Consider the following 56973-nt stretch of genomic DNA (forward strand, 5'->3'; position numbering starts at 1 on the left):
CCCCGCCCGCTATTCGGCTCTTCAACACGATGACCATGCAGAAGGAGCTGCTGCAGCCCGCCATTCCTGGCGAGGTGGGGGTCTACGTCTGTGGTCCTACCGTCTACAGCTACATCCATATCGGGAATGCCCGCACCTTCACCTCCTTCGACGTGGTGGTCCGCTACCTCCGTCACCGGGGCCTGAAGGTCCGGTACGTCCGCAACTTCACGGACGTGGACGATAAAATCATCAAGGCGGCCGCGGAGACGGGGGAGCCCCCGGTGGCGTTGGCGGCGCGCTACGTGGAGATCTTCCGGGAGGACACCCGGGCGCTCCACCTGCTGGAGCCGGACTTCTCGCCGCGGGTGAGCGACCACCTCCCCGAAATCATCGCCATCATCCAGAAGCTCGTGGACAAGGGCCACGCGTACGCCTCCCAGGGCGACGTGTACTTCTCCGTGAGCAGCGACGCGGACTACGCGAAGCTGTCCAAGCGCAACCTGGACGAGCTGTGCGTGGGCGACCGCGTGCAGCCGGGTGAGCAGAAGCGCGAGCCGCTCGACTTCGCCCTGTGGAAGGCGGCCAAGCCGGGCGAGCCCGCGTGGGAGAGCCCCTGGGGCCCCGGCCGTCCGGGCTGGCACATCGAGTGCTCCGCCATGAGCGCGAAGTACCTGGGGGAGACGTTCGACATCCACGGCGGCGCGCTGGACCTCATCTTCCCCCACCACGAGAACGAAATCGCCCAGAGCGAGTCCGCCAACGGCGTGACGTTCGCCCGGTATTGGATGCACTGCGGCTTCCTGGACCTGGAAGGCGCGAAGATGTCCAAGTCGCTGGGCAATGTGGTGCGCCTGCGCGACGCGCTGACCAAGGTGGACCCGGAGGCGCTGCGCTTCTTCTTCCTCGCCACGCACTACCGCCACCCGCTGTCGTTCTCCGACAAGGCGCTGGCGGATGCGGAGACGCGCATGGAGTACTTCTACGAGACGCTCCGCAAGGTGGACGAGCGCATCTCAGGGAAGGACTTCGGCAAGGGGCCCCTGCACGGCGACCCGCGGCGCTTCTTCGCCGAGTTCGAGGCCGCCATGGACGACGACTTCAACACCGCGGGCGGCCTGGGCGCGCTGTCGGGCCTCTTCGGGATGATGAACGAGCTGACCGACAAGCCGCCCGTGAAGGACAAGGCCCTGGTGGGCCGCACCCTGCAGGCGCTGCGTGAGGACGTTCGCGGAGTGTCCGGCGTCCTGGGCCTCTTCGAGGACGCGCCCGAGGCGTGGCTGCTGCGCCGCCGGGCGCGCGCCGTGCGCGAGCGCGACATCGACGTGGCGGAGGTGGAGCGCCTGCTGGGCGAGCGCACCGCTGCCCGCGCGGCGAAGGACTTCGCCGCCGCGGACCGGGTGCGTGGCGAGCTGAAGCAGAAGGGCGTGGAAATCATGGACACGCCTGCTGGCACGACGTGGAAGGTGGCGCCGCTCCAGGGCTGAGGCGGTGCTTCGGGTGTCCCGGGCTTCGTGTTAGGGCTCGGGGCACCATGATGCGCTCGCTGCCCCTGCTCTTCGCCCTCTGCTCCGCTCCCGCGCTCGCGCAGCGCGTGCAGCTGACGACGCCCGCGGAGAAGTCCGCGTCCGGTGTCATCGCTCCGGAGGTGCTGCGCGCGCACGTGCGCTTCCTCGCCAATGACCTGCTGGAGGGGCGTGGTCCCGGCACACGGGGCGACGCGCTCGCGCAGGCGTACATCGCCGCGCAGTTCGAGGCGCTGGGGCTCAAGCCGCTGGGCACGGACGGCTCGTACCTGCAGCCCTTCGACCTGATGGGCGTCACCAGCAGCCCCAAGGCGTTGTCGTTCCAGGCGCCCGAGGGCGCGGTGCACCTGAAGTTCCACCAGGACTTCATCGCCGTGTCCGGCGTGCAGGCCCCCGAGTCGAAGCTGGAGGCGTCCGAGCTCGTCTTCGTGGGCTACGGCATCCAGGCGTCCGAGTACCAATGGGACGACTTCAAGGGGATGGACCTGCGCGGCAAGACGCTGCTCATCCTCAACAGCGACCCGGAGGATGACCCGCGGCTCTTCGCCGGGAAGACGCGGCTCTGGTACGGCCGCTGGGATTACAAGTACGAGCAGGCCGCGAAGCTGGGCGCGGCGGGCGCCATCATCATCCACACCACGCCGAGCGCGGGCTACCCGTGGCAGGTGGTGCAGACGTCGTGGACGGGAGAGCAATTCGAGCTGCCCGCCGCGGAGGGGCCGCGCCTCCAGGTGAAGGCCTGGACGACCGAGCAGGCCACGCGCCGGGTGTTGCAACTGGCGGGCAAGGACCTGGGCGCGTTGTACGCCGCCGCGCAGCAACGCGACTTCCAGCCCGTGCCGCTCGGGGTGACGGTGTCGTCGCGCCTCACCAACACGGTGCGCCGCAGCCCCACCGCCAACGTGCTGGCGCTGCTGCCCGGGAGCGACCCCAAGCTGTCCCAGGAGGTGGTGCTCTACACCGCGCACCATGACCACCTCGGCAAGAAGGAAGGCGGCAAGCCGGGCGAGGACACCACCTACAACGGCGCGCTCGACAACGCGTCTGGTGTGTCGGCGATGCTCAACATCGCCAAGGCCTTCAAGGCCCTGCCCAAGGCGCCGCGCCGCTCCGTCCTCTTCGCCGCCGTGGCCGCCGAGGAGCAGGGGCTGCTGGGCTCGCAGTACCTGGCCGAGCACCCGCCCGTGCCCCACGGCCGGGTCGCCGCCAACATCAACATCGACGGCGCCAATGTCCATGGCCGCACCCGCGACCTCACCGTCATCGGCCTGGGCAAGTCGAGCCTGGACGCCACGCTGGTCGCCCTGGCGAAGACGCAGGGCCGGGTGGTGAAGGCGGACCAGCTGTCGGACCGGGGCTTCTTCTACCGGTCGGACCAGTTCAACTTCGCCAAGCGCGGCATTCCCGCCGCGTACTTCGGCAGTGGGATGGACTTCATCGGCAAGCCGGAGGGCTGGGGCAAGCAGCAGCGGGAGGTCTGGGAGTCGAAGCACTACCACCAGCCGTCGGACGAGCTGCGCCCGGACTGGGACTTTTCCGGCGCGGTGGAAGACGTCCGCCTGTTCTTCCTGCTGGGGGCCCATGTCGCCCGGCAACCGAGGCTGCCGCGCTGGAACAAGGGGGATGAGTTCGAGGCTGCCCGGCTGCAATCCCTGGAAGCGCTGCAGCGGCAGGACACTTCGAAGTAGCGCGGTCACGAACATCCGGCCTTCCCACCCGCGCGGTGTTAAGTCTCGCGGTTATGTCGGACTTCCAGCTCGTCAGCGACCACAAGCCCGAAGGCGACCAGCCGAGGGCCATTGGCGAACTCACGCAGGGCCTCCTGCGGGGCGACCGCTATCAGACTCTCCTGGGCGTCACCGGGTCGGGCAAGACGTTCACGATGGCGAACATCATCGCCAACGTGCAGCGGCCCACGCTGGTGATGGCCCACAACAAGACGCTGGCCGCGCAGCTCTACGGCGAGTTCAAGTCGCTCTTCCCGAACAACGCCGTCGAGTACTTCGTCTCGTACTACGACTACTACCAGCCCGAGGCCTACGTCCCGTCGACGGACACCTTCATCGAGAAGGACTCGTCCATCAACGACAACATCGAACGGATGCGCCACTCGGCCACCCATTCGCTGCGCACGCGGGACGACGTCATCATCGTCGCCAGCGTGTCCTGCATCTACGGCCTGGGCGCGGCCCGCAGCTACGTGGACCTGGCGGTGCGCGCGGCGGTGGGTGAGGAGATGGGCCGCGACACCTTCATGCGCAAGCTGGTGGAGGCCCAGTACAAGCGCAACGACCTGGACTTCCACCGCGGCACCTTCCGCGCGCGCGGCGACACCGTCGAGGTGTTCCCCGCCTACGAGGAGGAGCGGGCCGTGCGCGTCAGCTTCTTCGGCGACGAGGTGGAGCGCGTCACCGAGTTCGACCCGCTGCGCGGCGTGACGCTGGGCGCGCTGGAGAAAATCGTCATCTTCCCCGCCAGCCACTACGTGGCCGAGGAGGACGTGCGCCGGCGCGCGATTCAAACCATCCGCGACGAGCTGACCGAGCAACTGCAGACCTTCAAGCGCGAGGGCAAGCTGCTGGAGGCGCAGCGGCTGGAGCAGCGCGCCATGTTCGACCTGGAGATGATTGAGCAGGTCGGCTACTGCAGCGGCATCGAGAACTACTCCCGGCACTTCTCCGGCCGCGCGGCGGGAGAGCCGCCGCCGTGCCTCATCGACTACTTCCCTCGCAACTTGCTGGTGATGCTCGACGAGAGCCACCAGACGGTGCCGCAGATTGGCGCCATGTACCGTGGCGACCGGGCGCGGAAGGAGACGCTGGTGGGCTTCGGCTTCCGCCTGCCCAGCGCGCTGGACAACCGCCCGCTCAAGTTCGGTGAGTTCGAGGAGCTGGTGCCCCAGGCCATCTTCGTCTCCGCGACGCCCGCCGAGTACGAGCTGCAGAAGTCGCAGGGCGTGGTGGTGGAGCAGATCATCCGCCCCACCGGCCTGACGGACCCGGAGGTGGAGATTCGCCCCGTGGGCAACCAGGTGGACGACCTGCTGGAGGAGGTGCGTCTGCGCGTATCCCGCGGCGAGCGCGTCCTGGTGACGACGCTCACCAAGCGCATGGCGGAAGACCTCACGGAGTACTTCGCCGACGTGGGCGTGCGCGTGCGCTACCTGCACTCGGACATCGACGCGATTGAGCGCATGGCCATCATCCGTGACTTGCGCAAGGGCGAGTTCGACGTCCTGGTGGGCATCAACCTGCTGCGCGAGGGCCTGGACATCCCAGAGGTGTCCCTGGTGGCCATCCTGGACGCGGACAAGGAAGGCTTCCTGCGCAGCCACGTCTCCCTCATCCAGACGATTGGCCGCGCGGCCCGCAACGTGAATGGCCGCGTCATCATGTACGCGGACAACGTCACCGACTCCATGAAGAAGGCCCTGGAGGAGACGACGCGCCGACGCGACATCCAGCGCGCGCACAACCAGGCGCACGGCATCACCCCGCGTTCGGTGAAGAGCAACATCACCGACCTGTCCGAGCACGCGGCCTACGAGGCGGGGGATGCGGGCGCCCTGCCGATGGCGGCCGAAGGCGAGGACGACGTCCTCCAGCCGAAGGAGCTCAAGCGGCTCATCGAGGAGTTCACCAAGGAGATGCTCGCCGCCGCGGATGAGATGCAGTTCGAGAAGGCGGCCGAGTACCGCGACCGCGTGCAGCTCTTGAAGGACATGGACCTGGGGCTCAAGCCGGCGTCGCGCTCGCTGCTGCGGGCCCCGGCGAAGGGCGCGGAAGCGGAAGCCCCGAAGAAGGGCCGGGGGCGCGGGGGCGGAGGACGCTCCTCGCGGGCCAGGAGCCGCAAGTAGGCGGGGGCCGTCATGGACGCGAAGCTCCTGGAGAAGCTGGACGCGCTGCCCACCGGGCCCGGCGTGTACCTGATGAAGGACCGCCGCGGCCAGGTCATCTACGTCGGCAAGGCCATCAACCTGCGCAGCCGGGTGCGCTCGTACTTCAACCGCACCGGCGACACGCGCGTCTTCGTGTCCTTGTTGGACCAGCTGCTGGGTGACCTGGAGACGGTGCTCGTCAGCAACGAGAAGGAGGCGCTGCTCCTCGAAAACGAGCTCATCAAGAAGCACCGGCCGCGCTTCAACGTCCTGCTCAAGGACGACAAGCAGTTCATCTCGCTTCGCCTGGATCGCACCCAGGCCTATCCGCGCCTGGAGGTGGTGCGCAAGTATGAGCGCGACGGCGCGCGCTACTTCGGGCCGTACTCCAGCGCGGGCGCCATTCGCGAGACGCTGCGGGTGGTCAACCGCTTCTTCCGCCTGCGCACGTGCACCGACCACGTGCTGGCCAACCGAAAGCGGCCCTGCCTGTTGCACCAGATTGGCCGTTGCCCCGCCCCCTGCGTGTACCCGGTGCCCCAGGAGGACTACCACCGCAGCGTGGACGAGGTGGTGATGTTCCTGGAGGGCAAGGCGGGGGAGCTGGTGGAGGGCCTGCGCCTGCGCATGAAGCGCGCCGCGCAGGAGCTGAAGTTCGAGGAGGCCGCGCGGATTCGCGACCAGCTCAGCGCCATCGAGCGGAGCCTGGAGCGCCAGAAGGTCGCCACCACCGACTTCAAGGACCAGGACGTCTTCGCCTTCCACCGGGAGGGGGACCGCATCTTGTTCTACGTCCTGTGGGTGCGGCAGGGCCGGCTCAACGGCGGGCAGGCCTTCCCCTTCGGCAGCCAGGAGTTCCCCGATGAGGAGCTGATCGCCTCGTTCGTCAACCTCTACTACGACCAGGGCAGCTTCGTGCCGGAGGAGGTGCTGCTGCCGCTGGAGCTGGAGGACGGCACCGGGGGCCTGGAGGCGCTCCTCACGGAGCGCAAGGGCGAGCGCGTGCGGGTCCTGGTGCCCAAGCGAGGGGAGAAGCTGGACCTGGTGAAGATGGCGGCGAAGAACGCCGAGCAGGCCTTCGTGGAGCGCCGCCGCACGAAGGACGAGACGGACACCGTGCTGTCCCGGCTCCAGCAGCGGCTGGGCCTGCGCAACTTCCCGCGCCGCATGGAGTGCTTCGACATCTCGCACTTCCAGGGTTCGGCCATCGTCGCGTCGCAGGTGGCGGTGACGGACGGGGACGCGGACAAGTCGCGCTACCGGAAGTACAAAATCAAGACGCTGGAGAAGCAGGACGACTTCGCCAGCATGTACGAGGTCATCTCCCGCCGGCTGAAGCGGGGCCTGGAGGAGCAGGACTTGCCGGACCTGCTCGTCATCGACGGTGGCAAGGGGCAGCTGGCCAGCGCGCACGCGGCGATGAAGGACGTGGGCGTGGAGTCGGTGGACGTGGTGGGTCTGGCCAAGAGCCGCGACCTGGAGGTGTTCGACCGCGACGCGGAGAGCGCCCGGAGCCCCGAGCGCGTCTTCGTGGTGGGGCGCAAGGACCCCATCGTCCTGTCCCAGAACTCGGCGGAGCTGTTCATGCTCACGCGGATGCGGGACGAGGCCCACCGCTTCGCCATCACCTACCAGAAGCAGGTGCTGCGCAAGAGCCGGGTTCGTTCGGCGCTGGAGGACATCCCTGGCGTGGGGGAGACGCGGCGCAAGCAGCTGCTGCGGCACTTCGGCTCGCTCAAGCGGGTGGGGGACGCCTCCATCGAGGCGCTCGCGGAGGTCGTCGGGCCGGCCATGGCCGAACGCGTCCATGCGGGCCTCCACGGGCATCCAGAAGAGGATGCGGAAGATCCCGTACGGGAGGCTTCCCTTGACGACGCGCACGAACCCGTCGACGAAAAAACGCAGGGAGGGTCGCCACCCGGGGCGGCGTGATTAATTTCCGCTGCAGACCTGATGGGAAGTGCGCTGGAAGCGCGACGTTCCTGGGGTTTTTCATTGCGACTGGGCTCGGCGCTGAACTATAGCGGTTGACGATTCCGAGCACGTTTCACAGAGGGCGAGGGACCGACATGAGGCTGTATCCGAAGGTGATCCCGATCATCTCGCGCGAGGCCATTCAGCAGCTCATGCAGGACGGGGACATCGAGGTGGAGCCGATGCGCGTGGCCGACGCCGAGATGGACCTGTCAGCCATCATGCGTGAGTACCTTGCGAACGAGGAGCGTGTGAACCAGGCGACGCGTGAAGCGCTGGAGCGTCGCGGCTACGACTATTCCAAGTTCAACCAGGTGAAGCGCGAGATGGCGGACGTCCGCGGCTTCAAGATGGGCGACGAGGGCATCGAGTACGTCATCAACCAGATGATTGAGTTCCTGCTCATCAGCCGGAACGTCGAAGAGGTGTACTCGGCGGATAACGGGCTGCGTCAGAAGATCTTCGCCGTCATGAAGCGTCACCTCGACGTGGACGACGAAATCGACAAGGAAGCCCGCTCCCGCCTGAAGCACCTGCAGGAGGGCACCAGCGCCTTCGACATCGAGTACAACAAGACGGTCGAGCAGATCCGCAGGGCGCGCGGCCTCATCTAGTTCGCAGGGGTGGGGCATGCCGTTCCCCGCTCCGCTGCCTACCTTGTAAACCAAGGAGGCAGCGTCGATGGCGGGACCCTTCACCACGTTCGTTCTGTCCGGTTTACTGGCGGCGGCGCCAGGCGGGTTCACGTTCGAGGGCCGCGAGGCCAGCGCGAGGACCGAGCAGCCAGACGGCTTCTTCATCCAAGGCTCACTTCCCTTCACGGACCTCGCCGAGCGCGGCACGGGGAGCGCGTCGCTGACGGTCGAGGACCGCGTGTCCCCTCCGGGCGCCACCTATGGCGACAAGGGGACGCTGGAGGCGTCCTTCCGGCTGGGGGCCACGGAGTTCCGGGTGGAGCTGACGCGGCCTGGTTTCCCTCCGGAGCAGGGGCAGGGGGGCTCGGGCCCGCTTCCTCGCCCGCCTCAACATGCCATTGGCGGCGGCGTGCTGCTGGACGTCCCCCTCTATGGCGACAGTGGCCTGGGCTGGACGGCGATGACGCGCACCCACGCCGCGGTGGCGGTGTGGGGCGTGGGCAGTGTCTGGCGCAACGGGCAGCTGCTGACGGACACGGCCTTCGTGCACGCGGCGGCGCTGGCCGCTGGCGCGTACGCGGATGACGACACCCACCGGCTCCTGCGGCAGGCGCGCTACGACGACACGGAGCTCGTGGTGCTGGTGTGGAACCTCCCGCCGCGGGTCGAGCCGCGTGGCTTCATCCAGTTCGTGTTCGAGGACGTGGCCATTGACGTGGGCGGCGCCGCGGTGAGCTCGCGGCCCTTCGTGGAGAACACGGGCAATCCGCCGCTGAGCTGGCGCTCGCTGACGCCGGTACCGCCCTCCGCCACGGTGGGGGCGCCCGTCACCGCTTCGCCTCCACCCGCGCCGTCGGCCAGCGGAGGCAGCGGGACGGCGGGGTTGGACGGAGCGGCGAGGACAGGGGCCGTCACGCGGGTGCCGGTGCCGGCGACGGCTCCAGGAGGCCTGGCGACCACGCCCGTGCCGACCCCGGCGGTGCCAGGAGCGCCGGTGACGCCCGAGGTCATCAGTGGGGAGCTGCCGGTGCCGGCGGTGACGAACACGCCCGCGACATACTCGGGACAGCTCCCGGTGGCGCCGTTGGATGGGACCACCGTGGTGGTGGGGGCGCCCGGGAGTGGCACGGCGACGGGGGCGTTTGCGACGCCGCCCACGTCCACCTTCGGTTCATTCACCGTGCAGCCGCTGGCGCCGGGCTCGTTCGATGCGTTCGTCGGCACGGGGCAGTCCAGCGCGGGAATCATCGCCACCGAGCCGCCACTCAACTCGAATCCGGCCGTGCCGCTGCCGGGGCTGCTGACCACGCCCGCGCCGCTGAATGCCGGACCTCCGGCGCCGTTGCTGGGGACGCCCGCGCCGCTCAACGCCGCGCCTGCGCTCCCGCTGCCGGCGACGCCTTCTCCCGTGTCGGGGCCCGCGACGGCCGGGGCTCCAGCCGCTCCCGCGACGACTGGTGCTCCCGCCGCGCCCGCGCCCGCCGCGCCTGGGCCTTGAGCGCGGGTGGGCGGAGCGACAAGGCTTCGCCCTTCAGGTTGGCGCGGCCACGCGCTGGCGGGGGGGCACCATGAGGCAGTGGACAGGCGTTCGCGGCGGGGAGGGGCCGCCGAACCGACGCGGCTGTCAGCGGCCGTGGACCACCGGCGCCTGTGCGAGCCGGCTCATGCCCGCGGCCTGGGACAGGCGCTTGCGCAGCCGCACGACGGCGTCATGGAGTGAATCCAGCTGCTGAAGGACGCGCAGGTCATCACCCGAGTCCACCAGCGCGGCCGGTGTCAGCGCTTCCGTGCGAAGCGTGTCGAGCAGGTCCGTGAAGTGGGCTTCCACCTCGCCGAGCGCGTCCAGACCCTCGCGGAGGTCATCCTCCAGCAGGTCCACGAGCACCGCCGCGTCAGTGCGCGCGGGCAGTGAGCGGGCGAGCTGCTCCACCGCCACCCGGACCGGGTCTGCACGGCGCGACGGCGTAGGGGCGACGAGGGTCAGGGCCGGAGGGGGCATGGCCTCGACGCTACAGGCAGGTAGCACTCCGTCAATTTTCCAGTCAGGCCCGAAGCCCGGCGCACCGGCACCTGCGCAGGCCCGCGGCACCTGGCCACGGGCCTTGGGTGTTGCGACGGGGTGAGGCGTCCGCCGCGCTCACCACTTCATCGTTTCCTGACCTTCACTCTTCTGGGGTTTCTCACCCGGGCGCGATACGGAGGTGAGGGTGGCGCGCACGGCGCCCAGGTCGATGGTGCCCACGGCGGCCAGCGGCAGGCGGCGCGCGTCGTCTGAAATCCAGACGTGGACTTCACGCTTCTGCTTGGGTCGGTCCAGGCGCACGGCGGTGCCCGTCATGTGCCAGGCCTTGAACTGGCCCAGCGGCGTCGTCACCTGTTCTCGCTTCACCACCGTGCCCTGCATGCGCCACATGCGACGCACGCCGTAGACATCGAAGCAGACCTGGAGGTTGTCCTTGAGCGGCAGTTGGCGCAGCAGGTAGATGGCCCCGGCCACGTCCAGGCCGTCCTTGTCGAAGGTGTAGTTGAACTGCCCCTTGGGGCGCTGGCCGTACTGGTAGTCCACCTTGACGGTGCGCTCCTTCTGGCCGAACGCGACGTCCACCTTGCGGCGCTGTTCGTTCTCCAGGGTGTCTTCCACGTAGCGCTTGGGGCGCAGCGTGCGAGGGTGGAGGTACGCGGTGGCGCTGCCGCGCACGCGCCGCACCTTGGAGAAGAAGGTGTTGGTCTGCGCCTCCACCTGGATGGGCAGGTGCCCGTCCTTCTGCTTGTGGACGCGCATCGTCATGGTGCCCGCCTGCGCGCCCATGGCGTCGAGGTCGAACTCGAGCACCTCACCCGGCATGAACGCCATGGGCGTGCGCAGCGCCGGCAGCGCGGCGTTGCACGGCGCGACGGTGAGGGGCGCCGTGGGTTCCTCGGCCTTGGCGCTTTCGGCCTCCGGCGCGTCCGTCTCCGCGTCTGGCAGCTGGGCCCAGGCGCTTGCGCTGGACAGTGACAACAGGGCCGCGAAGAGGGTGCGCAGGGGGCTCATCCTTTTCCTTCCAGGGACTACGGGGTGCTCTGCGGCGTCTGACGGTCCGGGCGCTTCGCATATTCCGATTCCGCCCACCGCTTCCGGAGCCTGGCGGTGACGTCCTCGCGGACCGCCTCCCATTCTCCCGCATCCGCGTTGATGTCCCAACCGGTGCGCGCCAGCTTGCGCGCGGCCGTCCGGGCGAAGGCGGCGTCACCCAGCTCGGCGAGCAGCCGGAGGTACTCGTAGTCCTCCAACCCGTCCCGGATGTGCTTCAGCCGCAGCGTGAGGATGGGCTGGTGGCCAGAAGGACCCACCCTGGCGGGTGTCCCCGGATAGAAGAGGGTGCCGTCGCCGTTGCCGCCGAACTCGAAGACGTCCTTCCAGGGGTCCTTCTTCGTGTTGTAGGCGAAGACGGTGTCGAAATAGAGCTCGCCGTCCACGCCAGAGGAGAAGGCGAGCGCGCCCATGGCCCGGTTGAGCGGGGCGGGGTGGTCCACCATGTACGAGGCCCAGCCGCTGTAGGCCCTGTCCACCGCCTTGTCCGCCGGGGGGCCGCCGTTGCAGCCGTGCGAATTGCAGCTCTGGTACCACCACACCCGGGTGTCACCTGCCAGCCGTTTGCGCAGCGCGCTCGCCTCCACCACGCTGCGGCACGTCTGCGGCCCGGGCCGTGGATAGAAGCAGTTGAGCGTGGGCGTGAGGATGTCCGCCGAGCCGTTCAGCGCGTCATCCAGCGGGCTGGTGACGAGCACGGGAATCGCGCCCGCCGCGCGCACCCGCGTGGACTGGGCCTTCACCAGCGGCACGTCCTCGGGCTTGGGTTCGTCCTTGGCGTAGAAGAAGAGCTGCGCGGGCCAGCCCTTCTCGCGGAAGTGTTCGGCGAAGGCGCGGTAGTACGCCGTCTTCTCCGCGTCCGTCTTCGCGTGCTTGCTGTCGCGCACGTCGGTGCTGGTGAAGCGCGCGCCGGAGGGCAGCAGGCTGCCGTCCAGGAAGGGCGCCAGCTCCGCGTCGTACTCGCGCCAGTCCAGCACCGCGCGGCCCTTCTCGAAGCGCACCGGGGGCGGCGTCATGCTCATGCCGTGGGCGCTCACCCGGTGCTCCAGGAGCGCGCGTCCATAGTCCCGCAGCAGCTTGCGCGCCTCCGCCGACTCCGGCTTCACGCCGTGGCCCCGGGCGATGCTGTACAGCGACACCCCAAAGCTGTTGGGCAGCGAGGACGTGGCGGGCAGGGCGAAGGGCTGCACCTCGGCGGTGAACGGCACCGGCCGGACCTTCGCGCCACCCACCTTCACGAGCAGCTGTCCCCGGTACGTCCCCGGCTCCTGCTTCTCCGGGGCGCACACCTCCACGTAGAAGACGGTGGGCAGCTTCGGGTCATGTCCCGGCGCGTCCACCGGAACCAGCGCGTCCGGCCACGGGCCCGTGCGGCCCTGGCCGTTGGACGGCGTCTTCACGTCGATGAAGGCCTCGCGCCAGACGCTGGTTTTCAGCGCCGCGCCCGGCCCCTTCAGCGTCAGCTTCTCCACGGCGGGGCGCTCCACCCGGCCGGGAAGCGCCACCTGCACGGCCTCGCACTCACCGCGCGCGAGGCTGAGGCGCGCCTCCTTGCGTCCCTTCACTGCTTCGCCCGGCCGGACCTTGACCAGGGGCGACACCACCTGAGGCTCCTGCGTGGCGGACATCGCCGCCGCCACCACCGCCCACGCCCATCCCGCTCCCATCCGCCCCCCTTCACTCTCCGGCGGGTGCTACCCGCCATTCTCGGCGCGGGCCACCGCCATGCTCCGGCCCGGCTTGTAGTCGGTTATCTCCGCGACGATGGTGCCCAGCGCGAACTCCGCCTCCACCCGCACCGGCACGTGGCTGGGGTCCGTGGTGAAGTAGACGAACATGTCCCGCTTCGAGGCGAGGTTGCCGCCGAACTCCGTCTTCACGCTGAGCTTGAAGACCTCTTTGTCGCCCAGCGCCGTGTCCAGGATTTCACGCCCCTCCACCTTCGCGCGGAGGGTGAACTGCTTGCTTCCGGTGAAGACGGGATAGGCATACTCCTGCCCCACGGCCAGCTCCCGGTTGCGCAACGCGAACGTCGCGCCCGTCACATCCAGCGTGCCCTCCGTCACCTCGCGGGTGGACTCGTACGGGGACTCGCCTTCCTTCTGCTTCACCACGAAGGCCGTCTTGCCATCCGGCTCCATCTTGATGCGCTGCCGGCGGCGTGAGCCGTTCTCATCCGCGTGCAAGTCACTGCCCACCACGTGCTGGCGCTCCGGCTGCCAGTAGGACACGAACTTGTCCTTGATGGGCCACACGCCCAGCATGTCGTTGGAGCGTGCCACCGCGACGATGGGCCACACGTCCTGGCCCCATTGCTTCATGTGGGCGCCCACCGTCACCTGCGCGGTGCCCGCGGTGATGCCCAGGTACCTGACGCGGTAAGAGCTCTGCTCCCCGGGGCCGAACGCCGGGTTCACGGATTCCTGGGCCATGGCCGTCGCCGACCAGACCAGACCCGCGAACGCCGCCGCGAACCCCCACTTGGACTGCGTTTGCATCGGGTGAGCTCCCTCGCTTGGAAGTTAGGTAGCCTGGCCGCACCGCGCCAGACCCGGCTTGGAACCATTCCCGCCACCGCCCATTTCCACGGACGCGGTGGTGGGCCCGCCATTCAAATGAGGGCCGCTCACTGGACGGGGAGGGACACCTTCCCACGTCACACTCCCACGCGCCTCTTCCCGGCCAGGGCCTGTTCGCCCGGCGGGCGGGAGTGCCGCGCAGCGGCGTGTCCACTCGACGACACCGCTGGTAGCCTTCGCGCGGGGCAGCCCGCGGTGTCGGGCGCCATCCCGCAGGAGGGGCACATGTCTGGTGGTGGCGGTTCTTTCGACTTCGACGATGACGAGAAGGAGTCCGCGAGCGGAGGTGGCAGGGCGCACAAGGACTTCGACTGTCCTTCGTGCAACGCCAACAACCCCGTGGATGAACCGCTCGCCCATGGGGACGAGGTGCGCTGCCACTACTGCGGCTCCGAGTTCAAGGTCAGCGTGAACTCGGAGGGGCGGGTGAAGCTCAAGGAGATTTGAGCGCGCGCTCGCCGAAGATGGCGGTGCCCACGCGGACGACGGTGGCCCCTTCTTCAATGGCCCACTCGAAGTCATGCGTGGTGCCCATGGACAGGCCCGGCAGCCCGTGGCCACGGGCCAGCTCGCGCAGGGACTGGAAGTCCGCGCGGGCCCGGGCCTCGTCCTCCGTGGGGGGCGGCAGCGCCATCAGCCCCACCGCCTGGAGGCCGGGCAGGGCGCGGACTCCGTCCAGGAAGGCGCCGAGCGCGCCGGGTGCCAGGCCGCTCTTGGTGGCCTCGCCGCCCACGTTGACCTCGACGTAGACGGGCAGGGGCGGGGCGTCTTCGCGGCGCTTCGACAGCTCGCGGGCGACCTCCAGCCGGTCCAGGGCGTGGAAGGCTCCGGCCGCCCGCGCCACGTACTTCACCTTGTTCGTCTGGAGCGCGCCAATGGCATGCCAGCGCAGGCCGTCCAGGTCCGCCAGCTCAGCGGCCTTGTCCCGCAGCTCCTGGGCGTAGTTCTCCCCGAAGTCGCGCTGGCCGGCGGCGTAGGCCTCGCGGATGAGGTCCGCGGGCTTCAGCTTGGACACCGCCACCAATGTCACCGACTCCACGGGCCGCCCCGCGCGGGCACAGGCCGCCGCCACTCGCTCCCGCACCGACGCCAGCCGCTCCGCCACGCTCCCGTTCATGAGGCCCTCCAGGGCAGGGGCACGCCGGCCCGCTCCAGCAGGGCCACCGTCTCGCCCAGCGGCAGGCCCACGACGTTGGAGGTGCTGCCCTCCACGCTGGCCACCAGGAAGCCGCCCCGGCCCTGGATGGCGTAGGCGCCCGCCTTGTCCAGGGGCTCGCCGCTGTGCGCGTACCAGGACAGCTCCCCGGCGCTGAGTGCGCGGAAGGTGACGCGGGTGCGGACCACCAGCGTCTCCTCATGCCGGCCGGCCAGGGCCACGCCCGTGTAGACGTCATGCGTCCGCCCGGACAGGCGCGTGAGCATCGCCTGGGCTTCCTCGGCGTCCCGGGGCTTGCCCAGCAGCTCGGCGCCCAGGGCGACGGTGGTGTCGGCGGCCAGCACCCAGGCGCCCGGGTGGCGGGAAGCCACCACGCGGGCCTTCTCCCGGGCGAGCCGCCCGACGTAGGCCTCCGCCGCCTCGCCGGCACGGGGCGTTTCGTCGATGTCCGCCGCCAAGACGGTGAAACGGAGGTCCAGCTGTGACAGAAGTTCCCTGCGTCGCGGCGACGCCGAGGCCAGGACGAGCAACGTTTGATCTGCGTTCATGTGCATGTTACGGCTCGGCCCGGCCTTACCAGACTTGTGCCCCGGAGTGGACTCTACGGATGAATCCCGCGGACCTCCTGTCGGCCATGAAGCGGACAGTGGAGCAGTTGGCCGCCTTCAACGAGATGGCCAAGGCCCTGACGTCCACGCTCGAGCTCCGCGAGGTGCTGGCGCTGGTGATGCAGAAGGTCAGCAGCCTGCTGCTGCCTCGCAACTGGTCGCTCATCCTCCAGGACGAGCGCACCGGAAAGCTCTACTTCGAAATCGCGGTGGGTGACGGCGCGGACGTGCTCAAGGGCCTCCAGCTCAACCCGGGCGAGGGCATCGCCGGCGCCGTCTTCACGTCCGGCGCGGCGCGGCTCGTCCATGACGTGGGCGGGGACCCCAGCTTCTCGCCCCGCTTCGATGAAGCCTCCGCCTTCCACACCCGCTCCATCCTCGCGGTGCCGCTGCTGGCCCGGGGCCGGGTGCTGGGCATCATCGAACTGGTGAACGGGCCCATGGACCCGCCCTTCACCAACGAGGACCTCACCATCCTCACCGCCATCGCGGACTACGCGGCCATCGCCATTGAGAACGCGCGCAACTTCCGGCGGGTGCAGGAGCTGACGATTACGGACGAGCACACCGGCTGCTACAACGCCCGGCACCTGCGCGCCCTGCTGGACCAGGAGGTGAAGCGCTCGGAGCGCTTCAGCCACTCGCTGTCGCTCGTCTTCCTGGACCTGGACCACTTCAAGAGCGTCAACGACACCCACGGGCACCTGGTGGGCAGCGCCACCTTGAAGGAGGTGGGGGACCTGTTGATGACGTTGGGCCGGCAGAACCTGGACGCCGTCTTCCGCTATGGCGGCGACGAGTTCGCCATGCTGCTGGTGGAGACGGACCCGGAGGGCGCGGCCATCATCGGCCAGCGCGTCTGCGAGGCCTTCCGGGGGCAGGGCTTCCTCCACGAGCAGGGCCTGGACGTGCGCCTCACCGCCAGCGTGGGCGTGGCCACCTACCCGGACCATGCCTCGTCCGCGTTGGACCTCATCCGCGCGGCGGACTTCGCCATGTACGCGGCCAAGGGCCGCGGCCGGGACGCGCTCTGCGTCGCCGAGCCCATGGCGCCCAGCGGCGGCACGGGCTCCCACGAGTTCCCGGAGCGGTAGCCGGTGCCCCGGCCCGTGTGGCCGCCGAGCCCGCAATGAGCGAGGGCCGGGGAGGGGAGTACCCTCGGCCCGGCCCTCGGGGGGCGTCACGGTTGGACGCCGGGGCTCACCCGGTGCCCACCACGGAGTCGATGGCGGCGGTGTTCGTGTTCACCGTGCCCTGCTCACGCAGCGCCTTGAGGAACGACTCCGTCAGCTCAATCTGCTTGGCCTGACGGGCCTGGGTGCGCAACTCCTCCTTGCGCTTCTCGAAGCCCTCGGTGTCCGGCTTCTGGCGCTCCACCACCTGCGCCACCACGAAGCCCTCGCCCATGGGGAACACGCTGTCGAGCGCCTGCGGGGCGCCGACGGCGAAGGCCGCCTTCACCAGCTCCGGCGCGGGGCCCAGGTGCGGCACCGCCTCACCCTCGGCGGTGAAGCTGTCCGTCTCCACGGCCTCCGGGCGCGTCTCCGTCTCGAAGCGCAGCAGCGCGGGCTGCTCCTTCTCCGGCGGGAAGAGCGTCTTCAGGGCCTGCCCCGACTTGACGGAGGCCAGCGCCTTCTCCGCCTCGGCGCGGGCCTGCTGCTTGGCGCGGTCCTGCTTGTAGAGCGTGGTGGCAATCTCGTCCTGGACGTCCTCGAGCTTCTTGTCCTGGGCGGCCTGCTTCTCATCCACCTTCACCAGGTGCACGCCGAACTTCGTCTCCACCGGCTGCGTCACCTCGCCCTGCTTCAGCGCGAAGGCGGCGTCCGCCAGCGCCGGCTCCCAGCTGCCGCGCTCCACCCAGCCCAGGTCGCCACCGCGCGCCTTGCTGCCCGGGTCCTCGCTGCTGTCACGCGCCACCTGGGCGAAGTCCTTGCCGCCCTCGATCTCCTTGCGCAGCGCCTGCGCCTTCTCCAGGGCCGCCTTCTTCTGGTCGGCGGTGGCCTCCGGGGACAGCTTCACCAGGACCTGCCGCGCACGGATGCGCTCCGGCTGCTGGTACACGAAGCGGTTGGCCTCGAAGTACTCCTTGATCTCCTTCTCGTGCGCCTTCTTCCACTCCGTCAGCTGCGCCGCGGTGGGGGCGGGGACGGTGTCGGCGTACATGGCCGGCAGGAAGCGCGCGAAGACGACCTTCGCCTGGTTGCCTTCCTTCTCGAAGCGGGCGCGGACCTCGTCGTCCGAGACCACCGCGTTGGCGCGCACCACGCCCATCATCTTCTGGGCCGCCAGCTGGCGGCGCAGCTCCACCTCGAAGTCCTGCGGCGTCTTCCGGTAGAAGTCGCGCAGCACCTGCTGGTAGCGCTCGAAGTCGAACTGGCCCTCCTTCTGGAAGTCCGCGTTCTGGTGGATGAGCTTGCGCAGCTCTTCGTCGGACGGGGTGATGCCGTGGCGCTCGGCCGCCTGGGCCAGCAGCTCCGTGTTCACCAGGCGGTCGAGCACCTGGTTGTGCATGCCGAACTGGCGGGCGAGCGACTCGGGGACCGGGCTGCCCTGCGAGCGCAGGAAGCTCATCTGCTGGGCCCAGGCCGCCGCGAAGTCACGCAGCGGGATTTCCTTGCCGTTCACCGAGGCCACCGAACCAGGCGCCGTCGTCCCACCCGTGGCGCTGAAGCCGGTACTGCCCGGGCCGAAACTGAGCGTGAACACCACCGCGATGCCGATGATGAACAGGAGCGAGGCAACCTTCCGGGGATTCAGACCGTCCATTGTCGTCACTTCTGGGGCAAACGCGCCGAGAAAAGCCGTGCGGAAGGACTCGCGACGCGGTGTTGTTGGTAGCCCGGCCGGTGGGTGGTGGACCAGGAACCGCCCCCCATGCAGGCCTTGACTGCCTAGGATAACGCACCGGAAAATGCAAGCGATTTAGAGCCCTTAGCCAGCCCCTGCTCCCCCGTCACACCCCCGGAAACTCCTGCCTGTGTGGTCGCTCCTGAAGCGGTACTACCGCCCCCTCATCGTGGGCTTCCTGCTCCTTTCGCCGCTGGTGGCCTTCCTGCTCGGTGGCCGCAAGGCCAGGGAACCCAACTTCGTCGACCGGGCGGTCATCGCCGTGGCGTCCCCCGTGCAACAGGGGCTGACGGCCCTCATCGAAGGCGGAGGCGCCGGGGTCCAGAACTACCTGGACCTCCGGGGCGTGCGGCAGGAGAATGACGCGTTGCGACTGGAGAACCTCCAGCTGCGCGCGGCGGTGCAGGCCCTGGGGGAGTCGCGGATGGAGAACGAGCGGCTGCGCAAGCTGCTCAACTACGCGGAGGCGGAGGCCGGGCCGGAGATCCCCGCGCGGGTGGTGGGCGTCAATCCGGTGGCGAAGCTGCTGTCGGTCCGCATCAGCAGCGGGGAGCAGCAGGGTGTCTTCCGCGGCATGTCCGTGGTGACGCCGGACGGAATCGTGGGACAGGTCATCCGGGCGACGGGCGGGTATGCGGATGTGGCGCTGGTGACGGACCCTCAGAGCCGGGTGGCGGTGCGGGTGCAGCGCTCGCGGGCCCGGGGCACGGCGGCGGGAACCGGAGGCGGGCCCCTGAAGTTGGAGAACATGCTGCGCACCGAGGATGTGGAGGACGGTGACCTCATCATCACCGCGGGCACGGACGGCATCTACCCGCCCGGCGTGGTGGTGGGACGCGTGACGAACCTGGAGAAGAAGGAGCACGGCATGTTCCAGGGCGCAGACATCGTTCCGGCGGTGGATACGAGCAAGCTGGAAGAGGTGTTGGTGGTGGGCAGCCCCTACAGCGCCATGGCGCCAGGCAGCACCGCGGAGGGCGCGTCGAAATGAAGTTCCTGGTGTCTGTCGCACTGGCGCTGGCGTTGCTCACGCTGGAATCGGTCCTGGTGAAGCAGGCCGGCCTGGAGCTCGGCCGGATTGACGTCACCGTGGTGCTGGTGGCGTTCCTGGCCCTGCGGGCCTCGCTGTTGGAAGGGGCCTTCTCCGCCTTCTCGGTGGGGTACCTGCTGGACCTGATGAGCGGGCAGCCCACCTGGCTCTACACCTTCCTGGCCGTGTTCATCTTCCTGGTGGGCCGGCTGGTGCCGACCTTCGTGGAGGTCCGGGGCCCGCTGGCCTTCGCCTTGTTCGCCATGGGCGCGGACGTGGGCCATTCGCTGCTGGCCACCTTCTTCACCTGGCTGACGGTGAAGGAGGACGGTCCGGGCGCGCTGCTGGCGGAGCTGCCGCTGCAGGTGGCGCTCACGGGCATCGCGGCGCTGGCGCTCTATCCGTTGCTGCGGCGCTTCGAGGCGTCTCAGGAGCGGCCCGCGGGGTTGCTGCGGTGACGCCGCCCACCTTGGGCAACACGACGCCGGGGCGCGAGCTCAAGCGGCGCTTCCTGTGGCTGGGCCTGGCCATGGTGCTGGGCCTGGGGCTGCTTTCCATCCAGCTCTACCGGCTGCAAATCACCCGGGGCGAGGAGTACGCCGCCAAGAGCGTGGCCAACTTCGTCAAGGAGGTGCGGCTGCGCGCCGACCGCGGCGTCATCAAGGACGCGCGTGGCACCATCCTGGTGGACAGCCGTCCGTCCTTCGACGCCTTCATCACCCCGGCCTTCTGCACCGACTGCTACGAGCAGGTCATCCCTCGCCTGGCGGAGCTGCTCCAGTGGGACCCGGACCAGCGCAAGAAGGTGGAGGACCTGGTGCGCATGGGGCGGCGCAATGCCCCCTTCCAGCCGGTGCCGGTGCGCGTGGACCTGTCGCGCGACGAGTACGACAGGCTGGCCGCGCGCCGGGACATCCTGGACGGCGTGGAGGTGGCGCCCGTGCCGCACCGGCACTACCGCACCAACTCCGTGCTGTCGCACGTGCTGGGCTACATGAATGAAATCACCCAGGAGGAGCTGGAGCGCCTCAACGGCGACGGCGCCCGCTACGCCCTGGGGGACTACATTGGCCGGCGCGGGCTGGAGCGCTACTTCGAGCAGCGGCTGCGCGGCACCGACGGCGTGCGCAAGGAAGTGGTGAACGCGCGCGGACAGACCATTGAGGAGCTGAACGACAAGCTGGGGGACAACGCCGTGGTGGCGCCGCGTCCGGGCAACAACCTGGTGCTGTCCATCGACATGCGGCTGCAGGAGGAGGCGGAGCGGGCCTTCCCCGGTGTGACGGGCGCGGTGGTCGCCATCGACGTCAACACGGGCTTCATCCGCGCGCTGGTGTCGCGCCCGGGCTTCGACCCCAACCTGCTCACCGGTCGCGTGACGCCCGCGCAGATGGCGCTGCTGTCGCGAGATCCGCTGGACCCGATGATCAACCGCGTGGCCGCCGAACACTACAGCCCGGGCTCCACCTTCAAGGTCATCACCGCCCTGGCCGCGTTCAAGTCGGGCGCCTTCCGTCCGGAGACGGTGGTGAACTGCCCGGGGGGCTACCGCCTGGGCGCGCGCACCTGGCGTTGCCACAAGGACGCCGGGCACGGGCACATGGATGGGCTCGCCGCCATGAAGACGTCGTGCGACACCTGGTTCTACAAGGTGGCGGACACCATTGGCCTGGACCCCATTGGAGAGATGGGCAAGGCCCTGGGCTTGGGCAGCCCCACGGGCGTCAACGTGGTGGCCGAGGTCCCCGGCATCATGCCGACCAGCGCCTACCACGACAAGGCGTCGCCCGGCGGCTACACCAAGGGCATGGCGCTCAACAGCTCCATTGGCCAGGGCGACAACAACGTCACCCCGCTCCAGTTGGCGCTGGTGTACGCGGCCATCGCGAACGGCGGCACGCTCTACAAGCCGCAGATGGTGAACCGCCTGGAGAACCTGGACGGGCAGACCATTGAATCGTTCCAGCGGGAGGTGGTGCGCAAGGTGGACCTTTCGCCCGCGCACCTCAAGGCGGTGGTGGAGGGACTGGTGAAGGTGGCGCACGAGCCGGGCGGCACCGCCTACCGCGCGCGGATGAATCACATGCGGGACAAGGACATCCTGGTGGCGTCCAAGACGGGCACCGCGCAGGTGGCCCGCCTGGGCGCGATTCGCCTGAAGACGCACCAGATGAGCTTCTTCGAGCGCGACCACGCCTGGTTCGCGGGCTTCGCGCCAGCGGACAAGCCGGAGATTGCCATCGTCGTGCTCAACGAGCACGGCGGCCACGGCGGTTCGGACGCGGCGCCCACCGCGATGGCGGTGTTCCAGAAGTACTTCGACTTGAAGAAGCTGGACGCCACGGCGCCGCCGCCGCGTCCCAACCAGCCCTACACGCCGTCCTCCGTGACGCGCGCGCCCGGTCCTGACGAGGCGGCGCTGACGCGGGGGGTACGGCCACCGGCCCGGCTGCCGGGCGACGACGAGGAACGCACGCGTGCAACTGCGGATTGAGCGGCGGATGGTGCCCCACATCCCCTGGGGCCTCATCTTCTCCGTGCTGGCGGTGTGCGCGCTGGGCATCTGGAATCTGGCCTCGGCGTCGCGGCCCCCGCATTCGCCCGTGTGGGGTTCGCAGATGCTGTACCTGGGGGTGAGCATCACCGCCGTGCTGGTGGTGTGCCTGGTGGACTACCGGTGGATAGAGCGCATGGCGGCGCCCATCTACGTCACCAACATCCTCCTGCTCATCGCGTTGCGGTTCTTCGGGCACACGGCCAAGGGGGCAGAGAGCTGGTTCGCCATTGGCCCGTTCCGCATGCAGCCCGCGGAGTTCATGAAGATTGGCGTCGTGCTGATGCTGGCCAAGGTCTACCACGACGACTTCCAGCCCAATGAGCCCTCCTATGGCCTGACGCGGCTGTGGAAGCCGCTGCTCGTCGTCTTCGTCCCCTTCGCGCTGGTGCTGGTGCAGCCGGACCTGGGCACCGCGCTGATGATTGGCCTGTCGTCGCTCACCATCATCCTCTTCGGCAAGGTGCGCTGGTACCTGGTGGCCACGCTGGTGACGGCCGTGCTGGCCGCGGGCATCGTCATCTGGAACGACTACATCCGCGACGTGCCGGAGCCTCGGCCCACCATCGTCCGGCACCACCTGAAGAAGCACCAGAGCCAGCGCATCTCCGGCTGGCTGGACCCCGAGGCGGACCTGCGCGGCAGCGGCTATCACGCGGCGCAGTCGAAAATCGCGGTGGGCAGCGGCGGCGTGTCCGGCAAGGGCTGGCGCGAGGGCACCCAGACGGGCCTGCGCTTCCTGCCCGAGCAGCACACCGACTTCATCTTCTCCGTGTGGGCGGAGGAGCATGGCTTCGTCATGTGCCTCGTCCTGCTGGTGCTCTACGGCGCCATCTTCATCTTCGGCCTGGGCGTGGGTTTCAACGCGCGTGACAGGTTCGGCGCCTTCGTCGCCGTGGGCGTCGTGGCGATGCTCTTCTGGCAGGTGTTCGAGAACATCGGCATGGTGATTGGCCTGCTGCCGGTGACGGGAATCACCCTGCCGTTGATGAGTTATGGCGGCTCATCCCTGCTTTCCGTGATGCTCAGCATCGGCTTGTTGGTGAACATCAGCATGCGCCGTCACATGTTCTGAGAATTTCCGGATTTATCCTCGCGGGCCGGGCGCAAGCGTTTCTCGGCGCGCGGCATGGGGTGGTGTATGAATCACCCCACCAACACACGTGGAGGGCGAGTCCTCCCGGGCAGATGAGGACGCGTCATGCAGAGGAAGGGTGGCCAGAAGGCAGTCGGGAGCACGCGGGTGGAGGCGCCGGTGCGCGCGCCCGCGCGAGCGTCAGCGCCGGCCGCGGCGCCGGCGAAGGAGGTCCGCCCCGCGGTGGTTCCGGCGCGTCCTGGTGGCAACGTGGCGGCGGTGAGCCCCGAGCCGAGGCCGGCCTTCGCGCCGTTGATTGAGATGAATCAGGGCGAGGCCGAGCACCGCCACTTTCCCCGCGCCCAGCTCGCCACGCGCTTCGAGGTCTGGGTGGATGACGAGGCGGGCGAGCGCCGCTTCGAGGCGAGCCTCGTGTCCGTCAACGTCAGTGTCAGCGGCGCGTTCCTGGAGAGCACCTTCTACCTGCCGCTGGGCACCGTGCTCGGCGTGCGCTTCGCGCTGGAGCCGGGCGCCGCGCCCGTGCAGGCGCGCGCGGAAATCGTGCGGGAGGAGCGGGAGAACGGGCCGGAGGGCCGCAGCGGCTTTGGCGTGCGCTTCCTCGATTTCAGCGGTCAGACGGAGGTGGCGCTGGCGCGGCTCTTCGTGGGGATGCGGCTGAGGGCCTTCGCGGAGGACTATCTCAAGTCCCAGCGGGCTCGCTCCCTGCCCAATGAAGTGGAACGCGTGGTGGACGTGCTGGCGGCCTGGGAGCTGCTCAAGGCGACGTCGTCCGTTTCGGACCCCTGGCAGGGCTGAGGCATTGGACCGGTCATCGCCCAGGGCCGTGGGCGGGTGTCCGGTGGGCAGGCACTCAGGCCGACTTGCCGCCCGAAATCTGGCGGCGGCGTTCGGCCTGATAATGCGCGGAGCACAGCCCCTTCGAGCGCTGCTCGCGAGTACAGCCCTCCATCGTGCAACGGCGATCCATTGAAACCAGGCTGGCGCCCGCCATCACCTTCGGCGGCCGGCCGCGGCGCCGGCCCGCGGTGAGCGCGGTGGAGCTGGGCGAGGCGCTGCCCAGCCTGGGCATCCCGTCGTTGAGCGCGCGCAGCATGCCGCGTCCAATGGCGTCTCCCAAGGCTTCGGCCCAGTTCACCATGGCCGGCGTCAGCGGGACGGTGGACAATTCTTTTCGTGGTCGTGCCATGAATACTCCAAGTGAAAACAGTCAGCCAACACAGACACTGCTATGTGCCTATTTGGCGGTTGAAGTCATCGCTGTCAATACAACCTTGGAGGGTCTGTCTTGACTCGTAAACGATCTCAGAAAATTGATGACAAGACTGCAAATGGATACGTATTTCCCGTATGTCCTCACGGCACTGTGACACTCGCAGCGGTCGACCCGTCTGTCTCGGTGGGTGAATCCGCGAAGTATGAGAAGACGCTCAAGACGCTCCAGGAGCGCGTCTTCGCGCTGCAGATCCAGAACTACCTGGCGGGGCGGAAGGCCGTCGTCGTCTTCGAGGGCTGGGATGCCTCTGGCAAGGGCGGCGCCATTCGCAGGCTCACCACGCTGATGGACCCGCGTGGTTACAAGGTCTGGCCCATCTCCGCGCCGTCAGAGGAAGAGCGCAGACACCATTACCTGTGGCGCTTCTGGCGCAAGACGCCGGGCGCGGGCGAGGTCTGCATGTTCGACCGGAGCTGGTACGGCCGGGTGCTGGTGGAGCGGGTGGAGGGCTTCGCGAAGCCGACGGAGTGGCGGCGCGCCTACGATGAAATCAACGCTTTTGAACACATGCTCACCGCGGACGGTGTGCGGATGGTGAAGTTCTTCATCCACATCGACAAAAAGACGCAGCTGCAGCGGTTTCGCGAGCGCGAGGCGGACCCGGCCAAGCGCTACAAGCTGGGGGAGGAGGACTGGCGGAACCGGGCGAAGTGGAAGAAGTACGAAGCGGCCATCCAGGAGATGCTGGACCGCACGCACCGCCCCGACGCGCCGTGGCACGTGGTGCCGGGAAACGACAAGCGCTACGCGCGGCTGGAGGTGCTCCGCCGCTGCGTGGCGTTGCTGGGCTGAGACAGGCTGCCGCGGAGGGGGCGCGAAGAGCGCAGCAGGCGCGCGCTCTCTCGCCCGGCCCCGCGGCGGCGAGGCTACGTCAGGGCCTTCTTCACGGCGTCTTCGATGCGGGCCTTGGGCACCGCGCCGACAATCTGCTCCACCACGCGGCCGCCCTTGAACAAGAGCAGGGTGGGGATGGAGCGGATGCCGTACTCCTGCGGCGTGTCCTGGTTCTCATCGATGTTGAGCTTGGCGAACTTCACCTGCCCCTTGTACTGCGAGGCCAGCGCTTCGATGGAGGGCGCGATGGCGCGGCACGGCGCGCACCACGTCGCCCAGAAATCCACCAGCACGGGCTCCTGGGAGTCCAGGACCTGCTGCTTGAAGTCGCCATCCCCGATGTTCGTCACGTCCGCGCCTGACATGGTGTCTCCTCGTGCCCTGTCCGGGCACCGCCGCCGCGTCCTCTAGTACGCGTCCGGTGGGCCTGCAAGGATCGGCCGACCATCAGCCAATCTGGCGGCTCAGATGCGGCTGGATGGCGCCTGTTTCAACCATTTCCCCCAAGCGTCCCCCCGGGGGCGGGGTGGCTGGTGTAAGCTGGCGGGCGTGACGAAGCTCTTCCTGCCCCAGGCCCAGCTCGAGGAGTGGGCGCTGGCGGACAAAGCAGACCTGCGCGAAGGCCGGCTGGTGGTGATGGCGGAGGGCGGCGTGACCTTTCCCGTCACGCCCGCGGTCCACTTCGTCCAGCTCGTGTCGGGCGAAGACACCCAGGGGTTGGTGGCCCGGGTGAAGACCGAGGAGCAACTTGCCCGACTGGGTGCCGAGCAGATGGCCGACTCGGTGCTGGTGGGGGACAACGCCTATGAGGTCGTTCCAGGGTATGTAGCGGAGGTCGCCGCCGGCGCGCCCAGGCCAGAGGGCGCGGACACGAAGCCGGACTCTGAAGCAGACCTTCTGGCTGCCTTCATCCTCAACAAGATGGGCTGATTCGTCCGTCTTCCGTGGTTATGAGCCTGCCCCTATGAGCCACACGCTCGTCTCGCTCGCCTGCCACGCCTATGGCATCGCCGCCGTCGTCTACCTGGCCTACCTGGTCCGCCAGTCGGACGCCCTGGCCACGGCCGGGCGCGTGCTGGTGGGCGGCGGCCTGGCGCTGCATGGCGTGGCGCTCTTCGAACTGCTCGGGGTGCAGAGCGGGCGGCCGGTGGGCCTGGCGCAGGGCTTCTCCGCGCTGGCCTTCCTGCTGCTGGTCATCTTCCTGTTCCTGGACGTGCGCTACCGCCGGCCCGTCATCGGCGCCTTCCTCACGCCGCTGGCGCTGGCCGCGCTGCTGCCCGGGCTGCTGATGCAGGGCGGGCAGGCGCCGCTGCCTCCCGGGGTGCGTCAGCCGTTGTTGCCGCTGCACATCACCCTGGCGCTGCTGGGGCTGGCCGCGTTCGCGGTCGCCGCGGGCGTGGGCGTCATGTACGTGCTCATGGAGCGGCAGGTGAGGGCGAAGCGCTTCGGGCTCTTGTTCTCCCGCCTGCCCTCCCTGGAGTTCCTGGACACGCTGAACCGACGCCTGGTGCTGTGGGGCTTCCTGGCGCTGTCCATTACCCTCGCCACGGGGGCCTTCTTCGTGGGCACCGCGCCGGGCCCCTGGACCGTGGATGGGAAGACGCTGGCCACCCTGGTCGCGTGGGCCGTCTTCGCCGCGCTGCTGGTGGCGCGCTCCGTCGCGGGCTGGCAGGGGCGGCGGGTGGCTTTCCTCACCATGGCGGGGTTCTGCCTGGTCATGGTGTCCTTCCTGTCTTCGTATGACGTGTCAGCGCCCTCGGCGGCCATGAGGATGCCCTGAGTATGGAGCTCATCTGCATTGGCCTGTCCCACCGGACGGCGCCCCTCACCGTCCGCGAGCGGCTGGCCTTGCCGGAGTCGCGTCAGGTGGACGTGCTCCAGCGGCTGGCCCAGGCGCCCGTGGAGGCCCTCTGGGTGTCCACCTGCAACCGCGTGGAGGTGTACCTGTTCGCGCCGAACGCGGCGCTGGCGCGGCAGCGCGCGTTGACGGAGCTGCAGGCGCTGGGCGGCGTGGAGGCCCTGGAGCACCTCTACGAGCACCAGGGCGAGGCGGCGCTGGTGCACCTGTTCCGCGTGGCGTGCAGCCTGGACTCCATGGTGCTGGGCGAGGCCCAGATCCTGGGCCAGGTGAAGGACGCCTTCGAGCGGGGCCAGGGCGCGGGCGCGGTGCGCGGTGAGTTGATGCGCGCGTGCGCGGCCGCCTTCAGCTGCGCCAAGCGCGTGCGCACGGAGACGGCCATTGGCCGCGCGGCCACGTCCATGGCGGCGGCGGCGGTGCAGCTGGCCAGCAAGGTGTTCGACGGGCTCGCGGGAAAGACGGTGCTGGTGGTGGGCGCGGGAGAGATGGGCGAGCTGGCGGCGCGCCACCTGAAGCAGGCCGGTGCGTTGAAGCTCTACGTCACCAACCGCACCCTGTCGCGCGCGGAGGCGCTGGCGGCGGAGGTGGGCGGACAGGCGCGGCCCTTCGAGGAGCTGCTCAGCCTGGTGGCCGCGGCGGACATCGTGGTGTGCAGCACGGCGTCGCCGGTGCCGCTCTTCACGCGGGACAACGTGGGCGCGCTGGGGCGTGGGCGCCGGGGCCGGCCGCTGTTCATGGTGGACCTGGCGGTGCCGCGCGACATCGACCCGGCCGTGGGCACGCTGGACTGGGTGCACGCCTACGACGTGGATGACATCCAGAAGTTCGTCGCGGACAACGCCGCGGCGCGCGCGGAAGAGGCGCAGAAGGCGGGCGTGCTCGTCGCGCAGGAAGTAGCGCGGTTCGTCAAGGAGCGCGCGCTGCGTGAGGGCACGCCGGTGCTGGCCCGGCTGCGTCAGCGCGCGGAGGCCATCGCCCGCTCCGAGGTGGAGCGCACGCTGGGCGCCCTGGGCGACGGACTCAACGACAAGCAACGAAAGAGCATCGAGGCCATGGGCCGAGCCATCGTCAACAAATTGCTGCATGAGCCCACCGCGCGGCTGCGCGCCGTGGGGCCGGAGGGGGAGGGCAACCGGTTGGCCGGCGCCGCCGCCGAGCTGTTCGGGCTGCTGGAGGAGGAGGTGGGCACCGCCGCCGCCGCGCCCTCCGTCATGGCCGCGCCGATTCAAGCCGCCACGGGGGGCAAATAATGCCGCACGTGCGCATCGCCACCCGGCAGAGTCCCCTGGCGCTCTGGCAGGCGCGCCACGTGGGCGCGCTGCTGAGCTCGCGTCATCCTGGGCTGGAAGTGTCCCTGGTGGAGATGACCACCGAGGGAGACCGCTTCCTGTCCGCGCCGCTGTCCGCGGTGGGCGGCAAGGGCCTGTTCGTGAAGGAAATCGAGCAGGCGCTGCTCGACGGCCGCGCGGACATCGCCGTGCACAGCCTCAAGGACATGACGTCCGTGTTCCCCGAAGGGCTGATGCTCGCCGCGGTTCCGGAGCGGGAGGACCCACGCGACGCCTTCTGTGGCATGGGCGGGCTGACGCTGGACACCCTTCCCAAGGGCGCGCGCGTGGGCACGTCGTCGCTGCGCCGCAGCTGCATCCTGCGCTCGCGCCGGCCGGACGTGGACATCGTCAGCGTGCGCGGCAACGTGCAGACGCGCCTGGCGAGGACGCGGGAGCAGGGGCTGGCGGGCGCGCTCCTGGCCTCTGCCGGCCTCAAGCGCCTGGGCCTGGAGGACGTCATCACCCAGGTGCTGCCGCCCGAGGTGAGCCTGCCCGCGGTGGGGCAGGGCGTGCTGGCCATCCAGTGCCGCACGGACGATACCCGCGTGCGCGAGCTGCTGGCCCCGCTGGAGCACGCCACCACGCGCATCGCCGTCACCGCCGAGCGCGCGCTGCTGGCGAAGCTGGAGGGGGGGTGCACCGTGCCCCTGGCCGGGCATGCCACCGTGTCGGGTGACACCGTCTTCCTGCGCGGCCTCGTGGGCCGTCCGGATGGCACACACGTGGTGCGGGGCGAGGTGCGCGGCCCCGTGTCGCAGGCCCATGCGCTGGGTGAAGCCCTGGCGGAGGACCTGCTGTCGCGTGGGGCGGCGGACATCTTGCGTGATTTCGCGCGCCGCTCCGAGGCGCGGGAGTCCTAGACTGCCGCGCGCGTGGAACGGCGATTGGAAGGCAGAAGAGTCTTGGTGACGCGCCCGCGTGAGCGGGCCGAGGAGCTGTGCTTCCTCCTGGAGGATGAGGGCGCCGAAGTGCTGAGCGTGCCCTTGCTGGAGCTGCATCCTCCGGAGGACCCACGTCCGCTGGCGTCAGCGGCCGAGCACATCCAGCGCTACACCTGGGTGGTGTTCGCGAGCCCGTCGGGCGTGGAGGCGCTGATGGAGGCGCTGCGTGAGGCGGGCACCCAGGACCGGATTCAGCGGGTGAAGGTGGCCACCGTGGGTCCGCGCACGACGCGTGCCGCGGAGGGCTACGGCCTGGACGTGGTGGCCGAACCTTCCGAGGGCACGGGCGAGGCCCTGTTCAACCTCATCAAGGACGCGCTGCAACCGGGAGACGAGGTCCTGCTCCCCGCCGCCGAGGAGGGCCGGCGCGAGCTGGAGGACGGGCTGCGGGAGCGCGGCGTCCTGGTGACGCGGGTGACGGCGTATCGCGCCACGCCCGCGCCCCTGCCACCGGAGGCCCTGGCCCTGCTGGATGCCTCGCCGCCGGACGTCGTGCTCTTCGCTTCACCGCGCACGGCCGAGGCCTTCGTGGAAGAGGCCGGACGCGAGCGCCTGGCCACCGCGCGGGTGGTGGCGATTGGGCCGACGACGGCGTCCACCCTGGAGCGGCTGGGCGTGCCCGCGGCGGCCGTGGCGGAGCGTCCGACGCCAGAGTCCCTGGTGGATGCCGCCGTGCTCGCGGTGACGAGCACCGTGCACTGACGGTGGCGCGCCGCCGTGCCCGCACGGCCGCAGGACGGGCCTGACGGCGGCTCCATGCCTGGCTGGTGGCGCGGAGGGCGCCCTGGGTGTTTTCCGCTCGGCGCACCGCCGTGTGCCGAAGGTCGTCTGGTACGCTGTGGGGTCGCGCTCCGGCGGGCGGCCGGGGTGAAAGGAGACGCGCTTGGTACTGCCTGTGAGTGGCGTGGGGAGCACTGCTCCGAAGAGCCGGGATGACTTCACCACGCTGTTCGTGCTGGAGGCGCTCGTGGCCCAGGGGCTGCTGCAGCCCCAGCAGGCCCAGGAGGTGCTGGCCCGCGAGGGCGCCGCGCGCGCCCGGGTGCTCAAGGCGCACCAGGGGAGCACGGGCGGCAAGGAGGCCGCGCGGTACGACGTGTCTCCGGTGGAGGTCGTGGCGGCGTTCCAGGTGCCGCTGTCCAACGGCCGGGGCGTGCTGGACGAGGACCGCGTCACGGAGGCCGCCGCGCGCGCCGCCGGCATGAGCTACCGGAAGATTGACCCGCTCAAGCTCGACATGGCGCTGGCCACGCGCACCGTGTCCAGGCCCTACGCACAGAAGCACGTGCTGCTCCCCCTGGAGCGCACCCCGCAGGGCCGGCTGCTGGTGGCGGTGGCCAACCCCTTCGACGGGGAGCTCTTCGAGAGCTTCCACCGCCTGACGGGCCTGCCGGTGGAGCCCGTCCTCAGCGCGAAGGCGGACATCCTCAAGTCCATCAGCGACATCTACGGCTTCAAGAAGACGCTGGCGCAAGCCGCCGACGACTTCAGCGCCGCGGCCGGAGCCCAGGTCGCCAACTTCGAGCAGCTCGTCTCGCTCAGTGGCACCCAGGAGCTGGAGGCGTCGGACCGGCCCGTGGTGCAGGCGGTGGACTACCTGCTGCGCTACGCGTTCGACAACCGCGCCTCGGACATCCACATCGAGCCCAAGCGCACCACCAGCATGGTGCGCCTGCGCATCGACGGCGTGCTGCACCCGGTGCACACGCTGCCTGCGCCGGTGCATCCGCCCATCGTCTCGCGCGTGAAGATGCTGGCGCGCATCGACATCTCCGAGCGCCGCAAGCCGCAGGACGGCCGCATCAAGACGGAGCGTGATGGCCGTGAAGTCGAGCTCCGCGTGTCCACGCTGCCCACCGCGTTCGGCGAGAAGGTGGTCATCCGTATCTTCGACCCGGAGACGCTGGTGCAGGACATCGCTCAGCTGGGCTTCGAGCCGGACGAGAAGAGCGCCTTCGAGTCCTGGATTGACCAGCCGCACGGCCTCATCCTCGTCACCGGCCCCACGGGCAGCGGGAAGACGACGACGCTCTACTCCGCGCTCAAGGCGCTGGCGGGCCCCGACGTCAACGTCACGACGATTGAGGACCCCATCGAAATGGTGTGGGACGCCTTCAACCAGGTGCAGGTGCAGCCCAAGGTGGGGCTCGACTTCGCCGGGGCGCTGCGCCACATCCTCCGCCAGGACCCGGACGTCATCATGGTGGGCGAGATTCGCGACCCGGAGACGGCGGAGAACGCGATTCAGTCCGCGCTCACCGGCCACCTGGTGCTGTCCACGCTGCACACCAACGACGCGCTCGGCGCGGTGGCGCGCATGCGGGACTTGGGCGTGCCGTCCTTCCTCCTGGCGCAGAGCCTCCTGGGCGTCATGGCCCAGCGCCTGCTGCGCCGGGTGTGTAGCCATTGCGCGCAGGAGACGACGTTGACGCCGGACGAGCTGCTCGCGCTCCAGGCCCCCCTGCCGCTGCTTCCCGGTGGCGTGCGCCTGCTCAAGGGCGCGGGCTGTGTGCGTTGCCGTGGCACCGGCTTCGTGGGGCGCACGGGGGTCTTCGAAATCGTCACCAGCGCGGGCGAACTGAGAGACCTCATCGCCCGGGAGGCCCCCTATTCACAGATGGTGGACGCGGCCCGACGCTCCGGCATGCGGACGCTGCGCGAGGCCGCAGTGCGCAAGCTGGCGCAGGGCTTCACCGCCTTCGACGAGGTGGTACGGATGACGACCGTCTGACGCGCGACGGCCCGGCCTCCCACGAGGAGAGACCGGGCCGAGCAAGGCCTTTCGGCTGCCCCGGTGGGGCAGGGCGGTGGACTAGAAGCGCGCCTGGAGCAGCGTGTTGAAGCCCAGCGCGTGCGGGCGCTCGAAGCTCGGCTGCGCCACGCCCGTCACGTCGTCCCGGAACGTGGTCCGGTTGGTGTCGTAGGTGTAATAGACCTCACCGACGGCGGCGACGGAGTCCGATATGTCCCAGCGGAAGGTGGCCTTCGCGGAGTAGATGGGCTCCGCCTTGCACGCCGCGCTGCCGCGGCCGCACGTCTCCGGAAGGATGCTGAGCTGATTCACGTCACGCACCACGACGGTGCGCGTGCCGATGAGGCTCGGCGGCGGGTCGTTGCCGCCCAGCACCGGCGAGGGGCTGCGGAACGAGGCCGGCTGCTGCACACCGAGGATGAAGCCCGGCGTGATGTGCAGCTTCGGCAGGTGGTAGTCCGCACCCACCGCGAGGAACATCTCCGGCTTCAGCTCCGTGCCCTCCGGGAAGTCCTGGAACGGGGGGAAGCCCGGCACCTCGAACTGGATGAAGGACAGGCTGCGGTACAGGCCGAGGAGGCTGACGCGGAGCAGGTCATACTTCGCGCGCGCCTGGAGGGCCACGGCGGTGGCGCCCTGCGGCTTGGTGGCGCCGAAGTCGTTGGGCTTCTCCAGCGTCTGCGACAGGTAGCTGCCTTCCAGCGACACGGTGTACGACAGGCCGCCCGGGTACTGCTCCGGCGCGAAGAAGCGCTGATAGATGTCCGGGTCGTTCTTGTAGAGCCGGAAGTCCACGCTGGTGCCGACGGGCACACCCACGTGGTAGACGACCTGGCCGGACACGCCCGCGGCGTTCACCGGCGCCTCCACGCCGAGCGTCGCCAGGCCGGGCACCAGGCCCTTCTGGAAGTAGCCGCCGCCCGCTTCGACGCGCAGCGTCTCCAGGATGTCCCAGCCCGCGCCGGCCATGAGGCCGTACTTGGTCTCTTCCTCGCGGATGAGCTCGTTCTGCATCAGCGCCGTCTTGCCGCCGACGTACGCGTACCAGTTGTCGCGGGTGATCTGCAGCTTGCCGCCGGGTACGCCGTTGGTGACGGCGCGGGTGGTGAACACGCCGCTGCCACCCCAGGAGATGCGGTACGCATAGCCCAGGCGGAAGCGGTCCGCGGACACCGGGAAGCCGACGAGCGAGATGCCTTCCTTCTCGCTCCAGCCCGGCGGCTGGTAGTTGAGGCGGATGTAGCTGGAGTTGTCGCGGATGTCGACGCCGCCCGACGGCCGCTCCAGCACCAGCAGCGTCAGCGCCGCTTCAGTCGTCAAACCCTCGAAGAAGGCCGGTGCCCGCTTGTAGAGCACCACGTTCGACAGGGACTCGAAGCCGGAGAACCGGGTGTTGAAGTTGTCGTAGAACTGCGTGTTCTGGTTGCCGGCGCCGAACCGCGCATTGGGGCTGTTCGGCGTCGTCTCACCAGAGCCCGCGAGCACGTTGTCGTCCGCGAAGACGAACGACAGACGGGTGTCCACGAAGTCACTGGCCCACGCGGGCGCACTCAGGGAAATCAGGCCGGTCAGGGCCAGCTTCTGCAGCGTTTTCAATGTCCCTCTCCACGGAGCGGTCCGGGGGACCGCTCCTCCCTGCTTCCCGTCACCGGGTCGCGAGAATCATCAGAAGACTACGGATTGACGCAAGGCCGGATGGGCCGCGGGCACTCCATGCCCGGGCCGGGGTAGCAGCAGATGTCGTCCACGTCGCGAGGCAGCACGTTCCACCGCGGGCGAGCAGCGCTCACCTGCCGCAGGTGACCCACGACGTCGAAGCTGGCCGCGCGCAGATTGCGGCACTGCTGGGCTGCCTCGGCGTCCGGGTCATCCTCGCTGCAGTCGGGCACCAGGTCCGGCACCGCGTCCTTGGTGACCAGGTTGATGCGCGTGCGCGCGTCCGCCGCCACCTTGCAGGTGAGGGTGCCGTCCTCGCGGTTCTGGACGGAGGCGTACACGGTGCCCTCGCCCGCGGCCATGGTGTGCTGCAGCGGCGTCTGGGCCGCCAAAGCCACCGGCGTGCCGCTGGCGCCGAAGCGCACGTTGGCCGGCTTGTCGCAGGACACGTTGATGCGCAGGTCCGTGCTGAACGTGTCCGACTGGGCCCAGTTGACGATGGAAGGGTCCGCGTTGACGGTGGCGGTGAAGGTCTGGATTCGCCCGGGGACGGACTCGTCCAGGCCCGCCTCGGCGGCGCCGGTGGGGTTCATCTCCACCACGAACTGGCCGAAGCCGTTGTACGTGTTGCGCTCGGCGCAGTGGACCCCGGCGAACTGGCCAATGCCCAGCGTGCAGTCGATGTTGCACTGACGCTCGGCGAGCTCCGGGTCGTTCGGGTTGTCCGTGCCGCAGCCTCCCCAGGTGCCCGCGCGGGTGTTGGGACAGAAGAAGGGGACGGTGCCGTTGCCGTTGGCGTCACAGCTGTGGAAGACGCGCGGGAACTTCACCCGGCGGACCTTCACCAGCGACGACTCCAGGCTCTCCATCTTGTAGTTGCCGTAGCTGTAACCACACAGCGGGTCCGTCATGTAGAGCGAGCCGCTGTAGCCGCACAGCCGACCGTTGATCTCCACCGGCGGCGACAGCTTCAGGTACTTGTCCCACTCCGTCTGGGGCAGCAGCCGGACGCGCTCGCGCACCGTCCAGGCGGGGAAGGTGAGCTGCGTGGTGGAGGTGAACTCCTGCACGGAGCCAGACACCGACCACAGCAGGTCGCCCGGGTCGAGCCCTTCGGGGAAGGAGTAGTTGTAGATGTAGAGCGAGTTGAAGCGGCCGGGGTAGTAGCCGTCCGGCTCCCCCGTCTGGATGTTGGCGCCCGGGACGCTGTTCTCGCCCACGCGGCAGGCCGTCATGTCCGTGACGAAGAAGCCGCCCGGGTCCGTGCCCGTCACCAGCAGCGTCACCGGCTGCTTGTCGTTCGGGTCTCCCTCGGGGCAGTTCTGCAGCAGCGGGGGGCCGGCCTCCGGGTTGCGCCCGATGCGCATGTACGTCCCGGCGTAAGCGGTGAGCTGATCGCTGTTCTGCGGAACCTGGACCGTGGAGATGGTCGGCTCCTCGAACTTCATCAGCCGCGACAGGCCGGTGGAGTTGGTGCGGGTCGCCGGCTCCTGGGGCAGCTCGCCGGGGATGACCTGCCCGTCGGCGTAGTCCACCTGGGGCGGCTCGTCCTGCACCCAGACGTGGGCGTCGCCGTAGAGCTGGCCGGAGCGCACCGTGCCGGTGCCCCGGCCGTTGGTGAGCTGGGTCCAGCGGTAGCGGTACTCGCCAATCAGGTTGCCCGGCACCGTGCGGAAGGAGACCGGCCCGTTGAACGACTCCATGGGCTGGCCCTTCGCGTCCAGGGCGAGAATCTCCACGTCGAAGTCCACCGGCGTGAGGGGCAGGGCCAGCCGGCAGTCCGCCGTGCCGCGAATCTCCAGCGGCACCTGGTTCTGGCCACCGTGCGCGGTGGCGCACTCGTTCGTCACCGGCAGCGGCGTACGCGTGCCGCCGGTGTAGATGCCCGTGAGGTTGACCTGGAAGGAGGCGACGCCATCCGGTTGGGGCGTTTCCTGGGTGTAACAGCCGGCCGCCGCCAGGGCCGACAGGAAGAGCAGGCGCTTCATTTACTTCACCCTCCGGCCGATACGGGAATCCTCAACCGCGTCCGCGATGGACACGGAGGTGGGGTTCTCACAGAAGTTCCGCAGCTGGTTCGTCACCGTGCCGCAGATGGGGTTGTTGCCCGCCAGCACATCCCGGCAGTTGCAGCGGCCGGTGTACGGGCCCTCCGGCACGTTGCACTGGCTCTGGATGTCCTCGGCCGTCAGGCCCGGCACGCCGCAGCGCTCCGCGGCGTCCGAGGGGAGCGACAGCAGGTCCTTGCAGGCGCAGCTGCCCACCTGCTTGTTCAGCGCGGCCTTGAAGTCGGAGGCGGCGCGGCAGGAGCCCACCACCTGTTCGTTCACCGTCCAGCGGCCGTTGACGAGGTTGCCGCAGTAGTGGCCCGCCTTGGACGTCTGGTTGCCCGCGAGGATGTCCTCACAGGTGCAGAAGTCCTGCATGTAGCCGATGAGCGAGTCGCGCAGCGAGATGCCCGTCTCGATGCGGGTGGTGTTGCGCTTGAGGATGTTGAAGCCCGAGCCACCCTTGGCGATGTAGTCGTTGACGGCGATCTTGTACGTGCCGGTGATGTCCAGCGGCTTGCCGTTGATCTGGATGTCGGTGCCGGGGTGCGCGTAGCAGCGGCCCACGCTGGAGTCGTTGCTCTGGTCCACCAGGCACTGCCACGGCGCGTGGCCCTGGCGGTCCTGGTTGGGGCAGTCCGTGCCGTTGAGCGCCGGGTTGCAGGCGGTCTGCAGGTCGTTCACCTGCACCTGGGCGCAGTCCATGGTGAAGCGGGCGCCGGAGATCTGCGCCTGACTGACGCAGCCGCGCTCCGCGGAGCGCTCGGTGACGAAGTCGAACAGCTCCTGCATCTCCTTGCCGGAGAGGTACATGATGTTGATGGTGTTCTCGAACGGGAACACGTTGAACATCGACTCCTGGCTCACCACGCCCGCGTAGAGGTTGTCGCGGATGCCCAGCGAGTTGGTGAGCGCCATCTCCGCCTCGACGCGGCGGCGCTTGCGCATGGAGTCCGCGGCGATGTTGCCCAGCGGCGAGTCACCTCCCGTGGAGTTGTTGCGGCGCTGCACGTCGCGCGGCGCGTAGGAGAAGATGGACGTCAACTGCAGGTTGAAGTCCATGCCCAGGATGTACGGCTGGAGCAGGTGCGTGGTCATCCGGTCCTCCTGGTTCCTGCACGCCTGGATGGCCTGACGGACGCGCTCGTCGCGGAGGAACTGGCCCTCCTCCCAGAACACGCTGCTGTCGTGGCGGAAGCGGCGCATGGCGTCGTCGCACCACAGGGCGTCCATGGGGAACACGCGGAAGTCCTGGCTGACGATTTCGCCGCCCTCGCCGGCGCCGAGCACCTCCGGCATCTTCACCACCAGATCCAGCCGGCCCACGTACTTGGCGAACGCGCCGGAGTGCGCGAGCACCACCTTGCGGCCCGCGGGGTCGGTGAGCAGCTGCGGCGGGTTGAGCACGACGTGCAGGTGGCCGCCCATCACCGCGTCCACGCCCACCACGCCGGGGATGCGCACGCGCACCACGGACTTGTCGTCCCCTTCGGGGCCGAACCACTCCAGGACCTCCCAGGGCTCCTTCTGGCGCTGCACGTAGGCCTTGGCGCGGCCGAACTCGTAATAGGCCTCGTAGCCCTGGATGACGTCCTGGTCCTCGTGGAGGCCCAGGTGGCTGACCAGGACGATGAGGTCCGTGACGGGGCGCAGCAGGTCCACGTAGGCGCGCGCCACCTCGTTCTGCTCCAGCGGCGTCACCTGGAGGCTGTTGCCACCTTCGACGATGGAGTTGAGCGAGGAGATGTTGGCCATGCCGATGATGGCCACCCGGATGCCCTTCACGTTGCGGATGGTGTACGGCTCCACTTCCAGGGCCGTCTGCTGGTTGCCGTTCGCCCGCCAGTCGTCCCAGAAGTAGTTGGCCGCCAGCAGCGGGAACATCGCGTGCTGCTGCGCCATCTGGGTGAAGTTGAGCAGGCCCGCGTCGAACTCGTGGTTGCCCACGACGGCCGCGTCGAGCCGCGCCTCGGAGAGGAACTTGAACTCCACCTCGCCGGTGTTGAGGTTGAAGATGGGCGCGCCCTGGAAGCAGTCGCCCGAGTCCACGTGCAGCACACGCTCGCCCCGGGAGCGCTCGCGCTTGAGCAGCGCCCCCATGCGCGTGGCGCCACCGAAGGGGCCCGCTTCCGGGATGGTCCCCAGGTCCACGTCCGTCTTCAACGGCGTGAAGTCGTAGGGGATGAGGCGCGAATGGATGTCAGAGGTATGAAGGAGCGTCAGACGCACCTCCTGCCCCTCGAGGTTGTAGTCCTGGCCTTCCAGCACCGGCATGCACGAAGCAGAGGCCAGGGCGCAGCAGAGGCCGAGCAGGAGGCGACGCATCAAGAGAATTCCGTGTTTCGGGGGGGAGACAGCGGTAAAGCGGGCGCAAGGTACGGGATCAAGCTTTGTCGAGCAAGCAACGCCACCATGGCGGGCCAGGTTCCGGCCATCGGCGTTCCTACTCCTCAGGAGAGCAGGCGGACATGCGGCAGCGTCATTCCAGTGTGACTGACATCGAGATCATCGAGGATTTCTCGTCTACCGCGAGATGCGACGAGGGCTTTCTCAGGGTTCGGCGGCTGCGCTGCCGCAACCGGCGCGCGGACGGCTCTTCCTCTCCCGTCTACCGGGTGGACGTGGTGGACCGGCCCCGGTTGGACGCGGTGGCGGTGCTCGTCTACCGCCGCGGCGCGTCAGGGCTGGAGGTCCTGACGCGGATGAACCTCCGGCCCGCGGCGTATTTCCGGAAGGACAACCGCGGCGCCATGACGGTTCCAGACCCCGCGTCTGGCTACTTGCGCGTGGAAGAAATCGTCGCGGGGCTGCTGGAGCCGGAGGACAAGGGCGAGGAAGGCCTGCGTCGCCGCGCCGCGGCGGAGGTCCATGAGGAGGCCGGTTTCAGCGTGAAGCCGGAGGACATCCGGCTGCTGGGCGGGGCCTTCTTCCTGGCGCCGGGCATCCTGTCCGAAAAAGTGTTCCCCGCCGCGGTGGATGTCACCGACCTCTCACCCGAGGAGCCCGAAGGGGATGGGTCGCCGCTGGAGGAGGGCACGCAGCTGCACTGGCGCCCCATCCAGGAGGTGTTGGACGCGTGCCGGCGCGGTGACATCCCGGATGCGAAGACGGAGGTCGCCTTGACGCGGCTGCTCGCCCTCCCGTCCTGACGGGCGTGCATTGGTTTCGCGCCGCCGCGTGCCGGGGTAGGGTGCGCGGCGTTCCGAAATCCACCGCAGAGGTCGCTGCATGTCGTCGCTGCCCCCCTGGCTGGCCCAGTTCCTGCCCATCCTCATCCTCCTGGGGGCCATCGGCCTCGTCCTCGCGCGCCTGCCCAAGGTGGAGTTGGGCCACTCGGAGGCGTTCAAGCGCCGCCGGCTCTTCAACTGGTTCCCGTTGGGCATGACGTACGCGTTCCTCTACATGGGGCGCTACAACCTCAACGTGGCCACCAGCGCCATGGGGGACCGCACCTCCAACGCGGACTTCGGCACCATCTTCGCGTGGGGCACCGCCGTCTACGGCGTGGCCTTCCTCCTCAACGGCCCGCTGACGGACAAGCTCGGTGGCCGGAAGACCATCCTGATGTCGGCCGCTGGCTCGTCGCTGGCGAACGTGGCCATGGGCGGCGTGGTGTACGCGGTGCTGACGCACGGCTGGGCGCCGCCGGGCGGCCTGGTGGCGACGCTGTCGTTCCTCTACGCCGTCAACATGTACTTCCAGAGCTTCGGCGCGGTCTCCATCGTCAAGGTGAACGCGGCCTGGTTCCACGTGCGCGAGCGCGGCTTGCTGGGCGGCGTGTTCGGCATCCTCATCTCGCTGGGCGTCTACTTCGCCTACGACTGGAGCCGGCTCATCGTGAAGGCGGCGCCCACCTACTGGGCGTTCTTCGTGCCCGCGGCCATCCTCGCCGTGTTCCTGGTGGTGGACTTCTTCGTCATCCGCGACACGCCTGGCCACGCGGGGCATCCGGACTTCGACACCGCGGACGCGTCCTCCGGAGAGACGGGGCCCGCGCTGGGTGTGGCGGGTGTGCTCAAGCGCATGCTGACCAACCGCGCCATCATCATCATCCTCTGCATCGAGTTCTGCAGCGGCTTCATGCGCAACGCCATCATGCAGTGGTACCCCAAGTTCGCGAAGGCGACGGGCATCGGCGAGACGTTCGTCGCGGCCAACTGGGGCATGCTGCTGTGCGTGGCGGGCATCACCGGTGGCATGTTCGCCGGCATCATCAGCGACCGCGTCTTCGACTCGCGCCGCGGCCCCGTGTCCGCCGTGCTCTACGCCGGCATGTCGGTGGGCGCCATCATCTCCTTGTTCGTCCTGGAGAGCGTCGCCCTGGGCTGGACGGTCATCTTCATGTCCCTGTGTGTCATCGGCGTGCACGGCATGTTGTCCGGCACGGCCAGCATGGACTTCGGGGGCAAGAAGAACGCCGGCCTCGCGGTGGGCATCATCGACGGCGCCGTGTACGCGGGCACCGCGCTGCAGTCCATCCTGCTGGGCTCCATCCTGCCGATGGGCGACGAGGCGAAGACCGCCGCCAACTGGGGCAACTGGCCCTACGCCATGCTGCCGCTGTCCTTCCTGGGCCTGCTGCTGGCCACCCAGGTGTGGAACGCCCGGCCCCAGCCGAAGTCCACGCCCGTGCCGGCCACCCTGCCGGTGCCTCCGGCGGCGCCAGCGAACCGGACCGGCACTGGCGGGTGATATCCCTGTGGCCCCAACGAGGTGTGACGCCGGGGTCACTCCCGCGTGACAGGGATGTAACGTAGACTCCAGGTGTGTCCCAGTTACCCGCACCCCTGCAGAGCCGCTTTGAGGTCCACGACCGGAAGCAGTTCGAAATCAAGCTCGAGTACCAGCCCTCCGGGGTGGAAGAGACGCGCTACCTCGTGGAGGCGTATCTCTTCCTGCCCGGGAGCCTGAACATCGACGCGGAGACGTACCCGCGGGCGGACTTCTACGCGGACATCCACAACTACGTGCGCTTCAAGACGCCGGTGATGGCGGTGAACGAGCTGCTGACCTCGGACTCCTCGCCGCTGGTGCGGCTGGAGGCGTGGCTGCGCACGGGGATGGGGTCCGAGAAGGACGTCGTGTACCAGGCCAAGCTCCTGTCCTGCGTGCTGCGCGGGGCGCTGCGCCGCTTCGCCACCGGGGTGGAGTCGCGGTGCGAGGGGCCGGTGGCGCTGCCCACGGACGCGTGCGCGGTGCTGGAGTCCGACGTCATCGCCATGCAGGCCGGTGTGACGCGGGTGCTGGAGCGCTTCCGCATGTGGCTGCGCGCGGTGGGGGAGCTGCACCTGCAGGAGCGCTCGCGGGCGTCGCTGCGGCTGGTGGACGAATACGTCAGCCTCCTGGTGGAGGGCGGCTTCCGGCGCTCCGTGGCGGACATGAAGGCGCTGCCCCGCGGCGAGCCGTGGCATGGGCTGCGCAAGGGCCTGATGGAGGCGGTGCTGCGGGAGGAGGCGTACCGCAAGGAGCACCGGCTGCGCAGCGTGCTCAGCCCCACGGGGGACAACGAGGAGTACATCCTCCGGCTGGGCTTCCTGAAGAAGTTCTGCATGAACGTGCTGTTCCTGTCGTCGAAGCGGCGGCAGAAGCGGCAGGGCTGGGAGGAGATGCTCTTCGCGCTGGCCGCGGGCGTGGCGATGACGGTCGCCACCTCGGTGGCCTTCTGGGCGCAGGAGCGCTACGCGCAGGCCAGCCTCAACTTCTTCCTCATCCTCGTGGTGGGGTACATGGTGAAGGACCGCATCAAGGAGGGCCTGCGTCGGATGCTCAGCCGGGTGGCGGCCATGCACCTGGCGGACCGGACCACGAACCTGGTGGACCCCGTCACCGGGCGCGTCATTGGGGCGTGTGAGGAGCGGGTGGACTACGGGCCCGCGCTGAAGGTGCCGGACACGGTGTCTGCGCTGCGTCAGCGCGACGACTTCCTCACCGCGACGCAGGGCGAGCTGTCGGAGACGGTCATCCGCTACCAGAAGCAGATTGTGCTGGATGCCCGGCACCTGCCGCGCACGCAGCGGGGGCTGACGGGCGTGACGGACATCCTCCGCCTCAACGTGGAGCGCTTCCTGCGCGACATGGACGAGCCGGAGCTGGCGCTGGAGTACGTGGACCTGGCGGACCTGTCGGTGGGCCACATCCGCGGCACCAAGCGCTACCCGGTGGACATGGTGTTCCGCTTCACGGTGGTGGAGGAGGAGACGGACCGCCGTCAGGACTCCGTCCAGTTCGTGCGGCTGGTGCTGGACCGCAACGGCATCCAGCGCATGCAGCGCTTCACGGACCCAGGCCCCGGAGCGCCGCCCAGCCGTTCGGGGTGGAAGTCCGCGGCGTGAGGCGGGCGCGACGTTCCAGGCAGGGAGGGGGGCGCATGACGCCCCTGGTTGAGGTTTCGGCGGCGCCCTGGCGCGCGCGCGGGTAATCTCCCCGGCGCACATGGCTTACGACGACTTCAAGAAGCGCATCCGCGACGACTGGCGTGACACCCTGCGTTCCATCCTGGAGCGCGCCCGCTCCCTGGGCCCCTCCGCCGTGCTGGCGTTCGACCTGGACTCCACCCTGTTCGACAACCGGCCCCGGCAGGCCCGCATCCTCCGGGAGTATGGCGCCGCCCGCTCGCTGGCCGTGCTGGCCGCCTGCGAGCCGCGCCACTGGGTGACGGGCTGGGACATGAAGGAGGCCATGCGCGCCTGCGGCCTGGAGGACACCCTGGTGGAGTCCCACTTCGCCGAAGCCCGCCGCTTCTGGGCCGAGCGCTTCTTCACCAGCGACTACTGCGTGGACGACGAGGCCATCGACGGCGCGGCCAGCTTCACCCACCAGGTGGTGGCGACCCGCGCGCGGCTCGTCTACGTCACCGGCCGCCACGAGGCCATGCGGGAGGGCTCCGTCTCCTGCATGCGCCGCCACGGCCTGGCGCTGCCGGATGACGACCGGGTGCACCTGGTGATGAAGCCCACGCTGGCCGAGGACGACGACGCCTTCAAGCGGGAGGCGCACGCGCGGCTGGGCCGGCTGGGGAGCGTGGTGGCTGCCTTCGACAACGAGCCCACGCACGCGAACGACTACCGGCGGAAGTTTCCAGAGGCCACCGTCATCCATCTGGCCACGGACCACTCGGGTCGGCCGGTGGAGTTGCTGGACGGCGTCATTTCCGTCCCGCACTTCGCGCTGGGCTCCTGACGCACCGCGCCTGAAAGAGGCCCGGTGTTGACGGGGTTTGAAAGGCTTTGAAGTCCCCCTGCCGCGCGCTATTGAGTCGCTCGGCGTCCGCCGCCCCGGGAGTCCCGTGGGTGGCCAGCATGGAGGCATCCCGCAGTGGCCAGCCCGTACTCGAAAGAACTGCTGTTGGACATGTACCGGAAGATGTACCTCATCCGTCGCTTCGAGGAGCGCGCGGGTCAGCAGTACACGCTGGGGAAGATCGCCGGGTTCTGCCACCTCTACATCGGCCAGGAGGCCGTGGCGGTGGGACCGGCGGAAGCCCTGCGTCCGGATGACTACATGCTCAGTGCCTACCGTGACCACGGCCAGCCGCTGGCCCGTGGCAGCGACGCGGGCATGGTCATGGCCGAGTTGATGGGCCGGGGCACCGGCTACAGCAAGGGCAAGGGCGGCTCGATGCACATCTTCGACATCGAGCATCACTTCTATGGCGGCTACGGCATCGTCGGCGGCCAGATTCCCCTGGCGGCGGGCATGGCCTTCGCCAGCCGCTACCGCAACGAGGACCGCGTCACGCTCTGCTACTTCGGCGACGCGGCCGCCAACCAGGGCTCCTTCCACGAGACGCTCAACATGGCGTCCAAGTGGAAGCTCCCGGTCATCTACATCTGTGAGAACAACCGCTACGGGATGGGCACGGCCATCTCACGGACGTCGGCGGTGCCGGAAATCTACAAGCGCGCCAGCGCCTACGACATGCGCGGCGAGCCGGTGGACGGCATGGACGTGCTGACCATGTACGAGGCCGTCAAGGACGCCGCCGAGTACTGCCGCGCCGGCAAGGGCCCCGTGCTGCTGGAGGCCAACACGTACCGCTTCCGCGGTCACTCCATGGCCGACCCCGCCACCTACCGCACCAAGCAGGAGGTGGAGGCGGAGCGCAAGGGCGACCCGATTCCGAAGCTGCGCGCCTACATCCAGAAGCAGGGGCTGGCCCAGGACGACGTCTTCGAGTCCATCGAAGAGGAGATCAAGGCGCTCGTGGACCAGGCGGTGAAGTTCGCCGACGAGTCGCCCGAGCCCAGCCTGGAAGAGCTGTGGCGCGACACCATCGTCGAGGAGGGCGAGGAGGACGTGCGCCCCCGCGAGCGCGTGTTGGGTCAGAAGGTGAACTGGCCGAAGTACCCCAGTGGCCAGGAGCTGAAGGTGACGTGGGACCTGGAGCCGCGCGAGCAGGCCGAGGCGGCCGACAAGAAGGCGGGCCTCATCCGCTAGGCGCGCGCTGACCTGTCTACCAACCCTTTTTCAGATTCGAGTCGGAGCCGACGATGCCCGAGTTGATGTACCGCGAGGCGCTGAACCAGGCGCTCGCCGAGGAAATGGAGCGCGACGCCAACGTCTATCTGATTGGCGAGGAAGTGGGCCGCTACAACGGCGCCTTCAAGGTGTCGCAGGGCCTGCTGGACAAGTTCGGGAGCGCGCGCATCATCGACGCGCCCATCGCCGAGCTGGGCTTCACCGGCCTGAGCGTGGGCGCGGCCATGGTGGGCTTGCGCCCCGTGGTGGAGATGATGACCTGGAACTTCGCGATTCTCGCGATGGACCAGATCGTCAACAACGCCGCCAAGCTGCGGCACATGTCCGGTGGCCAGCTGCGCTGCCCCATCGTGTTCCGCGGCCCGGGTGGCGCCGGTGGCCGGCTGTCCAGCCAGCACAGCCAGGCGCTGGAGGCCAACTACGCGCACTTCCCGGGCCTGAAGGTGATTGCGCCCGCCACGCCCGCGGACGCCAAGGGCATGCTCAAGGCGGCCATCCGGGACGACAACCCGGTGGTCATGTTCGAGGGCGAGCGGCTCTACGCCATCAAGGGTGAGGTGCCGGAGGGCGAACACGTCGTGCCGCTCGGCAAGGCGGACGTGAAGCGCGAGGGCACGGACGTCACCATCATCACCTGGAGCCGCATGTACTACTTCTGCATGCAGGCGGCCGAGGAGTTGGCGAAGGAGGGCATCAGCGTGGAGGTCCTGGACCTGCGCACGCTGCGGCCCCTGGATGAGGAGGCCATCCTGGCGAGCGTGCGCAAGACGAACCGCGCCGTCATCGTGGAGGAGGGCTGGGTGCTCGCCGGCGTGGGCGCGTCCGTGGTGGACATCATCCAGTCCAAGGCGTTCGACGACCTGGACGCGCCGGTGGAGCGCGTCACGGGCCTGGACGTCAACATGTCCTATGCCGCGAACCTGGAGAACGCGACGCAGCCGGACGCACCGAAGATCATCGCCGCGGTGAAGAAGGTGCTGTACCGCGAGGGAGCCTGAACGCGTATGGCCATTCCCATCCAGATGCCGAACCTGTCCCCGACGATGACGGAGGGGAAGATCGTCAAGTGGCTCAAGAAGCAGGGGGACAAGGTGTCCTCCGGCGAGGCCGTGGCCGAGGTGGAGACGGACAAGTCCAACCTCGAAATCGAGGCCTACGACGACGGCACCCTGGCGGAAATCGTCGTCGGTGAGAACCAGATGGCGAAGGTGGGCGCGCCCATCGCGTACCTCACCGCGAAGGGCGCCAAGGCGGCACCGTCCGCTCCAGCGGCGAAGCCCGCGGCGTCCGCTCCGGCTCCCCAGAAGCCCGCGGCGCCCGCTCCGGCGGCTCCGAAGCCCGCGCCTGCTCCGGTAGCTCCGGTCCAGGCGGGTGGCCGGCGTCTGCGCGCCAGCCCCGTGGCGAAGAAGATCGCGCGTGAGAAGGGGCTGGACCTCACCCAGGTGAATGGCTCCGGTCCTTCCGGCCGCGTGGTGAAGCGCGACATCGAGGAGGCGCTCGCGCGTGGGCCGGCGGCGGCTCCCGCCGCGAAGAAGGCCCCGGCCGCGCAGCCCGCTCCGGGCGTGCGTCCCGAGCCGACCGTGGTGCCCCTCTCGTCCATGCGCAAGGTCATCGCGCAGCGGATGACGGAGGTGAAGCCCGGCGTGCCTCACTTCTACCTCACCATCGAGGTGGACATGGAGGCGGCGTCGAAGGTGCGCGAAGAGGCGAAGGCGTTGGACCTCAAGGTCTCCGTCAACGACCTCATCGTGAAGGCCGTGGCCATGGCGGTGCGCCGCTACCCGAAGATCAACGTCTCGCTGCAGGGCGACAAGGTCGTCCAGTTCCACAGCGTGGACGTGGGCATCGCGGTGGCGCTGGAGGAGGGCCTCATCACGCCCATCCTCCGGGATGCGGACCAGAAGGGCCTGCAGGCCATCGCGTCGGGCGTGCGGGAGCTGGCGGAGCGCGCCCGCAAGCGCGCCCTCAGGCCGGAGGAGTACACCGGCGGCTCCATCACCGTCAGCAACCTGGGCATGTACGGCATCGACCAGTTCGTCGCCGTCATCAACCCGCCGCAGGCCTCCATCCTCGCGGTGGGCGCGGTCTCCGAGAAGGCGGTGGTGCGCGACGGTCAGCTGGCGGTCCGGAAGATGATGACCGCGACGCTGTCGTGCGACCACCGCGTCATCGACGGTGCCATTGGCGCCGAGTTCCTGCGCGAGCTGCGCGGGCTGCTCGAGCACCCCACGCGGCTGCTGTTCTAGTTCCAGGCCGTCCAGTTGCCCCGCTCCGCGCGCCCGTCCTGGGGCGCGCGAGGGCGGGGCAGGGCCTGTGGAGGCCCTTGCTACTTGCGCGTCGGCTCCTTGTGGCCATGCGCCTCCTGCTCCAGCTTGCGCTGGGTCTCCGTCACGCCTGCTTGCCGCTCGCGCGACGTTCCCGTCGGCAGCTCGTTCTCCTCATCGTCCGAGCGACCGCGGATTCCGGGCCAGGGCTGTGGGCGCGTGCCCTCCACATGCTCGATGCGCTCCGCATAACCGTTATCTCCGGCCGTGTTCTGCTTCGTCTCCTCGGATTTACCCTTGCTGTCCGCCATGTTGTGTCCTCCCAAGCAGGTGCCATCCGGCACGCTTCGTGGCGGTAACGGTGGGACGTGTGCCGCGCGCTGACCACCCACAAGCGGGTTGCACGGCTTGTCTCCCTGCCCGTCCCACGAGCGCGAAAAAAGGTCGGCGTCCGTGGGCGTTCGCTGCTTAACTTGCTTCCAATGAACGACGACATGACACGCGAACGGCTTGCCCAGGGTGTGTCGGAGTTTGAGTCGCGCGGAGGTCCGCCGCTGCCGCTCGCTGAGTCGCTGCACAAGGCGCTTGAGGGCGCCGTCTTTCCGCTGTCCGCGCGGCAGTTGACCTGGGTGGCCCGTGAGAACGAGGCCCCGGCCCTGGTGCTCTCGCTCCTGGGTTCACTTCCCCGGGCCAGCTTCGGCTCCGTGGACGCGGTGGCCCGGGCGCTGGAGGGATAGGGCCCCTCGGGGAGGTGCGATGCGTCAGGCGCTCGCGCTATCCTGGTGGTGCGCGCGGTACCCAGCAGATCGCGAAGGGGTTGAGGCGCTATCCTAGGCCTTACCAGCCTGGCCCCCTTCATGGGACGCTGGCCAGGAGGAGCGTCATGAACCCGTCTGAACTCCCCGCGGTCCTCTACGTCGACGATGACGCGCTGAACCTCCGGGTCTTCGACGCGAACTTCGGGCAGCGCTTCCGCATCTTCCGCAGCTCCTCGCCCAGCGAGGCGCTGGCGCTCCTGGAGCAGCGCAGGGGCGAGATTGGCGTCATCCTCTCCGACCAGCGGATGCCCGGCATGACGGGGGTGGAGCTGCTGGAGCGGGCGCGCACGATTGCGCCGGACGCCAAGCGCATGCTCGTCACGGCCTACGCGGACATGCAGGCCGTCATCGACGCCGTCAACCGCGGTCAGGTGACGCGCTACTTCGTCAAGCCGTGGGACCGGACGGAGCTCCAGGCCGCGCTCGATGACGCGCTCAAGATTGCCCGGCTGGAGCTGCGCATCCGCGAGGTGGAAGGACGCATGATGAAGTCCGAGCGTCTGGCCACCCTGGGACAGGTGACGGCGGGCATCGCGCACGAGCTGATGGGGCCGGTGGGCTACCTGTCGCAGAACGTGGTGTCGCTGCAGCGCGACCTGGGCAGCGTCATCCAGTAGGTGTCGCGGCACCTGCAGACGGACCCTGACGCCACCGTGGCGGAGACGGTGGAGGACCTGCCCGCCCTCATCAAGGACCTGGCGGAGGGCGCGGAGCACCTGCGGCAGGTGGCGCTGGGCCTGCGAGCCCAGGCGCGCGGTGAGGACCTGGAGGCCACGGCGGACGTCGCGGAGGTGGTGTCCTTCGCGGTGAAGCTGGCGCGCGCCGAGGTGCGGGAGCGGGCGCGGCTGACCAGCAACGGCGAGACCGTGCGCGTCACCTTCGGCCCGGTGAAGCTGTGCCAGGTGCTGCTCAACCTCATCGTCAACGCGGCGCAGGCCATGGGCACCACGGGACGTCCCGGGCGCATCGAGGTCCGGTGGACGGCGCGTGCCGACGACGTGGTGCTGACCGTGGCGGACAACGGCTGCGGCATTCCCATGGAGCTGCAGGAGCGCGTCTTCCAGCCCATGTTCACCACCAAGCCCGTGGGCGTGGGGACCGGCCTGGGCCTGTCCATCTGCCGCGAGCTCGTCACGCAGTTCGGCGGCAGCCTCCGGTTGTCCTCCACGCAAGGGGAGGGCACCGAAATCGAAATCACCCTCCGGCGAGCCCCGCTCCCCTGAGTCCGAAGGCGTTGCTGAGCATGCGCCACACGCGGTGCAGCGTCTGTGTCTCGGCGGCGCGGATATCCTCCACCAGCACCGCGCGGCGCAGCGGGCCCTCTTCGTTGTCTTGCGCGTACTCCACCACCAGCGCGTAGCGAGGCCCGGGACGCTCCACCATGTGGACGGCCCGCACCGCGTCGAAGGGCACCACCGCCGCGCGGGTGGCGCCGGGTGTCCGGGCCAGTTGTTCCAGCCGCAAGGACTCGGTGCGGAAGTGAAGGATGAAGCGCCGGCGGCCCAGCCGCGACTCCAGCTTGAGGGCCAGCCCCACCAGGGCCGCCGCCAGCAGGCCCAGTGTGAAGGCCGCCGTCGCGCCTTCCCGGACGCCCACCAGGATGGCGGCGCCCACCGCGCACCCCAGCCCAACGCCGACGAACAACCCAGGCAGGACACGCCGCGCCCAGGGCGGCGGCAGGGATTCGCCCACCAGCCGGCCGCCGTCATAGCGCAGCCTCACGTCGCCCAGCCGCCCGGGGACCCGGTTGTCCTGCAATGCGTCCTCGAAGCTCGCCACGCCCCCAGCATAGCGGGCCTGAAATGCGGGCTTCGTAGTTGGAAGTAAGCTGTGCGAATCTGCGTGGCCATGGAGCTCCCGTTCGAAACCGGTGAGGGTGAAGGAGGGGAAGGGGGGACGCTCGCGTCGACGGTGCTGGTGGTGGATGACGAGCCCGTCGTGCTGGACATCTGCGCCCGCCTCCTGGAGCGAGATGCCGACCTGGTGGTGACGCTGGCAGCGAGCGCGGAGGAGGCCCTCCCGCTGCTGGCCGAGCAGCGCTTCGATGTCCTGGTGACGGACAAGAACCTGCCCGGCATGGGCGGCGTGGAGCTCATCGCCGAGGCGCGCCGTCTCCAGCCGTCCCTGGAAGCGGTGATGATTACCGGCTACGCCAGCTCCGAAAGCGTCGTCGCCGCCTTCGCCGCGGGCGCCAGTGACTACATCCTCAAGCCCTTTGACGACTTGCGGGTGCTGCGCGCCAAGGTGCGCGCCGCCCTGGAGCGCCGGACGGCGGGCCTGCTCGTGCGGGAGCAGGCGCGAGAGGTGGCCCGAGAAGCCGCGGCCCTCCTGGCCTCCGGACAGGACGCGCCGGAGCCCGCCTACGAAGCCCTGGAGGCGGAGCTGCGGGCCTACGAGGAAGCGGTGCGCCTGGGCCTCAATGGCCGGGTGGCCGTCGTGGGCAGCGCGAACACCGTCGCCGTCATGCAGGACGCCGGCTTCGAGGCGGTGGAGCTGCCGCCCTACGCGCCCGAGCTGGAGCGCGTGGACGTCGTCATCGTGGAGACGGGCGACCCCCAGTGGCGCACGTTGGCCGAGCGCCTTCAGCGCAAACCGCCCGACGTGCTGCTGCTCGCCAGTCCCCAGGCGGACCTGGGCGACTTGTTGGAGGCGATTACGCTGCGCATGGACCTGGTGGGCTTCGGCACCAGCCAGGGCGCCGTCGCGCTGCCGGAGAAGGTGCGCATGTTGCTGCTGCGCAGGGGCGTGCAGCGGGCGCAAGATCGGCTCGCGGCGGCGCTCGCCACCTTCCGGCAGAGCATCGCCGCGCCGCTCCCCTGAGGCCCCCGCCGAGGCGTGGGGAGGAGCGCGCAGGCCGCGCCTCGACAGCGTCGCCGGGCCGTCGGTGTCTAGCCCGCAAAGCGAAACGCCCACCTTCTTTTCAGAAGGTGGGCGTCTCAGTGTGACCCTGCCGGGATTCGAACCCGAGTTTGAGCCGTGAGAGGGCTCCGTCCTAACCGCTAGACGACAGGGCCAAAACTTACTTCAGGCGCTGCTAACTGCCCGCGATTTCTACCTTTTTTCGTCTGCCTTCGTCAACCCTTTTTGTTTCGTGCTGCCCAGGTTGCTTCGGACTGACGAGGACTGCAACTGCGGGACGACAAGCTGGGGAACTAGGATTCGAACCTAGATAAGCAGAGTCAGAGTCTGCTGTCCTGCCGTTAGACGATTCCCCAAGGACCTGCTCGGCTGCGGCGCTTCTCTACCAACACCACTTCGGGACTGCAACAACTTCGGTGCGGCGTTTACTTCTTCCTGCTCTTCGTCGTCGTCGGCTTCTTGGCGGGCCTGGCTGCCTGCTGGGTCGGGACGATGTAGATGCGAACCTCGTCGTTCGCCTCGTAAATGTTCAGCCCCGCGAAGTTCTTCCCCGAGGGGTTGGTGATGTGCACCGCCTTGACGCCCGGCTGGTTCACGATCTGCCGGCGGGGGTAACCGCTCGTCGAGTAGACCGCGCGGTAGTAGTCCATCGTGCCATCGAAATCCCTGGGCGACCGGTAGCGATTCTCGCCGACGCGCCTGGACCCATCCGGCAACTGCGCGCCATTGACGACTTCGGCGCCCGCTGAAACCGCCCAGAGCGCCACCAGCGCCGCTCCGAGCGGGCGCGCCTTATAAAAACCACGTTTCAGGCTGTCAAGGGCACCCATCATGGGTCCGAAAGATAGGGGCCTGCGCTGCTGACGTCCACCGCTACCTGCGCCTGACGGCTCAACCGCGCGTCAGCGCCGCGTCGATGCGCCGCAGGGATTCGTCGCGGCCCACCAGCACCAGCGTCTCGCCGATGCCCGGGCTGGTGGTGTTTCCGGTGAGCGCCACGCGGATGGGCTGCGCCACCTTGCCCATGCCGACGCTGGAGGCCTCGCTCACCTGCTTCACCACGCCGTCCAGCGCCTCCACTGACCACTCCGGCAGCGGGGCGAGCGTCTCGCGCACCTTGCGCAGCAGATTGAGGGACTCTCCGGAGAGGTGCTTGGTGGCGGCCTTCTCGTCCAGGGTGATGCCGGCGCGGAAGTAGACGTTGGCCGCGGTCGTGGCGATGTCCTCCAGGGTGTTGGAGCGCTCGCGCAGCGTGCGCACCAGCGTCTCCAGCCGAGGGTCGCCCTTCGCCTGGACGCCCTTGGCCTCCAGGAAGGGGAGCAGCCGCTCCACCACGGTCTCCACCGGCAGCTGCTTCATCCACTGCTGGTTGAGCCACAGCAGCTTCTCCGGGTTCCACACGCCGGAGGTGGTGCCCACGTCGCTGAAGTCGAACCACTCGAGCATCTGCTCGCGGCTGATGACCTCGTCGTTGCCGTGGCTCCAGCCCAGCCGGATGACGAAGTTGAGCAGCGCCTCCGGCATGACGCCGTTGCGCTTGTGCACCATGACATCCGCTTCCGGGTGCTTGCGCTTGGAGAGCTTCTCGCGGTCCGGGCCCAGGATGAGCGGCAGGTGGGCGAAGTCGGGAGGTGTCCACCCGAGCGCCTGGTACAGCATGAGCTGCGGGAAGGTGGAGTTGACGTGCTCCTGGCCGCGCGCGACCAGGGTGATGTCCATCAGGTGGTCATCAATGACGCACCCGAAGTTGTACACGGGGATGCCGTCCGCCCGCATCATGACCCAGTCATCCAGGTCGCTGTGCGTCTTGGTGATGGTGCCCAGCGCCTTGTCGGTGAAGGACACGGAGCCCTCGCCCGCGGGCATCTTGAAGCGGATGACGGCGTCCGCGGCGGCGCGGCCGGCGGGGGGCTCGGTCCGCTCACGGCAGGTGCCCGGGTACTTGAACGCGCCGCCCGCCTTCTCCGCCGCCTGCCGCTGCGCGTCGAGGTCCTCCTTCGTGCAGTAGCACCGGTAGGCCTTGCCCTCGGCGATGAGCTGGTCGGCGTGCTTGCGGTAGGTGTCCAGCCGCTGCATCTGGAAGTAGGGGGCGTAGGGGCCTTCCTTCCCGGGGCCCTCATCCCAGTCGATGCCCAGCCAGTTCAGCCCGTCCAGGATGGCCTGCACCGACTCCGGCGTGGAGCGGCCCTGGTCCGTGTCCTCCATGCGAAGGACGAAGGTGCCACCCTGGCGCCGCGCCTGGAGGAAGTTCATCAGCGCCGTACGGGCACCGCCAATGTGAAGGTAGCCGGTAGGCGAGGGAGCGAAGCGGACGCGAAGGGCAGGAGGCATACGGGCGCGCGGATTAGCAGGGCGAGGATGGAGGGTCAACGCGGAGGGGCATTCCTGGAGTAAGTTGGATGGCCAGGGAGAACTCGTATGTCGATTCGTCAGGTAGTTCGCACGTTGCTCCTGGCTGTCCTCCTGGTGGGCGTGCCCGTGGCCGCCACCACCCAGCTCCGCGTGGACCTGTCCGGGCTCGCGGTAGGCGCGGACACCGTGGTCCACGGGGTCGTCCGGCGCGTGGAGAGCCGCTGGAGCGGCGACAAGATGCGCATCCTCACCGATGTCGAAATCCAGGTGACGGAGTCGCTCAAGGGCCAGCCTGGGAGCACGGTGCTCGTCACCCAGCCCGGCGGCCGCATGGGGGACATCGGCCAGGTGGTGCATGGCCTGGCGTCCTTCACGCCGGGCGAGGAGGTGGTGGTCTTCCTGCAGAGGCGTGGCCCGCGGGCCTTTCGCGTGTCCGACATGGCGCAGGGCAAGTTCCAGGTGAAGCGCGAGGGAAAGACGGCGCTGGCCGTCCCGGAGCCCACCGAGTCGCAGTTGCTGGACCCCGTCACCCGCAAGCCGGCCGCGTCCGCGCTCCAGTCCATGACGTTGGTGGAGCTGAAGGCCGCCATCCGTGAAGCCCTTGGGGAGCAGACGCCGTGATGCCGCTCGCGCCCCTGCTGCTGGCCATGGCGCTGGGCCAGACGGACCCCTACGTCCGCAGCCGTGTCGATGCGGGTGACACGGGCACGCAGTGCCTCTACTGGACGTCCCACCGCATCGTCTGGAACCAGAGCACCTACGGCAACCCGGACACGGCGGGAGACTCCGAGTTCGACGCGATTCGCGCCTCGTTCCAGAGCTGGCAGGACATCTTCGCCGAGTGCGGCAACCTCACGTTGGTGGAGGGCCCGCGCGTGGACGAGCGCCAGGTGGGCTACCGGCGCCAGGGGGACAACACGAACCTGGTGCTGTTCCGCACCCGGGACTGCAACACCGTGGTGCCCGAGCGTGACGCGTGCTGGGACGACGACACGTGCGCCAACACGTATGACTGCTGGGATGACGACGACAACACCATCGCCATCACCCTCACCACGTACGACGAGCGCTCGGGCATCATCTACGACTCGGACATCTCCTTCAACGCGGCGCGCTTCTCCTTCACGACGGCGACGTGCTTCCCCCCGACGACGACCCAATGCGTGGCCACCGACGTGCAAAACACCGCGACGCACGAGGTCGGCCACCTCATTGGCCTGGACCACACGCGCGCCAACGGCTCCACCATGAATCCCAGCGCGCCGCCGGGCGAGGTGTCCAAGCGCGTGGTGGACTCGGGCTCGCGCGGCTTCGTCTGTGACGCCTACCCTCAGGGACAGGCCAGCCAGTCGTGCCTCCACCCGGTGACCTCCATCGACCTAGGGCCCAAGGCCGGGGGCTGCTCCGCGGCGGGCCCGGGCGGGGCGCTGGCCCTGGTGGCCGTCTGGTCGCTGTGGCTGGCGCGCCGCCGTCGTCACGAGGAGGCGGTACGGTGAGAAAGGCGCTGGTGCTCGCGGCCGCGTGTCTGGCCACCTCCGCCCAGGCGCAGCGGGGGGAGGAGCCGTCCTATCGCCGCACCCTCGTGCCCGGGCACCCGCTGTGCCTGCTGTGGCCGGTGCGTGAGTACGTCTACCACCTGGACGCGGCGGGCAGTTTGCGCACGCCGGGAGACTCCGAGGTGGCGGCCATCGAGGCGTCCTTCGACTCGTGGCGGCGCGTCTCCGACGGGTGCAGCGACTACCGGTTCACCCGGGGCGAGGACCGGCGAGCGCCCATCGCCGTGGGCTACGACGAGACGCGCCCCCGGGAGAACTACAACATCATCACGTTCCGGGAGACGGCGTGCCACGAGGTCGCCCCGGCGGACGATGCGTGCTGGACCGAGGAGAGCTGCGGCAACGTCTACCGCTGCTGGGAGCATGGGTCCGGCACGATTGGCCTCACCACGTCCACGTTCTCCTACCGGGACGGGCGGGTGTTGGACTCGGACATCGAGCTGAACGCGTCCCAGCCGGCGGGGGGCTACAGCTTCCTCTTCACCACGGTGGACTCGCCGGTGTGTGAAGGCGAGCCCTCGGTGGACTGCGTGGCCACGGACCTCCAGAACACCATGACGCACGAGATTGGCCACGTGGTGGGGCTGGACCATGTCTTCGTCCCGGGCGCGACCATGGAGGCCACCGCGCCGCCGGGGGAGACGCGCAAGCGCGTCATCGACCCGGGGTCGGCCGCCGGGCTCTGTGACATCTACCCGCGTCACCTGCCGCCCACCCAGTGCTTCGTGCGGGAGGGCGCGGGGTTCGCGTTGAAGGCGGACGGTCGGGGCAGCGGCTGCGCGGCGGCGCCGGGACCGGTGGCGCTGGGGCTAGTCGCGCTCATCCTGACGCGTGTGCGGCGGCGCGCGGTCCGCGCCGCGGCGTCCCTCCGGCGGGATTAGGGGGCCTGGCGTGACCGTCGCATTCTTCGACCTGGACAAGACGCTCATCGCCGCCAACTCGGGCTCGTTGTGGATTCGCCGCGAGCTCGAGCTGGGGCACATCTCCCGCTTCCAGGCGCTGCGCGCGAGCCTCTGGATTGCGCGCTACCACCTGGGCTTCGTGTCCATGCAGGACGCAGTGGCGCGCGCCATTGCCCAGCTCGCTGGTACACCCGCGAAGCCGCTCCAGGAGCGCACCGCCGTGTTCTACGAGGAGCAGGTGCGGCCGCTCTACCGGCCCGGCGCCTGGGCCGCGCTGGACGCGCACCGGCGCGCCGGGGAGCGGCTCGTCCTGTTGACGTCGTCCACGGGCTACCTGTCGGAGCTGGTGGCGCGGGAGCTGGGACTGGACGCGGTGCTGTGCAACCGCTTCGAGGTCGACGGCGCGGGCCTCCACACCGGACGCGCCCTGGGCACCATCTGCTTCGGCCAGGGCAAGCGCGTCTGCGCCGAGGCCTACGTGCGCGAGGCGGGCGTGGCCCTGTCGGCGTGCGCCTTCTACACCGATTCGTATTCGGACCTGTCGGTGATGGAGGTCGTGGGGCGGCCCGTGGCCGTCCACCCCGACCACCGGCTGCGCCGCCACGCCCGGAAGCGGGGCTGGCCGGTGGTGGACTGGGGCGTGCCGCCCGGCGGCGCCGTTCCGGCCGTTCCGCCCGCGCCGCCGGTGGTGCCGTCCACCGGACCCTGATTCGCATCGGGTCCGGCGGGGACGTCAGCGATGCCGCCTCAGCGGCGCGGTGCCACCAGGCGCATGCTGAAGGTGTAGTCCACGTTCACCGGGTAGCCCTTGTAGACGATGGGCTTGTAGGTGCGGGACGCGAGGGCCTCGAGCACCACGCGCTCCATGTGGGCCACGGCCTTGATGGTCCGGCACTTCTCCACGCGGCCCTGCTGGGTGATGGTGCAGCGGACAATCATCACGCCGCTCGACTTCGCGGCCATCGCTTCGCGCGTGTAGATGATGTCCTTGCCCTGGCCGACCATCTCCGGGCGAGGCATGTCCTCATTGTAGGGGAGCACATCGCCACGCGCGGAGGCCACCGCCGCGTTGGAAAGGACCGGCAGCGCCAGCCCGGTCGCCGAGCCCCTGGCCGGAGCCGCGTCGGCCGCCGACGCCGTGGCGCCTCCCACGGCCGCCGCGATGGGGAGCTCCGCGGCGGGCGAGGCCGTGGGGGCGAGCAGCACCGGCGCGGACATGCCGCCCGGCGTGGCCACCGGCTCCTCGACTTCCTCCGCCGTCTCATCCGCGCTCACGGAGGCCACCCCGACGTGCCGGCCGCCGCCCCGGCGCTTCTGGAGCTTCTGCGACAGCACCACCTCGCCCGTGCCGCCCGTGACGACGGTCTCCATCTGGTAGCCCTCCATCGCGAAGGTCAGCTCCACCGTGACGGAGCCATCCTGTCCCGCCGGAATCTCCAGGGTGAGGGGCGTGACGCCTCGCTCCTTGCCCCGGTAGAAGACGCGGGCGCCGGAGGGCTGGCTCATCAACTTGAAGCGGACCTTGCTCGCGTTGGCGGCGGCTGCGGGCTCGGGGGCCGGCTCCGCGGCGGGCGCGGCGGCGACGGGCGCCGGGGCCTCCGCCTGGGGCGCGGGGGCCGGCGGTGCCGCTTCCTTGTTGGCCATGAAGAACACCGCGCCGCCCGCGATGAGGGCCGCCACGACGAGGCCGCCCAGGCCGCCCGTCAGCAGCGTGCGCTGCCGGGCGCGCTCGACGTCCTTGGGCACCTCCACGCTGATGTCCACCGCCAGCGTGTCACCGGACTCGGTGTTGTTGCCCACGTTGGAGAACAGCGCGGGGGACGGGTAGGGGCCCGTCGTCGTCGCGCCGCCGGGCCGCTTGAAGATGCCGCTGTTGCCGCCCGCCGCCATGCTCGCTTCGCGCAGGCCCTCCAGCAGCTCGTCCATCGTCTGGTAGCGCCGCGCCGGGTCCTTCTCCAGGCAGCGCCGCACCACCGCCTCGATTTCCGGCGGGATGTGGAGGTCCGGGCGCACCTGCTGGAAGGTGGGCGGGGCTTCCTTGTAGTGGGCGAAGATGAGCTCGATGTGGTCGCGCGCGATGAACGGCGGACGCCCCATCAGCATCTGGAAGAGGACGATGC

The 56973-nt window shown here is 69.3% G+C and carries 50 protein-coding genes, 2 tRNA genes and 1 pseudogene (1 of these 53 only partly in view); 34 read left to right on the forward strand and 19 right to left on the reverse strand.

The window, feature by feature from the left end:
• The first annotated feature begins 11 nt into the window (after positions 1-11).
• From cysS to HV824_RS07040, 6 genes are all read left to right on the forward strand, one after another.
• The gene (gene cysS, locus HV824_RS07015) at positions 12-1466 is read left to right on the forward strand and encodes a cysteine--tRNA ligase (protein ID WP_368738032.1); all 1455 of its coding nucleotides are present in this window, start codon (positions 12-14) and stop codon (positions 1464-1466) included.
• Between the two features lie 47 nt (positions 1467-1513).
• On the forward strand, positions 1514-3193 hold the full coding sequence (locus tag HV824_RS07020) for a M28 family metallopeptidase (protein ID WP_303623413.1): 1680 nt from the start codon (positions 1514-1516) through the stop codon (positions 3191-3193).
• Between the two features lie 53 nt (positions 3194-3246).
• Positions 3247-5361 carry an excinuclease ABC subunit UvrB gene (uvrB, locus tag HV824_RS07025; RefSeq protein WP_176422941.1) on the forward strand — a complete coding sequence of 705 codons (2115 nt, stop codon included), beginning with the start codon at positions 3247-3249 and terminating at the stop codon, positions 5359-5361.
• A gap of 12 nt (positions 5362-5373) precedes the next feature.
• Positions 5374-7314 carry an excinuclease ABC subunit UvrC gene (uvrC, locus tag HV824_RS07030; protein ID WP_176422942.1) on the forward strand — a complete coding sequence of 647 codons (1941 nt, stop codon included), beginning with the start codon at positions 5374-5376 and terminating at the stop codon, positions 7312-7314.
• 137 nt (positions 7315-7451) lie between these two features.
• Positions 7452-7970, forward strand: a complete 519-nt coding sequence (locus HV824_RS07035) for a DUF507 family protein (protein ID WP_013939209.1) — start codon at positions 7452-7454, stop codon at positions 7968-7970.
• 67 nt (positions 7971-8037) lie between these two features.
• On the forward strand, positions 8038-9489 hold the full coding sequence (locus HV824_RS07040; RefSeq protein ID WP_176422943.1) for a hypothetical protein: 1452 nt from the start codon (positions 8038-8040) through the stop codon (positions 9487-9489).
• Between the two features lie 126 nt (positions 9490-9615).
• On the opposite strand, the gene HV824_RS07045 is transcribed toward HV824_RS07040, so the two are convergent.
• The 4 genes from HV824_RS07045 to HV824_RS07060 all read right to left on the reverse strand — a co-directional run bounded on the left by HV824_RS07045 (position 9616) and on the right by HV824_RS07060 (position 13562).
• Complete coding sequence (locus HV824_RS07045; protein WP_176422944.1) at positions 9616-9990, reverse strand: hypothetical protein; 375 nt, start codon at positions 9988-9990, stop codon at positions 9616-9618.
• Positions 9991-10128: 138 nt separating this feature from the next.
• Complete coding sequence (locus HV824_RS07050; protein WP_176415353.1) at positions 10129-11025, reverse strand: DUF3108 domain-containing protein; 897 nt, start codon at positions 11023-11025, stop codon at positions 10129-10131.
• Positions 11026-11042: 17 nt separating this feature from the next.
• Positions 11043-12731: a DUF4091 domain-containing protein gene (locus HV824_RS07055; RefSeq protein ID WP_176422945.1), complete on the reverse strand. Its 1689-nt coding sequence runs from the start codon at positions 12729-12731 to the stop codon at positions 11043-11045.
• Positions 12732-12758: 27 nt separating this feature from the next.
• Positions 12759-13562, reverse strand: a complete 804-nt coding sequence (locus HV824_RS07060; RefSeq protein WP_176422946.1) for a DUF3108 domain-containing protein — start codon at positions 13560-13562, stop codon at positions 12759-12761.
• A 306-nt stretch (positions 13563-13868) separates the two neighbouring features.
• Between HV824_RS07060 and HV824_RS07065 the strand changes: the two genes are divergently transcribed.
• Positions 13869-14090 carry a hypothetical protein gene (locus tag HV824_RS07065; RefSeq protein ID WP_176415356.1) on the forward strand — a complete coding sequence of 74 codons (222 nt, stop codon included), beginning with the start codon at positions 13869-13871 and terminating at the stop codon, positions 14088-14090.
• On the opposite strand, the gene HV824_RS07070 is transcribed toward HV824_RS07065, so the two are convergent.
• Together HV824_RS07070 and HV824_RS07075 are read right to left on the reverse strand one after the other, a co-directional pair.
• The gene (locus HV824_RS07070; protein ID WP_176422947.1) at positions 14077-14760 is read right to left on the reverse strand and encodes a YggS family pyridoxal phosphate-dependent enzyme; all 684 of its coding nucleotides are present in this window, start codon (positions 14758-14760) and stop codon (positions 14077-14079) included. The two genes, HV824_RS07065 and HV824_RS07070, sit on opposite strands and share 14 nt — an antisense overlap.
• Positions 14757-15353: a nucleoside triphosphate pyrophosphatase gene (locus tag HV824_RS07075; protein ID WP_176415358.1), complete on the reverse strand. Its 597-nt coding sequence runs from the start codon at positions 15351-15353 to the stop codon at positions 14757-14759. Before HV824_RS07075 ends, HV824_RS07070 begins: the two co-directional genes overlap by 4 nt.
• Positions 15354-15406: 53 nt before the next feature.
• On the opposite strand from HV824_RS07075, the gene HV824_RS07080 reads away from it, so the two are divergent.
• Positions 15407-16501 carry a diguanylate cyclase gene (locus HV824_RS07080; protein ID WP_176415359.1) on the forward strand — a complete coding sequence of 365 codons (1095 nt, stop codon included), beginning with the start codon at positions 15407-15409 and terminating at the stop codon, positions 16499-16501.
• Positions 16502-16607: 106 nt separating this feature from the next.
• On the opposite strand, the gene HV824_RS07085 is transcribed toward HV824_RS07080, so the two are convergent.
• Positions 16608-18173: a SurA N-terminal domain-containing protein gene (locus HV824_RS07085; RefSeq protein ID WP_176415360.1), complete on the reverse strand. Its 1566-nt coding sequence runs from the start codon at positions 18171-18173 to the stop codon at positions 16608-16610.
• A 211-nt stretch (positions 18174-18384) separates the two neighbouring features.
• Here HV824_RS07085 and mreC point away from each other — a divergent pair, with 211 nt between their 5' ends.
• From mreC to HV824_RS07110, 5 genes are all read left to right on the forward strand, one after another.
• Positions 18385-19245, forward strand: a complete 861-nt coding sequence (mreC, locus tag HV824_RS07090) for a rod shape-determining protein MreC (RefSeq protein WP_163780063.1) — start codon at positions 18385-18387, stop codon at positions 19243-19245.
• Positions 19242-19742 carry a hypothetical protein gene (locus HV824_RS07095; RefSeq protein WP_163780062.1) on the forward strand — a complete coding sequence of 167 codons (501 nt, stop codon included), beginning with the start codon at positions 19242-19244 and terminating at the stop codon, positions 19740-19742. The genes mreC and HV824_RS07095 overlap by 4 nt, the downstream gene beginning before the upstream one ends.
• On the forward strand, positions 19739-21778 hold the full coding sequence (gene mrdA / locus HV824_RS07100; protein WP_163780060.1) for a penicillin-binding protein 2: 2040 nt from the start codon (positions 19739-19741) through the stop codon (positions 21776-21778). The genes HV824_RS07095 and mrdA overlap by 4 nt, the downstream gene beginning before the upstream one ends.
• Before the next feature lie 7 nt (positions 21779-21785).
• The gene (rodA, locus tag HV824_RS07105) at positions 21786-22913 is read left to right on the forward strand and encodes a rod shape-determining protein RodA (RefSeq protein ID WP_176422961.1); all 1128 of its coding nucleotides are present in this window, start codon (positions 21786-21788) and stop codon (positions 22911-22913) included.
• A 126-nt stretch (positions 22914-23039) separates the two neighbouring features.
• Positions 23040-23729, forward strand: coding sequence for a PilZ domain-containing protein (locus HV824_RS07110; RefSeq protein ID WP_176415361.1), 690 nt, complete (start codon positions 23040-23042; stop codon positions 23727-23729).
• 55 nt (positions 23730-23784) lie between these two features.
• On the opposite strand, the gene HV824_RS07115 is transcribed toward HV824_RS07110, so the two are convergent.
• Positions 23785-24120, reverse strand: a complete 336-nt coding sequence (locus HV824_RS07115) for a hypothetical protein (protein ID WP_176415362.1) — start codon at positions 24118-24120, stop codon at positions 23785-23787.
• Between the two features lie 210 nt (positions 24121-24330).
• On the opposite strand from HV824_RS07115, the gene HV824_RS07120 reads away from it, so the two are divergent.
• The gene (locus HV824_RS07120; RefSeq protein WP_368670820.1) at positions 24331-24999 is read left to right on the forward strand and encodes a polyphosphate kinase 2 family protein; all 669 of its coding nucleotides are present in this window, start codon (positions 24331-24333) and stop codon (positions 24997-24999) included.
• A gap of 74 nt (positions 25000-25073) precedes the next feature.
• On the opposite strand, the gene trxA is transcribed toward HV824_RS07120, so the two are convergent.
• Positions 25074-25406 carry a thioredoxin gene (gene trxA, locus HV824_RS07125; protein WP_163780053.1) on the reverse strand — a complete coding sequence of 111 codons (333 nt, stop codon included), beginning with the start codon at positions 25404-25406 and terminating at the stop codon, positions 25074-25076.
• A 103-nt stretch (positions 25407-25509) separates the two neighbouring features.
• Here trxA and HV824_RS07130 point away from each other — a divergent pair, with 103 nt between their 5' ends.
• The 6 genes from HV824_RS07130 (at position 25510) to HV824_RS07155 (ending at position 31899) form a co-directional block, all read left to right on the forward strand.
• Complete coding sequence (locus tag HV824_RS07130) at positions 25510-25971, forward strand: hypothetical protein (protein ID WP_176415364.1); 462 nt, start codon at positions 25510-25512, stop codon at positions 25969-25971.
• A 34-nt stretch (positions 25972-26005) separates the two neighbouring features.
• Positions 26006-26821: an inner membrane protein YpjD gene (locus HV824_RS07135; protein ID WP_176415365.1), complete on the forward strand. Its 816-nt coding sequence runs from the start codon at positions 26006-26008 to the stop codon at positions 26819-26821.
• Positions 26822-26823: 2 nt separating this feature from the next.
• Positions 26824-28149: a glutamyl-tRNA reductase gene (gene hemA, locus HV824_RS07140; protein ID WP_176415366.1), complete on the forward strand. Its 1326-nt coding sequence runs from the start codon at positions 26824-26826 to the stop codon at positions 28147-28149.
• Positions 28146-29090 (forward strand): hydroxymethylbilane synthase, encoded by a 945-nt coding sequence (hemC, locus tag HV824_RS07145; protein WP_176422962.1) that lies wholly within the window; start codon positions 28146-28148, stop codon positions 29088-29090. Before hemA ends, hemC begins: the two co-directional genes overlap by 4 nt.
• A gap of 12 nt (positions 29091-29102) precedes the next feature.
• Entirely contained in the window at positions 29103-29873 is a 771-nt protein-coding gene (locus HV824_RS07150) for a uroporphyrinogen-III synthase (RefSeq protein ID WP_176415367.1), read from the forward strand.
• Between the two features lie 181 nt (positions 29874-30054).
• Positions 30055-31899 (forward strand): GspE/PulE family protein, encoded by a 1845-nt coding sequence (locus tag HV824_RS07155; protein ID WP_176415368.1) that lies wholly within the window; start codon positions 30055-30057, stop codon positions 31897-31899.
• A gap of 81 nt (positions 31900-31980) precedes the next feature.
• On the opposite strand, the gene HV824_RS07160 is transcribed toward HV824_RS07155, so the two are convergent.
• The 3 genes from HV824_RS07160 to HV824_RS07170 all read right to left on the reverse strand — a co-directional run bounded on the left by HV824_RS07160 (position 31981) and on the right by HV824_RS07170 (position 37949).
• On the reverse strand, positions 31981-33516 hold the full coding sequence (locus HV824_RS07160; protein ID WP_176415369.1) for a hypothetical protein: 1536 nt from the start codon (positions 33514-33516) through the stop codon (positions 31981-31983).
• 77 nt (positions 33517-33593) lie between these two features.
• Complete coding sequence (locus HV824_RS07165) at positions 33594-35564, reverse strand: hypothetical protein (protein ID WP_176422948.1); 1971 nt, start codon at positions 35562-35564, stop codon at positions 33594-33596.
• The gene (locus HV824_RS07170; protein WP_176422949.1) at positions 35565-37949 is read right to left on the reverse strand and encodes a bifunctional UDP-sugar hydrolase/5'-nucleotidase; all 2385 of its coding nucleotides are present in this window, start codon (positions 37947-37949) and stop codon (positions 35565-35567) included.
• Positions 37950-38092: 143 nt separating this feature from the next.
• On the opposite strand from HV824_RS07170, the gene HV824_RS07175 reads away from it, so the two are divergent.
• The 7 genes from HV824_RS07175 (at position 38093) to HV824_RS07205 (ending at position 46348) form a co-directional block, all read left to right on the forward strand.
• Positions 38093-38773 (forward strand): NUDIX hydrolase, encoded by a 681-nt coding sequence (locus HV824_RS07175; RefSeq protein ID WP_163780036.1) that lies wholly within the window; start codon positions 38093-38095, stop codon positions 38771-38773.
• A gap of 79 nt (positions 38774-38852) precedes the next feature.
• Positions 38853-40316 carry an MFS transporter gene (locus HV824_RS07180; RefSeq protein ID WP_176410779.1) on the forward strand — a complete coding sequence of 488 codons (1464 nt, stop codon included), beginning with the start codon at positions 38853-38855 and terminating at the stop codon, positions 40314-40316.
• A gap of 74 nt (positions 40317-40390) precedes the next feature.
• On the forward strand, positions 40391-41956 hold the full coding sequence (locus HV824_RS07185; RefSeq protein ID WP_176422950.1) for a hypothetical protein: 1566 nt from the start codon (positions 40391-40393) through the stop codon (positions 41954-41956).
• Positions 41957-42056: 100 nt separating this feature from the next.
• Positions 42057-42803, forward strand: a complete 747-nt coding sequence (locus tag HV824_RS07190; protein ID WP_176422951.1) for a hypothetical protein — start codon at positions 42057-42059, stop codon at positions 42801-42803.
• Positions 42804-42938: 135 nt separating this feature from the next.
• Positions 42939-44060, forward strand: coding sequence for a pyruvate dehydrogenase (acetyl-transferring) E1 component subunit alpha (pdhA, locus tag HV824_RS07195; protein ID WP_176422952.1), 1122 nt, complete (start codon positions 42939-42941; stop codon positions 44058-44060).
• 53 nt (positions 44061-44113) lie between these two features.
• Positions 44114-45100: a pyruvate dehydrogenase complex E1 component subunit beta gene (locus HV824_RS07200; protein ID WP_013939245.1), complete on the forward strand. Its 987-nt coding sequence runs from the start codon at positions 44114-44116 to the stop codon at positions 45098-45100.
• Positions 45101-45106: 6 nt separating this feature from the next.
• Positions 45107-46348 carry a pyruvate dehydrogenase complex dihydrolipoamide acetyltransferase gene (locus HV824_RS07205; protein ID WP_176422953.1) on the forward strand — a complete coding sequence of 414 codons (1242 nt, stop codon included), beginning with the start codon at positions 45107-45109 and terminating at the stop codon, positions 46346-46348.
• Between the two features lie 80 nt (positions 46349-46428).
• Here HV824_RS07205 and HV824_RS07210 read toward each other — a convergent pair whose 3' ends face one another.
• Positions 46429-46677 carry a hypothetical protein gene (locus HV824_RS07210; RefSeq protein WP_176422954.1) on the reverse strand — a complete coding sequence of 83 codons (249 nt, stop codon included), beginning with the start codon at positions 46675-46677 and terminating at the stop codon, positions 46429-46431.
• A gap of 183 nt (positions 46678-46860) precedes the next feature.
• Between HV824_RS07210 and HV824_RS07215 the strand changes: the two genes are divergently transcribed.
• Together HV824_RS07215 and HV824_RS07220 are read left to right on the forward strand one after the other, a co-directional pair.
• The gene (locus HV824_RS07215) at positions 46861-47103 is read left to right on the forward strand and encodes a DUF2795 domain-containing protein (protein ID WP_176422955.1); all 243 of its coding nucleotides are present in this window, start codon (positions 46861-46863) and stop codon (positions 47101-47103) included.
• Between the two features lie 146 nt (positions 47104-47249).
• A pseudogene (locus HV824_RS07220) lies at positions 47250-48407 on the forward strand (sensor histidine kinase).
• Here HV824_RS07220 and HV824_RS07225 read toward each other — a convergent pair.
• Positions 48379-48963: a hypothetical protein gene (locus tag HV824_RS07225; protein ID WP_176415380.1), complete on the reverse strand. Its 585-nt coding sequence runs from the start codon at positions 48961-48963 to the stop codon at positions 48379-48381. The pseudogene HV824_RS07220 and the gene HV824_RS07225 overlap by 29 nt on opposite strands.
• 51 nt (positions 48964-49014) lie before the next feature.
• On the opposite strand from HV824_RS07225, the gene HV824_RS07230 reads away from it, so the two are divergent.
• Positions 49015-50004 carry a response regulator gene (locus tag HV824_RS07230; RefSeq protein ID WP_176415381.1) on the forward strand — a complete coding sequence of 330 codons (990 nt, stop codon included), beginning with the start codon at positions 49015-49017 and terminating at the stop codon, positions 50002-50004.
• Positions 50005-50126: 122 nt separating this feature from the next.
• Here HV824_RS07230 and HV824_RS07235 read toward each other — a convergent pair.
• From HV824_RS07235 to gltX, 4 genes are all read right to left on the reverse strand, one after another.
• A tRNA-Glu gene (locus HV824_RS07235) sits at positions 50127-50198 on the reverse strand.
• Between the two features lie 130 nt (positions 50199-50328).
• A tRNA-Gln gene (locus HV824_RS07240) sits at positions 50329-50399 on the reverse strand.
• Between the two features lie 69 nt (positions 50400-50468).
• A complete protein-coding gene (locus HV824_RS07245; protein ID WP_176415382.1) occupies positions 50469-50876 on the reverse strand; it encodes a hypothetical protein in 408 nt (135 codons plus the stop codon).
• A 58-nt stretch (positions 50877-50934) separates the two neighbouring features.
• A complete protein-coding gene (gene gltX / locus HV824_RS07250) occupies positions 50935-52374 on the reverse strand; it encodes a glutamate--tRNA ligase (protein ID WP_176422956.1) in 1440 nt (479 codons plus the stop codon).
• Positions 52375-52461: 87 nt separating this feature from the next.
• Between gltX and HV824_RS07255 the strand changes: the two genes are divergently transcribed.
• The 4 genes from HV824_RS07255 to HV824_RS07270 are packed head-to-tail and all read left to right on the forward strand — an operon-like array spanning position 52462 to position 55562.
• Entirely contained in the window at positions 52462-53016 is a 555-nt protein-coding gene (locus HV824_RS07255; RefSeq protein WP_176422957.1) for a hypothetical protein, read from the forward strand.
• Complete coding sequence (locus HV824_RS07260) at positions 53013-53891, forward strand: myxosortase-dependent metalloprotease, MXAN_2677/MXAN_2678 family (RefSeq protein WP_176415385.1); 879 nt, start codon at positions 53013-53015, stop codon at positions 53889-53891. The genes HV824_RS07255 and HV824_RS07260 overlap by 4 nt, the downstream gene beginning before the upstream one ends.
• Positions 53888-54832, forward strand: a complete 945-nt coding sequence (locus HV824_RS07265; RefSeq protein ID WP_368738031.1) for a myxosortase-dependent metalloprotease, MXAN_2677/MXAN_2678 family — start codon at positions 53888-53890, stop codon at positions 54830-54832. The genes HV824_RS07260 and HV824_RS07265 overlap by 4 nt, the downstream gene beginning before the upstream one ends.
• A gap of 10 nt (positions 54833-54842) precedes the next feature.
• Positions 54843-55562, forward strand: coding sequence for an HAD-IB family hydrolase (locus HV824_RS07270; RefSeq protein WP_176415387.1), 720 nt, complete (start codon positions 54843-54845; stop codon positions 55560-55562).
• Positions 55563-55600: 38 nt separating this feature from the next.
• On the opposite strand, the gene HV824_RS07275 is transcribed toward HV824_RS07270, so the two are convergent.
• Positions 55601-56973, reverse strand: the 3' portion of a protein-coding gene (locus tag HV824_RS07275; protein WP_176415388.1) for a TonB family protein. 679 nt of this gene lie beyond the right edge of the window; 1373 of the gene's 2052 nt are visible here — the last part of the coding sequence; its start codon lies beyond the right edge, outside the window; its stop codon occupies positions 55601-55603.

This window comes from Myxococcus sp. AM009, from assembly GCF_013372605.1.
Classification (GTDB): domain Bacteria; phylum Myxococcota; class Myxococcia; order Myxococcales; family Myxococcaceae; genus Myxococcus; species Myxococcus vastator.

Coding starts and splice junctions, on each gene's coding strand:
- HV824_RS07050 (WP_176415353.1), bottom strand. CDS start 11,025: ATGAGCCCCCTGCGCACCCTCTTCGCGGCCCTGTTGTCACTGTCCAGC.
- HV824_RS07040 (WP_176422943.1), top strand. CDS start 8,038: ATGGCGGGACCCTTCACCACGTTCGTTCTGTCCGGTTTACTGGCGGCG.
- HV824_RS07210 (WP_176422954.1), bottom strand. CDS start 46,677: ATGGCGGACAGCAAGGGTAAATCCGAGGAGACGAAGCAGAACACGGCC.
- HV824_RS07255 (WP_176422957.1), top strand. CDS start 52,462: ATGTCGATTCGTCAGGTAGTTCGCACGTTGCTCCTGGCTGTCCTCCTG.
- HV824_RS07060 (WP_176422946.1), bottom strand. CDS start 13,562: ATGCAAACGCAGTCCAAGTGGGGGTTCGCGGCGGCGTTCGCGGGTCTG.
- HV824_RS07170 (WP_176422949.1), bottom strand. CDS start 37,949: ATGCGTCGCCTCCTGCTCGGCCTCTGCTGCGCCCTGGCCTCTGCTTCG.
- HV824_RS07020 (WP_303623413.1), top strand. CDS start 1,514: ATGATGCGCTCGCTGCCCCTGCTCTTCGCCCTCTGCTCCGCTCCCGCG.
- HV824_RS07190 (WP_176422951.1), top strand. CDS start 42,057: ATGGCTTACGACGACTTCAAGAAGCGCATCCGCGACGACTGGCGTGAC.
- HV824_RS07205 (WP_176422953.1), top strand. CDS start 45,107: ATGGCCATTCCCATCCAGATGCCGAACCTGTCCCCGACGATGACGGAG.
- HV824_RS07135 (WP_176415365.1), top strand. CDS start 26,006: ATGAGCCACACGCTCGTCTCGCTCGCCTGCCACGCCTATGGCATCGCC.
- HV824_RS07070 (WP_176422947.1), bottom strand. CDS start 14,760: ATGAACGGGAGCGTGGCGGAGCGGCTGGCGTCGGTGCGGGAGCGAGTG.
- HV824_RS07080 (WP_176415359.1), top strand. CDS start 15,407: ATGAATCCCGCGGACCTCCTGTCGGCCATGAAGCGGACAGTGGAGCAG.
- HV824_RS07035 (WP_013939209.1), top strand. CDS start 7,452: ATGAGGCTGTATCCGAAGGTGATCCCGATCATCTCGCGCGAGGCCATT.
- HV824_RS07215 (WP_176422955.1), top strand. CDS start 46,861: ATGACACGCGAACGGCTTGCCCAGGGTGTGTCGGAGTTTGAGTCGCGC.
- hemA (WP_176415366.1), top strand. CDS start 26,824: ATGGAGCTCATCTGCATTGGCCTGTCCCACCGGACGGCGCCCCTCACC.
- HV824_RS07110 (WP_176415361.1), top strand. CDS start 23,040: ATGCAGAGGAAGGGTGGCCAGAAGGCAGTCGGGAGCACGCGGGTGGAG.
- HV824_RS07245 (WP_176415382.1), bottom strand. CDS start 50,876: ATGATGGGTGCCCTTGACAGCCTGAAACGTGGTTTTTATAAGGCGCGC.
- HV824_RS07115 (WP_176415362.1), bottom strand. CDS start 24,120: ATGGCACGACCACGAAAAGAATTGTCCACCGTCCCGCTGACGCCGGCC.
- HV824_RS07065 (WP_176415356.1), top strand. CDS start 13,869: ATGTCTGGTGGTGGCGGTTCTTTCGACTTCGACGATGACGAGAAGGAG.
- HV824_RS07075 (WP_176415358.1), bottom strand. CDS start 15,353: ATGCACATGAACGCAGATCAAACGTTGCTCGTCCTGGCCTCGGCGTCG.
- HV824_RS07130 (WP_176415364.1), top strand. CDS start 25,510: ATGCGGCTGGATGGCGCCTGTTTCAACCATTTCCCCCAAGCGTCCCCC.
- HV824_RS07165 (WP_176422948.1), bottom strand. CDS start 35,564: ATGAAGCGCCTGCTCTTCCTGTCGGCCCTGGCGGCGGCCGGCTGTTAC.
- HV824_RS07045 (WP_176422944.1), bottom strand. CDS start 9,990: ATGCCCCCTCCGGCCCTGACCCTCGTCGCCCCTACGCCGTCGCGCCGT.
- HV824_RS07095 (WP_163780062.1), top strand. CDS start 19,242: ATGAAGTTCCTGGTGTCTGTCGCACTGGCGCTGGCGTTGCTCACGCTG.
- uvrC (WP_176422942.1), top strand. CDS start 5,374: ATGGACGCGAAGCTCCTGGAGAAGCTGGACGCGCTGCCCACCGGGCCC.
- rodA (WP_176422961.1), top strand. CDS start 21,786: ATGGTGCCCCACATCCCCTGGGGCCTCATCTTCTCCGTGCTGGCGGTG.
- trxA (WP_163780053.1), bottom strand. CDS start 25,406: ATGTCAGGCGCGGACGTGACGAACATCGGGGATGGCGACTTCAAGCAG.
- HV824_RS07055 (WP_176422945.1), bottom strand. CDS start 12,731: ATGGGAGCGGGATGGGCGTGGGCGGTGGTGGCGGCGGCGATGTCCGCC.
- HV824_RS07200 (WP_013939245.1), top strand. CDS start 44,114: ATGCCCGAGTTGATGTACCGCGAGGCGCTGAACCAGGCGCTCGCCGAG.
- HV824_RS07175 (WP_163780036.1), top strand. CDS start 38,093: ATGCGGCAGCGTCATTCCAGTGTGACTGACATCGAGATCATCGAGGAT.
- HV824_RS07180 (WP_176410779.1), top strand. CDS start 38,853: ATGTCGTCGCTGCCCCCCTGGCTGGCCCAGTTCCTGCCCATCCTCATC.
- uvrB (WP_176422941.1), top strand. CDS start 3,247: ATGTCGGACTTCCAGCTCGTCAGCGACCACAAGCCCGAAGGCGACCAG.
- HV824_RS07085 (WP_176415360.1), bottom strand. CDS start 18,173: ATGGACGGTCTGAATCCCCGGAAGGTTGCCTCGCTCCTGTTCATCATC.
- gltX (WP_176422956.1), bottom strand. CDS start 52,374: ATGCCTCCTGCCCTTCGCGTCCGCTTCGCTCCCTCGCCTACCGGCTAC.